Annotated in this window: 45 protein-coding genes, 13 tRNA genes, 1 rRNA gene, 1 pseudogene and 1 riboswitch; of the genes and pseudogenes, 19 read left to right on the top strand and 41 right to left on the bottom strand. The window is 37.4% G+C overall.

The genetic code is table 11. The features are described from left to right. Positions 1–251 precede the first annotated feature (251 nt). Both FPQ13_RS10070 and FPQ13_RS10065 read left to right on the top strand, forming a co-directional pair. A complete protein-coding gene (locus FPQ13_RS10070; RefSeq protein ID WP_144089199.1) occupies positions 252–1433 on the top strand; it encodes an NADH-dependent flavin oxidoreductase in 1182 nt (393 codons plus the stop codon). A 239-nt stretch (positions 1434–1672) separates the two neighbouring features. Beyond that, positions 1673–2320 carry a GntR family transcriptional regulator gene (locus FPQ13_RS10065; protein WP_144089198.1) on the top strand — a complete coding sequence of 216 codons (648 nt, stop codon included), beginning with the start codon at positions 1673–1675 and terminating at the stop codon, positions 2318–2320. Between the two features lie 49 nt (positions 2321–2369). Here FPQ13_RS10065 and brnQ (FPQ13_RS10060) read toward each other — a convergent pair whose 3' ends face one another. Beyond that, positions 2370–3728, bottom strand: a complete 1359-nt coding sequence (brnQ, locus tag FPQ13_RS10060) for a branched-chain amino acid transport system II carrier protein (protein ID WP_377862697.1) — start codon at positions 3726–3728, stop codon at positions 2370–2372. 358 nt (positions 3729–4086) lie between these two features. On the opposite strand from brnQ (FPQ13_RS10060), the gene pdxS reads away from it, so the two are divergent. After that, on the top strand, positions 4087–4941 hold the full coding sequence (gene pdxS / locus FPQ13_RS10055) for a pyridoxal 5'-phosphate synthase lyase subunit PdxS (RefSeq protein ID WP_144089196.1): 855 nt from the start codon (positions 4087–4089) through the stop codon (positions 4939–4941). A gap of 368 nt (positions 4942–5309) precedes the next feature. After that, positions 5310–5735, top strand: a complete 426-nt coding sequence (locus FPQ13_RS10050) for a hypothetical protein (protein WP_144089195.1) — start codon at positions 5310–5312, stop codon at positions 5733–5735. A 147-nt stretch (positions 5736–5882) separates the two neighbouring features. Here the strand turns inward: FPQ13_RS10050 and FPQ13_RS10045 are convergent, their stop codons facing one another. Next, complete coding sequence (locus tag FPQ13_RS10045; RefSeq protein ID WP_144089194.1) at positions 5883–6842, bottom strand: tRNA dihydrouridine synthase; 960 nt, start codon at positions 6840–6842, stop codon at positions 5883–5885. Between the two features lie 304 nt (positions 6843–7146). Between FPQ13_RS10045 and FPQ13_RS10040 the strand changes: the two genes are divergently transcribed. Beyond that, positions 7147–7956: a M28 family peptidase gene (locus tag FPQ13_RS10040; RefSeq protein WP_246065476.1), complete on the top strand. Its 810-nt coding sequence runs from the start codon at positions 7147–7149 to the stop codon at positions 7954–7956. 45 nt (positions 7957–8001) lie between these two features. Then, entirely contained in the window at positions 8002–8130 is a 129-nt protein-coding gene (locus tag FPQ13_RS13905; RefSeq protein WP_281281207.1) for a hypothetical protein, read from the top strand. Between the two features lie 526 nt (positions 8131–8656). Here FPQ13_RS13905 and FPQ13_RS10035 read toward each other — a convergent pair. The 5 genes from FPQ13_RS10035 to FPQ13_RS10015 form a co-directional block, all read right to left on the bottom strand. Then, complete coding sequence (locus tag FPQ13_RS10035) at positions 8657–9004, bottom strand: hypothetical protein (protein ID WP_144089193.1); 348 nt, start codon at positions 9002–9004, stop codon at positions 8657–8659. A gap of 182 nt (positions 9005–9186) precedes the next feature. Further along, positions 9187–10758 (bottom strand): alkyl hydroperoxide reductase subunit F, encoded by a 1572-nt coding sequence (ahpF, locus tag FPQ13_RS10030; protein ID WP_144089192.1) that lies wholly within the window; start codon positions 10756–10758, stop codon positions 9187–9189. A gap of 14 nt (positions 10759–10772) precedes the next feature. Then, positions 10773–11342, bottom strand: coding sequence for an alkyl hydroperoxide reductase subunit C (gene ahpC, locus FPQ13_RS10025; RefSeq protein ID WP_144089191.1), 570 nt, complete (start codon positions 11340–11342; stop codon positions 10773–10775). A 328-nt stretch (positions 11343–11670) separates the two neighbouring features. Beyond that, positions 11671–12318 carry a YczE/YyaS/YitT family protein gene (locus FPQ13_RS10020; protein WP_246065475.1) on the bottom strand — a complete coding sequence of 216 codons (648 nt, stop codon included), beginning with the start codon at positions 12316–12318 and terminating at the stop codon, positions 11671–11673. Positions 12319–12472: 154 nt separating this feature from the next. Continuing rightward, the gene (locus tag FPQ13_RS10015; RefSeq protein WP_222103151.1) at positions 12473–13972 is read right to left on the bottom strand and encodes a fatty acyl-CoA synthetase; all 1500 of its coding nucleotides are present in this window, start codon (positions 13970–13972) and stop codon (positions 12473–12475) included. Positions 13973–14131: 159 nt separating this feature from the next. Here FPQ13_RS10015 and FPQ13_RS10010 point away from each other — a divergent pair, with 159 nt between their 5' ends. Further along, positions 14132–14983 carry an MBL fold metallo-hydrolase gene (locus FPQ13_RS10010; RefSeq protein WP_144089189.1) on the top strand — a complete coding sequence of 284 codons (852 nt, stop codon included), beginning with the start codon at positions 14132–14134 and terminating at the stop codon, positions 14981–14983. Between the two features lie 247 nt (positions 14984–15230). Here the strand turns inward: FPQ13_RS10010 and brnQ (FPQ13_RS10005) are convergent, their stop codons facing one another. Continuing rightward, positions 15231–16601: a branched-chain amino acid transport system II carrier protein gene (gene brnQ, locus FPQ13_RS10005; RefSeq protein ID WP_144089188.1), complete on the bottom strand. Its 1371-nt coding sequence runs from the start codon at positions 16599–16601 to the stop codon at positions 15231–15233. 206 nt (positions 16602–16807) lie between these two features. Continuing rightward, a pseudogene (locus tag FPQ13_RS10000) lies at positions 16808–17585 on the bottom strand (3-hydroxybutyrate dehydrogenase). A 207-nt stretch (positions 17586–17792) separates the two neighbouring features. Between FPQ13_RS10000 and FPQ13_RS09995 the strand changes: the two are divergent. The 6 genes from FPQ13_RS09995 to FPQ13_RS09970 all read left to right on the top strand — a co-directional run bounded on the left by FPQ13_RS09995 (position 17793) and on the right by FPQ13_RS09970 (position 23252). Next, positions 17793–18827, top strand: coding sequence for an ABC transporter permease (locus FPQ13_RS09995; protein ID WP_144089187.1), 1035 nt, complete (start codon positions 17793–17795; stop codon positions 18825–18827). A gap of 1 nt (position 18828) precedes the next feature. Further along, entirely contained in the window at positions 18829–19512 is a 684-nt protein-coding gene (locus tag FPQ13_RS09990) for an ABC transporter ATP-binding protein (RefSeq protein WP_144089186.1), read from the top strand. Between the two features lie 109 nt (positions 19513–19621). Next, positions 19622–20305 carry a response regulator transcription factor gene (locus FPQ13_RS09985; RefSeq protein ID WP_144089185.1) on the top strand — a complete coding sequence of 228 codons (684 nt, stop codon included), beginning with the start codon at positions 19622–19624 and terminating at the stop codon, positions 20303–20305. Further along, entirely contained in the window at positions 20302–21684 is a 1383-nt protein-coding gene (locus FPQ13_RS09980; RefSeq protein ID WP_144089184.1) for a sensor histidine kinase, read from the top strand. Before FPQ13_RS09985 ends, FPQ13_RS09980 begins: the two co-directional genes overlap by 4 nt. Before the next feature lie 100 nt (positions 21685–21784). Then, positions 21785–22174: a hypothetical protein gene (locus FPQ13_RS09975; protein WP_144089183.1), complete on the top strand. Its 390-nt coding sequence runs from the start codon at positions 21785–21787 to the stop codon at positions 22172–22174. Between the two features lie 466 nt (positions 22175–22640). Beyond that, on the top strand, positions 22641–23252 hold the full coding sequence (locus FPQ13_RS09970; protein WP_144089182.1) for an alpha/beta hydrolase: 612 nt from the start codon (positions 22641–22643) through the stop codon (positions 23250–23252). Between the two features lie 145 nt (positions 23253–23397). Here FPQ13_RS09970 and thiE read toward each other — a convergent pair whose 3' ends face one another. The 5 genes from thiE to FPQ13_RS09945 form a co-directional block, all read right to left on the bottom strand. Then, positions 23398–24054: a thiamine phosphate synthase gene (gene thiE, locus FPQ13_RS09965; protein ID WP_144089181.1), complete on the bottom strand. Its 657-nt coding sequence runs from the start codon at positions 24052–24054 to the stop codon at positions 23398–23400. A 1-nt stretch (position 24055) separates the two neighbouring features. Then, positions 24056–24865, bottom strand: a complete 810-nt coding sequence (gene thiD, locus FPQ13_RS09960) for a bifunctional hydroxymethylpyrimidine kinase/phosphomethylpyrimidine kinase (protein ID WP_186279645.1) — start codon at positions 24863–24865, stop codon at positions 24056–24058. Between the two features lie 12 nt (positions 24866–24877). Continuing rightward, the gene (gene thiM / locus FPQ13_RS09955) at positions 24878–25672 is read right to left on the bottom strand and encodes a hydroxyethylthiazole kinase (protein WP_144089180.1); all 795 of its coding nucleotides are present in this window, start codon (positions 25670–25672) and stop codon (positions 24878–24880) included. 18 nt (positions 25673–25690) lie between these two features. Continuing rightward, positions 25691–26452 (bottom strand): 3-oxoacyl-ACP reductase, encoded by a 762-nt coding sequence (locus FPQ13_RS09950; RefSeq protein WP_144089179.1) that lies wholly within the window; start codon positions 26450–26452, stop codon positions 25691–25693. A 72-nt stretch (positions 26453–26524) separates the two neighbouring features. Next, a riboswitch (TPP riboswitch) is annotated at positions 26525–26633 on the bottom strand. 85 nt (positions 26634–26718) lie between these two features. Continuing rightward, positions 26719–26898 (bottom strand): hypothetical protein, encoded by a 180-nt coding sequence (locus tag FPQ13_RS09945; protein WP_144089200.1) that lies wholly within the window; start codon positions 26896–26898, stop codon positions 26719–26721. A gap of 328 nt (positions 26899–27226) precedes the next feature. Here FPQ13_RS09945 and FPQ13_RS14000 point away from each other — a divergent pair, with 328 nt between their 5' ends. The 3 genes from FPQ13_RS14000 to FPQ13_RS09930 all read left to right on the top strand — a co-directional run bounded on the left by FPQ13_RS14000 (position 27227) and on the right by FPQ13_RS09930 (position 28319). Next, positions 27227–27733, top strand: a complete 507-nt coding sequence (locus FPQ13_RS14000) for a cytochrome c oxidase assembly protein (RefSeq protein ID WP_377863235.1) — start codon at positions 27227–27229, stop codon at positions 27731–27733. A 17-nt stretch (positions 27734–27750) separates the two neighbouring features. Next, entirely contained in the window at positions 27751–28020 is a 270-nt protein-coding gene (locus FPQ13_RS09935) for a hypothetical protein (RefSeq protein WP_144089177.1), read from the top strand. A 68-nt stretch (positions 28021–28088) separates the two neighbouring features. Beyond that, positions 28089–28319: a heavy-metal-associated domain-containing protein gene (locus FPQ13_RS09930; protein ID WP_144089176.1), complete on the top strand. Its 231-nt coding sequence runs from the start codon at positions 28089–28091 to the stop codon at positions 28317–28319. A gap of 418 nt (positions 28320–28737) precedes the next feature. Here the strand turns inward: FPQ13_RS09930 and FPQ13_RS09925 are convergent, their stop codons facing one another. The 11 genes from FPQ13_RS09925 to FPQ13_RS09880 all read right to left on the bottom strand — a co-directional run bounded on the left by FPQ13_RS09925 (position 28738) and on the right by FPQ13_RS09880 (position 41723). Then, complete coding sequence (locus FPQ13_RS09925) at positions 28738–29595, bottom strand: lysozyme inhibitor LprI family protein (RefSeq protein ID WP_144089175.1); 858 nt, start codon at positions 29593–29595, stop codon at positions 28738–28740. 592 nt (positions 29596–30187) lie between these two features. Next, on the bottom strand, positions 30188–31507 hold the full coding sequence (locus FPQ13_RS09920; RefSeq protein WP_246065472.1) for an ISL3 family transposase: 1320 nt from the start codon (positions 31505–31507) through the stop codon (positions 30188–30190). Between the two features lie 210 nt (positions 31508–31717). Beyond that, positions 31718–32161 carry a hypothetical protein gene (locus FPQ13_RS09915; protein ID WP_144089174.1) on the bottom strand — a complete coding sequence of 148 codons (444 nt, stop codon included), beginning with the start codon at positions 32159–32161 and terminating at the stop codon, positions 31718–31720. Then, positions 32158–32463, bottom strand: coding sequence for a PadR family transcriptional regulator (locus FPQ13_RS09910; protein ID WP_144089173.1), 306 nt, complete (start codon positions 32461–32463; stop codon positions 32158–32160). The genes FPQ13_RS09915 and FPQ13_RS09910 overlap by 4 nt, the downstream gene beginning before the upstream one ends. A gap of 281 nt (positions 32464–32744) precedes the next feature. Then, a complete protein-coding gene (locus tag FPQ13_RS13655) occupies positions 32745–34160 on the bottom strand; it encodes a restriction endonuclease subunit S (protein WP_144089172.1) in 1416 nt (471 codons plus the stop codon). A 14-nt stretch (positions 34161–34174) separates the two neighbouring features. After that, entirely contained in the window at positions 34175–35614 is a 1440-nt protein-coding gene (locus FPQ13_RS09900) for a class I SAM-dependent DNA methyltransferase (protein ID WP_144089171.1), read from the bottom strand. Between the two features lie 149 nt (positions 35615–35763). Next, complete coding sequence (gene hsdR / locus FPQ13_RS09895; protein WP_144089170.1) at positions 35764–38118, bottom strand: EcoAI/FtnUII family type I restriction enzme subunit R; 2355 nt, start codon at positions 38116–38118, stop codon at positions 35764–35766. After that, entirely contained in the window at positions 38115–38330 is a 216-nt protein-coding gene (locus FPQ13_RS09890; protein ID WP_144089169.1) for a hypothetical protein, read from the bottom strand. The genes hsdR and FPQ13_RS09890 overlap by 4 nt, the downstream gene beginning before the upstream one ends. 668 nt (positions 38331–38998) lie before the next feature. Further along, entirely contained in the window at positions 38999–39802 is an 804-nt protein-coding gene (locus FPQ13_RS09885) for an abortive infection family protein (protein ID WP_144089168.1), read from the bottom strand. Positions 39803–41219: 1417 nt separating this feature from the next. Beyond that, positions 41220–41381: a hypothetical protein gene (locus tag FPQ13_RS13515; RefSeq protein WP_186279644.1), complete on the bottom strand. Its 162-nt coding sequence runs from the start codon at positions 41379–41381 to the stop codon at positions 41220–41222. A 126-nt stretch (positions 41382–41507) separates the two neighbouring features. Then, positions 41508–41723: a helix-turn-helix domain-containing protein gene (locus tag FPQ13_RS09880; protein WP_144089167.1), complete on the bottom strand. Its 216-nt coding sequence runs from the start codon at positions 41721–41723 to the stop codon at positions 41508–41510. A 537-nt stretch (positions 41724–42260) separates the two neighbouring features. Here FPQ13_RS09880 and FPQ13_RS09875 point away from each other — a divergent pair. Then, on the top strand, positions 42261–42755 hold the full coding sequence (locus FPQ13_RS09875) for a phage antirepressor KilAC domain-containing protein (protein WP_144089166.1): 495 nt from the start codon (positions 42261–42263) through the stop codon (positions 42753–42755). Positions 42756–42783: 28 nt separating this feature from the next. Here the strand turns inward: FPQ13_RS09875 and FPQ13_RS09870 are convergent, their stop codons facing one another. Both FPQ13_RS09870 and FPQ13_RS09865 read right to left on the bottom strand, forming a co-directional pair. After that, the gene (locus FPQ13_RS09870; protein ID WP_144089165.1) at positions 42784–43122 is read right to left on the bottom strand and encodes a hypothetical protein; all 339 of its coding nucleotides are present in this window, start codon (positions 43120–43122) and stop codon (positions 42784–42786) included. Positions 43123–43522: 400 nt separating this feature from the next. Then, positions 43523–44518: a phage/plasmid replication domain-containing protein gene (locus FPQ13_RS09865; RefSeq protein ID WP_144089164.1), complete on the bottom strand. Its 996-nt coding sequence runs from the start codon at positions 44516–44518 to the stop codon at positions 43523–43525. Between the two features lie 606 nt (positions 44519–45124). Here FPQ13_RS09865 and FPQ13_RS09860 point away from each other — a divergent pair. After that, positions 45125–45490, top strand: a complete 366-nt coding sequence (locus tag FPQ13_RS09860) for a DUF771 domain-containing protein (protein WP_144089163.1) — start codon at positions 45125–45127, stop codon at positions 45488–45490. Between the two features lie 93 nt (positions 45491–45583). After that, complete coding sequence (locus FPQ13_RS09855; protein ID WP_144089162.1) at positions 45584–46693, top strand: tyrosine-type recombinase/integrase; 1110 nt, start codon at positions 45584–45586, stop codon at positions 46691–46693. A 163-nt stretch (positions 46694–46856) separates the two neighbouring features. Here FPQ13_RS09855 and FPQ13_RS09850 read toward each other — a convergent pair. The 14 genes from FPQ13_RS09850 to rrf all read right to left on the bottom strand — a co-directional run bounded on the left by FPQ13_RS09850 (position 46857) and on the right by rrf (position 48377). Beyond that, a tRNA-Leu gene (locus tag FPQ13_RS09850) sits at positions 46857–46942 on the bottom strand. A gap of 47 nt (positions 46943–46989) precedes the next feature. After that, positions 46990–47060 (bottom strand) — tRNA-Cys (locus tag FPQ13_RS09845). Position 47061: 1 nt separating this feature from the next. Beyond that, positions 47062–47136, bottom strand: a tRNA-Gly gene (locus FPQ13_RS09840). A 4-nt stretch (positions 47137–47140) separates the two neighbouring features. Further along, positions 47141–47215: transfer RNA gene (locus tag FPQ13_RS09835), tRNA-Gln, on the bottom strand. A 9-nt stretch (positions 47216–47224) separates the two neighbouring features. Next, positions 47225–47297: transfer RNA gene (locus tag FPQ13_RS09830), tRNA-His, on the bottom strand. 10 nt (positions 47298–47307) lie between these two features. Next, positions 47308–47381, bottom strand: a tRNA-Trp gene (locus FPQ13_RS09825). A gap of 11 nt (positions 47382–47392) precedes the next feature. After that, positions 47393–47477: transfer RNA gene (locus FPQ13_RS09820), tRNA-Tyr, on the bottom strand. A gap of 8 nt (positions 47478–47485) precedes the next feature. After that, positions 47486–47561, bottom strand: a tRNA-Phe gene (locus tag FPQ13_RS09815). Positions 47562–47581: 20 nt separating this feature from the next. Further along, a tRNA-Asp gene (locus FPQ13_RS09810) sits at positions 47582–47658 on the bottom strand. Positions 47659–47839: 181 nt separating this feature from the next. Continuing rightward, positions 47840–47916, bottom strand: a tRNA-Met gene (locus FPQ13_RS09805). 20 nt (positions 47917–47936) lie between these two features. Then, positions 47937–48011: transfer RNA gene (locus tag FPQ13_RS09800), tRNA-Glu, on the bottom strand. Positions 48012–48023: 12 nt separating this feature from the next. After that, positions 48024–48116 (bottom strand) — tRNA-Ser (locus FPQ13_RS09795). 8 nt (positions 48117–48124) lie between these two features. Then, a tRNA-Asn gene (locus FPQ13_RS09790) sits at positions 48125–48199 on the bottom strand. A gap of 62 nt (positions 48200–48261) precedes the next feature. Next, a 5S ribosomal RNA gene (gene rrf / locus FPQ13_RS09785) occupies positions 48262–48377 on the bottom strand. Positions 48378–48542: the final 165 nt, after the last annotated feature.

Genomic DNA, 48542 nt, shown 5'->3' with positions numbered 1-48542 from the left:
CTTTGGGGAGGTACTTCCTTTTTTGTGTTTTGAAACCCTTGCCCTGTAAGGGCTAAGATTTATGAAATTGATTCATTACTTATTAAATGTAAAAAGCAATAAAAAATATAAATTTCACTTTCTACACTAATCGACAGATTTCGGTCAACTAAGGGCTCAAAATATGTTAATAATCTAACTCATTTAATTTTCATTAACAGATGGTATACTTAAATTACCAAAATCAACACGAAAGGTATGAGTCCATACATATGAAAACATCCGAACAATTCCAACGTTTATTCAAATCTATTACTCTACCGAATGGTGTTCCATTAGATAATCGCTTTGTTTTATCCCCAATGGTTACGAACTCTTCGACTAGTGAAGGCTATGTGACCGAAGAGGATTTAGCTTATGCAGAGCGTCGTGCAGGGTCTGCGCCACTGCAGATCACCGGTGCAGCCTATATTGAACCGTATGGTCAGTTATTCGAGTACGGATTTAGTATCGATGATGACCGTAGCATCGAAGGCTTGAAAAAACTTGCTCAAGCGATGAAAAAAGACGGTGCGAAAGCGATCATTCAGCTCACACACGCAGGGCGTTTCTCGAAAATTTCGTTAAAAGATTTCGGAGTTGTTTACGGACCAAGTCAAATGGAATTGAAAACCCCTGTCGAACATACGGTTTTACCGATGTCCAAGCGTAAAATCAAGCACGTAATCACACAATATGCTGACGCTACCCGGCGCGCGATTGCCGCAGGCTTTGATGGCGTGGAAATTTCCAGTGCCCAAAGACTATTAATCCAGACGTTCTTTTCTACGTTTTCGAATGAACGTGACGATGAATACGGACCTCAGAATCTTGAAAACCGTTCCCGTTTCGGGGTCGAAGTGATGGAAGCGGTCCAGAAAGTCATTGATGAAGAAGCGCCATCCGATTTTATCCTCGGCTTCAGAGGAACGCCCGAAGAAACGCGAGGCAATGACATCGGCTATAGTGCTGAAGAATTTATCGACTTTATGAACCGAATTATGGAAGTCTCCACAATTCATTATTTAGCGACTGCCAGCTGGGGCAAAAGCATTTATAAACAAACCCTCCGTCAAGGAAAATTCAAAGGTGAATACATGAATCGCGTCATCTATGACCATCTATCTGAGCGTGTTCCAGTTATGGCAACCGGTGGAATCAATTCACCTGAAAAAGCGATGGAAGCAATGCAATTTGCGGATATGGTCGGCATGTCCACTCCATTTGTGACGGAGCCTGAATTCGTGTCTAAACTCAAAGAAGGTCGCGAAGATGAAATTGACTTAGGGTTCACTGCTGAGGAAGTACCTGATTTAGCCATCCCCGAAAGAGCGTTTAAAGATATCGTGGAATTAATGGATATTGGTGGGTCGCTTTCTGAAGAGGCGAGAGAAGAACTAAGGAAATTATATTAATTGCTAGTTAAAGCTGGCTCACTTCCCTCGTAAAACGTATAAATTTTGACTAAAAAAAGTGATCAGTCACCGTCCGTCAAAATTGACTTTTAGAGACGAGCCGAGGAAATACATTTTAAGCTCGTCTCTATCATTTTATATCTCACTATAAAATCACTGATATATCGCATATTCCATTAGATAGATTTTTCCTGTATACTATAAATATACTAAAAAAGTATCTAGAGAGGAGAAGTAGGATGCCAGTACCTGCAAATCACTCCAAACCTGTTCGCCAATCCGCTAAAGAAAGCGCATTCAACCAAATTCAACAGTGGATTATCGATGGAACATTGCTCCCTGGCGAAAAACTAAATGATTCCGAACTAGCCAAATCGCTAGGTGTCAGCAGAACTCCGGTTCGTGAATCTTTGCAACTTTTGGAAGCACACGGTTTTGTCAAAATGTTTCCGGCTAAAGCAACACAAGTCACCAAAATTGAACGGGAAGCGATTAATGACCTTCTCCCCCCTTTGGCGGCATTACAGTCTTTATCCGCCGAATTGGCGACAGATCAATTGACGGAAGATCACATTTTTCAACTCGAACAAATCAACGATCGGTTCGCTCAAGCCATCCATTCGAATAATGACTATGCTGCACTGAAGGTCGATGAAGAATTTCACCAATTGATTGTTGACATAACGAATAACAATTATATCCAAACCGTATTAAAATCCTTACAAGCACATGTACGACGCCACTTTTTCTATAATTCGATTGAGTTAACAGAAAAGTCCATTGAAGAGCATCGTTTGATTATTGAGGCGATGAAAAACGGAAATAAAGACGAAGCTGCAACAGTTATGAAAGAGAATTGGCTACGAACATTAAAAGAATTTAAATAATATAGCATCAAAAAACCGGCTCCTAGAGGAACCGGTTTTTTTAAGTGTTTTATGAAGCTTGAGCCTCAACTGTCGTTTCTTTTCTGAAGCGAGTAATGACTCCGGTGACTACAATAGTAACAATTGCAGGCAACAGCCATCCAAGACCTTGACCGTATAGAGGAAGGGCTTGTTCATAAAAGTTTATAATTGGCTGCATCCAACTGAAATTTTCGATTCCTAATGATTTAGTTAGCGACTGAAGCCCATCAAAAATACTAATCAAAAACGTTACAGCAATCGTAGCTTGATAGACGATGCGATCATGATTGAACAAAGGAGACAAAAATGTCAAAATCATCAAGACAATCGCCAATGGGTACAAGAACATCAAGACCGGAATAGAATACGTAATGATATTCGTCAATCCGAAGTTGGCAATGACAAACGTAATCGTTGCAAAGAAAACAACCAATGTTTTATAACTGAATTTCGGAAATAGTGTATTGAAATACTGTGCGTTTGCTACGGTCAGGCCGATGGCTGTCGTTAAACAAGCCAAGGTAATCGCGACCGCTAACAGGACAGAGCCAAATGTACCAAAGTAATGAGAGGCTGCTCCGCTCAAGACAGGTCCACCATTATCAAAAAACGGCAGGACTTGGGTACTAGTAGCACCAAGGTAAGCAATTCCCACATAGATCGATCCTAATAGCAAGACCGCAATACTTCCCGCTTTAATCGTTGTTTTAAGAATGTCTGTTTTCGATGTGACACCCATGGAACGAATAGCATTGATGACGATAATCCCGAACACTAATGACGCCAAGGCATCCATCGTATTATAACCTTCGAGGAATCCCGTTACGAAGGCTCCGCTTGAATAAGAATCTTGCGGTGCTTGAATCTCACCCATCGGACTAACAAAAGCGGTGACCAATAGGATCGCGATTAATGCAACCAATCCAGGTGCCAGCATTTTACCAACTGTATCAACCAATTTCCCAGGTTTTAATGAAAAGAATAGAACAATTGCAAAGAATATTAACGTAAAAATAAATAACCATAATTGTTGAGACGATTCACTGACGAAAGATGAAAAACCAACTTCAAATGCGACAGTTCCTGTACGAGGAGATGCAAAGAACGGTCCAATCGTCAAATAAAGTAAAGATGTAAAGAACACGGCATAAACCGGGTGTACTCGTGTTGCAAGTTCCTGCAAGTTACGGCTCCCTGAAAAACTCATGGCGATGATTCCAAGAAGAGGTAAACCTACTCCGGTAATTAAGAACCCAATTGCTGCTGGCCAAAGATTCGTTCCTGCGTTTTGACCTAAACTTGCTGGAAAAATCAGATTTCCAGCACCAAAAAATAGTGCGAATAACATAACTCCAACTGCTGCGTAAGATGAAAAAGATAATTTCACGATAAGTTTCCTCCTAAGATGATTTGTTTTAGCAATATGCAATATATCGGTTAAAAACATAATACTACTTCTTCATGCGAAATGCAATATATTACTAGAATTTTTAGAGAATTTCATTTATTAAAAAATAATGAAGTAGGATTGGTCGTCGTCATTTGCTTTTATATCTGCTTTCTTTGATATGTGATACGCCGTTAATAACAGCCATTAAAGCTATAAATCCTTGCCCAACAATCATTGGACATAAATAGTGAGATACGATGGTAGCAACCAGTCCTGTTAAAAGCTAGTTTCAAGTGATATAATATCGTTTTGAGAGACAGTCTTAAATAGACGGATTACAGGGGGACTAGAACAAATGACGAAATTCGAAACAGAAATTCCTAAAGGCGGCGTTATCATGGACGTCGTGAATGCCGAACAAGCCAAAATTGCGGAAGCTTCAGGAGCAGTCGCGGTTATGGCACTAGAACGTGTACCTTCAGATATTAGAGCAGCAGGCGGTGTTGCCCGTATGGCTGACCCGACAATTACAGAAGAAGTGATGAATGCTGTATCCATCCCTGTCATGGCGAAAGGCAGAATCGGTCATATTGTAGAGGCACGTGTTCTTGAAGCAATCGGTGTCGATTATATTGATGAAAGTGAAGTCCTCACACCAGCCGATGATGTGTTTCATTTAAAAAAATCCGATTACACAGTACCGTTCGTATGTGGGTGTCGTAATCTCGGAGAAGCAGCACGCCGAATCGGAGAAGGTGCTTCCATGCTCCGAACAAAAGGAGAGCCTGGAACAGGAAACATCGTAGAAGCAGTCCGCCATCTCAGACAAGTCCAAGGAGAAATTAGACAGCTTGCCTCAATGTCCGAAGATGAAGTGATGACATTTGCGAGAAATATCCAAGCACCCTATGAGCTGCTTTTGACAATTCAAAAGGAAGGTCGCCTGCCTGTTAATAACTTCGCTGCTGGTGGTGTTGCAACACCTTCTGATGCGGCGTTAATGATGGAGCTTGGCGCTGACGGAGTATTTGTCGGCTCAGGTATTTTCAAATCCGATAATCCGCAAAAGTTTGCAGAAGCGATTGTACAAGCAACTGCAAATTATAGAGATTACAAGTTAATTGCTGAACTTTCAAAAGACCTAGGTACTGCGATGAAAGGCATCGGTACTTTGAGCGAAGATGAACGAATGCAAGACCGAAGTGAATAAACAATCTAGTATGTAAGAAGCCAGTTACCGATACTTCGGTAATTGGCTTTTTTCATATTTTGAATATGCATTTATAAAAGGCCAATCGTCTTAATATTGATCGATCAACTCACGGACCTCATCGATTGTTTCAGTCGTCATCAGTTATTTCCTTAGCTCGCTACCTCTTAAATACAATTAGTTAAGCAAGTTTACTTAATAATATTTTCCTATTATAATTACATTGAATATTCATAATAGTTTATATATAATATTTAAGTAGTAGGTAGGGTTTTTCTTAAAATAAGTTTAGTAGGGGACACTGGAGATTACAATGGAATTACGGCACACCATTTGATAAAATTCGTTATTATTAAGGAGCTATACAGATGAGTAATGACATTTTTGAGGTTTGGCAGCCCATATCGACATCATACGAACCACCCCTAAACCTTATACAGATTACACACTACCCGAATGTTGAAATGATTATAGATACAAATGACAACCAACAATTCAAGCTCTCCTATTCTTTCCATGAAGTGCTTGCAATTAGAGTGACACCTGAAGCAAGTCGCGTTGATCTCAGTATACCCACACAGAATGCGATACAAAAATATTTAGGTGGTTCAGAAAAAGGACCTTTGACCAATTTTCTTTTTTTCAAGTCCAACAAATCAAGTTTTATCGATTGGTATGATACGCTGCCGACACTTGGGAGTACCGATATACATTTAGAGCATCATATCTATTTAATGGATCAGATTATCGAAATAATAAGCGAAAATGAACCTACTGTAATTCAAATTAGGTAGATATAGCTTAAGGAAGCATTAACTATTGCTTCGGTAACTGGCCCCCTCTCCATTGTTAGACTTACCTAAAAAATATCTCGCGCCAAAACCGTATCTGAATAAAAAAACATCTCTTCTCTTGAAAACCAAAGAGAGGAGATGTTTTAGTTAATCCATATATTCGTTGATCAACTCACGAACCTCATCGGTCGTTTCGGTCATCATCAACCGATTTCGTAATTCACCCGCGCCGCGAAATCCTTTGACATAGATCTTAAAGAATCTCCGTAACGTCTTGAACGGACGTGTTTCCATCTGCTCGGCATATTGATCAAATAAATCGAGATGTAATCTCAATAAATCCAACGATTCCTTGTGTGTATGCTCTTTCTTCTCTTTCTCGAAAGCGAATGGATTTTTAAAAATCCCTCGCCCGATCATGACACCATCTACACCGTATTGTTCAACAAGCTCCAATCCTTTCTGACGATCTGGAATATCACCGTTAATCGTCAGCAATGTATCCGGTGCAATTTCATCTCGAAGCTTTTTAATTTCTGGAATTAATTCCCAGTGCGCATCGACATCGCTCATCTCTTTTTTTGTACGGAGATGAATAGATAGATTGACGATATCTTGCTTCAAAATGTGCGTTAGCCAGTCTCGCCATTCATCAACGCGCGTGTAACCGAGTCTTGTTTTCACACTGACCGGGAGTCCACCCGCTTTAGCCGCTTCAATAATCTCGGCCGCTACATCCGGACGACGAATCAGCCCACAACCTTTACCGTTTCCTGCGACATTTTGAACAGGGCATCCCATATTAATGTCGATTCCACGAAAGCCTTCCTTCGCCATACCAATACTCATTTCTCGGAAATACGCTGGCTTGTCACCCCAAATATGAGCGACGATCGGTTGCTCGTCCTCCGTATATGTCAGACGGCCACGCACACTTTGTCTTCCTTTTGGGTGGCAATAGCTCTCTGTATTCGTAAACTCTGTAAAAAACACATCCGGTCTTGCCGCTTCACTGACGACATGTCGAAAAACAACATCTGTTACATCTTCCATCGGTGCTAATATAAAAAATGGTCGTGGTAAATCACGCCAGAAATTTTCTTTCATATTGAATCTCCTCATTCTTTCGTTTTTCGCTAGTTCGCTATTTAAGATTCATTTATACCATGCTTCATTTTAATCATTAAATCCAAGAATATCAACAAAAATTGATGATGCATTTTATTATTTCTGTTTCTTTCATTTCATAAGCTAACCATTTACCTACGACTTTCATCTTCTTTTTCTTCCTACTTAAGTAGCAAATGCATTGAGGTCTTTATTACTTTCTTATCATTTTCTGATTGTTAACAGGATTCTTTTCTTTAAGACAGAATACATACAATCAACCACATGAAAGGAAGTGATTGGATTGAAACAATTTAGGCTTTTGAGTATGGTTCTTGTTTTACTCATGGTTTGGACAACACCTGGCCTAGCAGCTAATCATAATGGAAAAGGAGGTTCTGCCCACGCATTTGACAATAAAATCATCAAGAAGATTGATGAAGACCGAATCTATGAACACGTGTCACATCTTTCAGAAGAAATTGGTCCACGTGGTGCAGGTACAGAAGCTGAGCTTGAAACTGTTGATTACCTGGTAGAACAATTCGAAAGTTATGGTTACGAAGAAGTCAATGTACAAGAATTTACGTTCTCATCAGGAGGAAAAGAAGTCACTTCTTATAATGTTGAAGCGGTTAAAGAGCCGAAGAAAAACCACGACTCTGGCCAACAAATTATTATTGGTTCACACCACGATTCAGTTCCTTGGAGCCCAGGTGCAAATGATGATGCATCAGGTACTGGTGTCTTACTTGAATTAGCGCGTGTATTCTCAAAAGCTCCAACAGATACAACCGTTAAGTTCGTCGCTTTTGGAGCTGAAGAATATGGATTATGGGGTTCCAGAAGATATGCCGAAGCAATGTCTGAAGATGAAGCCGAACAAACAGTAGCGATGTTTCAGTTAGACATGGTTGGTAGCGCGGATGCAGGAGATTTAGTTATGTTTACAGCTGATGGCGAACAAAATACAGTAACAGATCTGGGAGCTGCAGCTGGATCTCGAGTTAGCGAACTCGTTCCATACAGTGAACTTGGACGAAGCGATCATGTTCCATTTCATAATTTAGGCATTCCTGCGGCACTATTTATTCATACACCACTTGAACCTTAGTATCATACAGAAGAGGATTTAATTGATTATATCAGCAAAGAAAAAATGTTCGATGTAGCAAAAATAGTCGGATCAGCCGTTTATCAAGTTGCAAGAAAAGATACACCTGCCCTTGAGCGTTCCGCAGTCGCACCTGTTCCTGTAGACTATTATTATGAAGAGCCAAATTTATAAAAAAATAAACAAGTTAAAACCCGAGCGATTTCAATAAAAAATCGTTCGGGTTTTCTGCTTAAATGGCTCTCGTTCTCGATGCTTCTCTGATTTCAGCGTGACCGATCTTCCGTAGCCGTAACTTCAGCAGTTAGCAGTCGCGGTTCAACAGTCAACGGCCTAACTTCAACAGTTAGGTGCAAACCTTCAATGTGCTTTGCTCCCCCCTAAGTAACAGATATACCATAAATTGTATTATTTCCTTATATGTATCATACAATTTATCTTGGTTGGATGAAAGGTATTTTTATTTGTTTTAAAATGCGCAACCTTAATGTGAAAGGCTCATATATTTTGAGATTGGTCCCATAAATTTCAATTTAAGGTACATAAATTTTTGTTTAGGTCGCATTTATTTTCTTTTTGGGTGTATATAATTAGGGAATAGGCTCATATTTTTTATGAACGGGCACATATGTTATCCACAGCTTTCAATGACCAACAAAAAAGGACCGGGTAATCCAGGTCATTATCACTTTGTATTCAATTATCCTCTGAACGTTGGTCCTGCTTCAGCGATATCTTTTGTTACATGATCGAACTGTTTGAAGTTCTCATGGAATTTCTTCGCTAGGTCTTGTGCTTGTTGGTCGTAACGATCTTTGTCCGTCCATGTTTTCTTCGGATGAAGAACTTCTGTTGGTACGCCAGGACACTCTGTCGGAATATGAAGACCGAAGAATTCGTCTTGTACCGTCTCAACAGTCAGCGGTCTAGCTTCAGCAGTTAGCTGCTCAACTTCAGCAGTTAGCGACATTACTTCAGCAGTTAGAAGCACTTCTTCAGCAGTTAGAGGCAATTCTTCAGCAGTCAGTGACATTACTTCAACAGTCATCGAAGCGCTTTTATTTTACTTAACTGAAAGCATTGATTTCGTATTGATTTCGTTTCATTTTTCTTTTGTCTAAACTTCTTTATGGCTTCGTGTCCTCTCATTCATTTATCAATAAAAAATCCCCATAAAAGTAGAGATCAAAACTCTACTCCTATGAGGATCTAATGTTCGTTCATTTCATATTATTTTGTGCTAACAGGTTCACCTTGTTCTTCTTTTGTTTCTACAGGGTTTCTAATGAGGTGATCAAAAGCGCCTAATGCTGCGGTCGCTCCTGTTCCCATTGAAACGATAATCTGATTGTAGAATACATCCGTACAATCACCTGCTGCAAAAAGACCTGGTACGTTTGTAGAACCTTGTTTGTCAACAATGATCTCACCGATACGGTTTTTCTCGACTTTATCGCCAAGCCAACCTGTATTTGGAACAAGACCGATTTGAACAAACACACCTGCTAAGTCAATTTGCTTTTCTTCCTTCGTCTCGAGATCGATATATTTCAATCCTTCGACTTGATCTGATCCTGTGATTTCAGTTGATTGAGCATTTTTAATCACAGTAACGTTCGGAAGTTTAGCTAGGTTGTTCTGAAGCACTTCGTCCGCTTTCAATTCTGAAGAATACTCTAGAACAGTTACGTGGTTGACAATGCCTGCAAGGTCAATTGCTGCTTCAACACCAGAGTTACCTCCGCCGACAACAGCAACATCTTTCCCTTCAAACAATGGACCATCACAGTGCGCACAGTATGCGACACCTTTGTTCGAGAATTCTGCTTCGCCTGGAATACCAAGCTTACGCCAGCTCGCTCCTGTTGAAGCGATCACTGTACGGCTTTTTAGAACCGCACCGTTTTCAAGCTCGATTTCAAACATGTCTTTTTTCTCGATACCACTCACACGTTGTAAGTTAATGATATCAATAGGATAATCCTTCATATGTTCTTCAAGGCTTGCAACTAGCTTTGGTCCTTCCGTCTTTGTGACACTGATGAAGTTTTCAATACTCATCGTGTCTAACACTTGGCCACCTAGACGCTCCGTAACAATACCTGTACGGATTCCTTTACGTGCTGCATAAATAGCGGCACTTGCACCAGCTGGTCCACCGCCGACAACAAGGACGTCGAATGGATCTTTGGCAGATAGCTCAGATGCATCTGGTCCACTACCAAGCTTAGCTAAGATTTCTTCAGCAGACATACGGCCGCTGCCGAATTCTTCACCATTTAACATAACTGTCGGTACAGCCATGATGTTTTTCGCTTCAACTTCTTCTTTGTTTGTCGCTCCGTCAATCATCGTATGGGAAATGTTTGGATTGAGAACGCTCATCATGTTTAATGCTTGTACGACATCTGGGCAGTTATGACAGCTAAGGCTTACGTACGTTTCGAAGTGGTATTCGCCTTCAACTTCTTTTACTTGGTCAATAACACTTTGATCGACCTTAGGCGCTCTTCCACTGACTTGCAGTAAAGCCAATACAAGTGATGTAAACTCTTCACCGAGTGGAATGCCAGCAAATGCAATCCCAGTGTCTTCACCAACACGATTTACACTAAAACTTGGTGTTCTTTCTAAGCTTGTCTTTTCAACCGTTATTTTGGATGACATGGAAGCTATTTCATTCACAAACTCTTCCATTTTTTTCGACACTTCATCTGTGTCCACACTGAGTTTTAAAACAATATCATTTTCGAGCAGCTGAAGGTATTGTTCTAATTGTGCTTTAATATTTGCTTCAAGCATGCTTATCGCACTCCTTAAATTTTACCAACTAGGTCTAGACTTGGTGTTAATGTTTCAGATCCTTCTTCCCATTTAGCTGGGCAAACTTCGCCTGGATTCTTACGCACGTACTGTGCTGCTTTCACTTTATCTACGATAACGCTTGCGTCACGGCCAATTCCATCTGCGTTAATTTCAACAGTCTGAATGACACCGTCTGGGTCAATGACGAAAGTACCGCGATCTGCAAGACCGGACTCTTCGTTTAATACGTCAAAATTACGAGAAACAATACCTGATGGATCACCAATCATTGGATATTTGATTTTACCGATTTTTTCAGAGTTATCGTGCCAGCCTTTGTGTACGAAGTGTGTATCTGTTGATACGGAATAAACTTCTACACCTAGCTCCTTCAATGTGTCATACTGTTCTTGAAGATCTTCAAGCTCTGTAGGACATACGAAAGAAAAGTCTGCAGGGTAGAAAACAACTACGCTCCACTGACCTTTTAGGCTCTCTTCTGTAACGTCGATAAATTCATCTTTTACAGGATGATAAGCTTTCGCCTGAAATGGTTGTACTTCTTTTCCGATTAATGACATAGTAATTATTCCTCCTAATAGATATTTATTAATAATAATTACAATCAGATATATATTATAATAAACCACTTGAACTGTCAACAAGTACGGTCGTTCTGCAGAAATGTTTAAAGTTTGGACACATTTAACGATGATTTTCATTATTAATTCGTATGTGTAATTGAGAATGAACCGATAAAATGACCTTAAAACGATATAATATCAGCCATATACTTTAACATTCCACAATAAAGGATTCATAAACACCAAAAGTGAACCTGTAATTGAATCGTAAGGTGCTTCACAAGTTATTTCTCGATTATTGTCATATAACTAGGCGATTTTATACTCATACAGCTTCAGTTTTATTTTTCATTGTATTGTGGCGTCGTTCGATAAAAGATAAAATCGCTTTAAACCTTATGAATGAATAAGCGAATACTGGACTTTGAACGAATGTGAAAATAAGTGTAAACCAAAAGACAGGACCACCAAGGATAAATCCTATAACGAGTATGAAACTTTCAACGATAATCCGCACTCTTCCAATCGGTGCATTCATTTTGTCTGCAATGGATAACATAAAACCATCTCTCGGCCCTGATCCGACTTGCGCTGAATTATATAATCCACCACCTATTCCCATAACGACCATTCCGTCAATCATGACGAGTGAATCTGTCCATGTGAAGCTTGCATTTGGCAAAAAATCAATCCATAAAAATAAGTCGACAAAAGCACCGACGAGCACACCGTTTAAAAATGTACCTAATTTAATATAACTTTTATCCAAAAACCAAGAGACAATGATTAAAATTAATGAGATTATAATTGCCCACGACCCAATGGATAAACCTAATTTTTCAAATAACGCAACCGCAAGGACGTCCCATGGATGGATGCCTAGGTGTTGCATGCTAAGCGCAATCGTAATTCCGTAGCTAAATGTCAGTAATCCGATAAAATAAAAAAGCCATCGTGTGATGAACATAAACATCTTGCTTCTTCCTTTCTTTCTCTCCTATATCTATCTTAATACGAAACAAACAGATAAGAAAGTTTACGGATTATGGATGAAAAACTTGAACTGGCGAATGACATTATTCATGGAAAAACCCCTCGAAATAATTTATTCGAGAGGTTAGTGTTTGTTATTTTGTTATGGCGTCCCGGAGTTGTCTTTTTAAAATTTTTCCACTGGCATTGCGTGGTAATTCATCGACGAGCTCAACTTGTTTCGGTACTTTGAAACTTGCGAGGTTCTCCTTCACATGTTGAATGATTTCGTCTTCAGTGATTTCATCTTTTTTGACGACAAATGCGGTTATCGCTTCAATCCATCTTTCATCAGGAACACCGACGACAGCGACTTCAGCAACTTGAGGCAATTGGTAAATACAATCCTCAATCTCTCTTGAAGCGACGACGACACCACCCGTATTAATGACGTCTTTCACGCGGTCAATCACTTCGATATAACCTTCTTCATCCATCTTCACGAGGTCCCCTGAGTGGAACCACCCGTTCCTAAACGCTTCACTCGTTGCTTCTGGCTTGTTCCAGTAGCCTAGACATAAATGCGGCGATCGGTAAACGATTTCGCCAAGCTCCCCAACAGCAACATCGTTCCCTTCCGAATCAACGACTCGTGTTTCAACGAACAGAAGCGGTCGTCCTGCTGAACTCGGACGATCATTGTGCTCTTCTGGAAGCAAGACTGTACAGGCTGGACCCATCTCGGACTGACCGAACACGTTATAAAACCCTAATTCAGGAAGATGGTTTTGCAGTCGTTCTAAAATCGGACCTGGCATAATCGAAGCACCGTAATAGGCTTTTTTCAGTGTACTTAAATCATGATTTGTGAACTCAGGATGATTCGCTAAAGAAACCCATGCCGTTGGTGCCGCGAAAAATGAAGTAATGTCATCCTCTTCTATCGATTGCAAAACTTGATCAGGTACAGGAGCTTTCAACACTTTGTTCCAGCCCCCAACCATTAAGGCAGGAAGCATGAAAACATGCATTTGTGCAGAATGATACAATGGCATACTATGGAGCGCTCGGTCCGATTCTTTAATATTCAACCCTTGAATACAACTGACATAATGATGGACTAACGCCCGATGTGTCATGATGGCACCTTTTGGCTTGGAAGTTGTTCCTGAAGTGTAAAGTAACTGAGCAACATCTGTGTCTTCCACTCCAAAGTCCACCTCTAAAGGTTCATCTTCTTTTGCCGTCCAATCTAATACGTGATCTTCAAAATAAATTATTTTGTGATGGTTATTATTCTCGGTCTTTTCGATCTCTGTTGAAAGATCACGATCGGCTACAACTAAGGTAGGATCTGAATCACTCAAAATATAGTCCAACTCCGCCCCTTTTAGTTGGAAATTTACCGGAACATGAATCGCTCCTAAACGAACTGCCGCAAGATACAGCACTACATATAAATCGGAATTTTTGCCATACGCAGCAACACGGTCACCTTTTTCCACTCCTTCGGCTTGCAATTCAAGAGCTACATGGGTGACTGCTTGATTTAATTGTCGATACGTCCACTCTCGATTCTCATAAATAATAGCCGTGTTATTCGGCGTTCTTCTCGCTGTCCGCCTGACTGTGTCAGCAATAGTATTGGATCTCATGTTCATCTCCCCCACTTCGTCATATTAGAATTCAAAAATTTTAATATTATCAGAATTATTTGATTTCATTTTAGCTCATAAATGTGTAAACTGCAATGGTTGGTCAATCACATCTTCATTCCTTTATAATAGAAGAAATATTTTAAAGGAGATTATGTTATGCAGACCATCCAACAGCTTTCTGATCGACTTTATTATCTTCCACCGTATCCCAAAACAGACCGACCAATTTTGGCGGCGGTTGTTGGCGATACACATACACTAATCATCGATGCCGGAAATTCTGCGGAGCATGCAAAGTTGTTCAAACAGCAACTCAGCGCCCATGAGATCTATGGTGATTTATTAGCACTTACCCATTGGCATTGGGATCACGTATTTGGTTTGCAAGAAATGAATCTGCCCTCCGTTGCAAACAACCTGACTTTTCAAGGCATACAAAACCTTCAAAGATATTCATGGGATGACCAAGCGTTGGATCGTCGTGTGGAACAGGGAATTGAAATTCCTTTTTGTGCAGATGCAATCAAGCTTGAATTTGGCGATGAACGAAACATTTTTATTCCAGATCCAACACTTACATTTGATCAACAAATCAAACTAAATCTCGGTGGGGTTTCCTGTATGATTGAACATGTTGGAGGTGACCACTCACCTGACTCAACTTTGATTTATATACCTGAAGAGAAAATGTTATTTCTCGGAGATTGTCTCTATGCAAATATGTATGCTGAAAAGTGGCATTATACGACTGAAAACATAACGATACTGCTGGAAAAGATTGATGAATTCGATGCAGAAACATTCTTCCTTTCTCATCACCCTGCACCCCTCAACAAAAACGAATTCTCTTCCTTTCAATCGTTAATGCGAATGTGTGCACGGTTAGCAGAAAAACATCAAGGAGAACCAGATTCGATGATCCGGGAAATGGTTTCGCTTTTGCAGCGTGATTTAAATGAAGAAGAACAAGAAATCTTGGGGTACTTCGTAAACGGTATTCGGATTTAAGTAAGTTTCTTCTTTTGAGCACGTCTATTCGACGATAGAGAGAAATTTTTGTGCGCTACCTTCGATTAGAGAGCCTCTATTCAACGGTAGAGAGCTATTTTTATTCGCTATCCTCGATTAGAGCACTCCTATTCGACGATAGGTAGCAATTTTTACGCTCTACCTTCGATTAGAACGCTATTTCAAACAAAAACGGCACCTAGCCAATCGAGGCAGGTGCCGTTTTTTCTTATCTAAATTTTTATTTTCAACTATTAAAGGTCGTTTGACGTGAAGTAGATACTTTGCTCATTTGAACACGACTGATCACACCAGTAATAACGATGAAAATAACAGCGGGCACTAGCCATCCTAGTCCTTGTTCATATAAAGGTAACCAAGTTTCAAAGAAATTCAAAATCGGTTGCATCCAATTGAAATAGTCAATTCCTAACGAGTTGCAAAGAGATCTTAGCCCATCAAAGAAACTGATGATAAAAGTAACAGCAATCGTCGTCATGTAAACAAGCTGTGCATGCTTAAATAGTGGCGATAAAAATGTCAATAGAATTAAAACAATTGCTAAAGGATATAAAAACATTAAAATCGGTACGGAATAAGTAATGATATTTGTCAGTCCAAAGTTTGCAATCGCAAAAGTAATTGTTGCAAAGAATACAACATATGTTTCATAGCGAATCTTCGGAAATAGTGAATGAAAATATTGGGCATTTGCTACAGTCAGTCCAATCGCTGTCGTTAAACAAGCGAGGATAATCGCAACCGCTAGCAACACAGAACCAAATGTTCCATAGTAATGTGATGCTGCACCACTTAAAACGGGCCCACCATTATCAAAAATAGGAAGTACCTCTGTACTTGTTGCGCCTAGATAAGCAATACCCACATACATCGTACCAAGTAATAATACTGCTATGCATCCGGCCTTAATTGTCGTCCGAAGAATATCTTTTTTCGACGTAACACCCATTGCATAAATGGCATTAATCACGATAATTCCGAAAACCAATGATGAAAGAGCATCCATTGTATTGTAGCCTTCGAGGAATCCTGTAAGAAATGCTCCTTCTGAATAAGATGCTTGTGGTGATTGGAATTCACCCATTGGATTGACGAAAGCAGTTATTAATAAGATTGCAATTAACGCAACCAACCCAGGTGCCAACAACTTTCCGATCGTATCCACTAACTTTCCTGGTTTTAATGAAAGAAATAAAACGATCAAAAAGAATAACAAAGTAAAAATAAATAATACTAGTTGCTGAGACGACTCGCTCACAAATGACGAAATGCCAATTTCATATGCCACCGTTCCTGTACGAGGCGAGGCAAAGAATGGTCCAATTGTTAAGTATAGTAACGATGTAAAAAACACTCCATATAACGGATGCACCCGTGTTGCTAGCTCTTGTAAATTTCGGCTACCTGAAAAGCTCATCGCGATAATTCCAAGAAGTGGTAAACCAACACCCGTAATCAAAAAGCCAATTGCTGCTGGCCAAAGGTTTTCCCCAGCATTCTGTCCTAAACTTGCCGGAAAAATCAGATTTCCGGCACCAAAGAATAACGCAAATAACATAACTCCTACTGCTGCGTAGGAAGAAAATGATAATTTCACAATCGAGTTCCCCCATAGATGATTGATTTCTGTGAATTTTCTGAAATATTTAATATATCAAGCGAAACTTATAATACTACGATTGTGTATATAATTCAATGCTTTTTAAATGAATTTATCGACATTTTGTGACAAAATTTCTTCCTTCTTACCGAATTATTTCCCAAACCAATTGAAATTGAAATTATAATCTAAGTTTACGATGTTTACTGAGCCGTATACCCTCCATCGATGACGATTGCTTGGCCTGTTACTCCTTTTGCCTGATCACTCGCCAAAAACAATGTATAATCTGCAACTTCTTTCACGGATAGCAATCTTTTTTGTGGAACTAATGGATAAATGACTTCTTCTAACACTTCATCAAATGAGACATTCCGATTTTTGGCTAAATCTTCTAATTGATTTCGAACAAGCGGCGTATCGACATATCCAGGGCAAATCGCATTTACCGTAATTCCATCCTCCGCTCCTTCTAAAGCGGTAACTTTCGTGAGACCAATCACCCCGTGTTTCGCACTATTGTAAGCAGACTTTCCTGCAAATCCGATAAGACCATTAATTGAAGCCATATTAATGATGCGTCCTCCTCCCTGCTTTTTCATCAACGGAAAGACATGTTTAATGGCCATGAACGGAGCGACAAGCATTACTTTTGTAATCAATTCGAATTTTTCTGTGGGGGAACTCTTCAATTGAAGCTACATATTGTAACCCTGCATTATTAATTAAAATATCGAGGCGTCCGAATTTTGTCACTGTCTGATCAGTCGCTTGTTGCAATTCACCTTCATCAGTAACGTCACATTTGATCCCAAAAGTATCATACCCATTTTTGTTCAGTTCATCGGTAACTTCCTTTACTTTGCTTTCATTTATGTCACTAAAAGCGACTTTCGCTCCGTTTTTAGCAAATTCTAAACCAATTTCATAACCAATCCCGCTTGCTGCACCGGTGATGAAGACAATTTTGCTTTCAATCATCCCTTATACCTCCACAACTTTAGTAGCTTACTTAACTCATGAATCTTTTAGATTTCATATTAATTAGTTTCACGTTCGTGGATCGAATCTCCTTCTTAACGGCTTTGCTTTATTTATCTGTTTTTATCCAAAGAATTTCTCTGTTCATCTGTCGTTCATATTCAACGAGTAAACTTAAGTTATCAAAGTAGTTGGAGGAATGGAAAGATGAACATTGGCTGGAAAGAAATCAAGAAGAATAAAAGTAGATTTTTGATTTTAGGCTCAATCGTTTTCCTTGTTAGTTTATTGACAATGATTATATCCGGTTTAGCGAACGGGTTGTCACAGGATAATGCTGCTTTAATAAAAGATTTACCTGAAGGTCACTTTTACATGAGTGAAGATGCTGAAGAAACTTATAATTTATCAAGAATAGATACAGATGTTCAAAATGAAATCATGAATAAGCATCCGGATGCAGTAGCATTATCTATTCAAATGGGCTTTCTGAATGATCAAGATGATAAGCAGCAAAGTGTTGCATTCGTCACATCTACGAATTCTGACCTATTTGAACAGGTGAATAAAGGTGAAGTCATCGTAGACCGCTCGTTGAAAGAGAAAGGTATTAAAACGGGGGATCGATTAACAAACAACCAACTCCGTGATGAATTAGTCATCAAAGGATTCGTCGAACAAAAGAAATTCAGTCACGCGCCAGTCGCGTATATCAATAGAGAAGACTATAAAAAGATGTACAACGTCGAACAAATGCAATTAGTTTTCATCCCAGGAGAAGATTCAGCACAAAGTTTCACTGGATTACAATCCTACTCGAACAAAGACTTTTTAAGTACGATTCCAAGTTATAACGCAGAGCAGATGTCCTTAACAATGATCGTTTCGTTTTTAATCGTCATCAGTGGCATGTTGTTTGCCATCTTTTTCTACATGATGAACATTCAAAAGATTGGTTTATACGGGATTTTAAAAGCAATTGGCATTAAAACAAGCAGACTATTCAAGATGATCTGGACACAAATGTTTTTCATAACCATCATTGCACTGACGCTATCCATTTCGCTAAGCCATGTGTTCAATCTCATTGCACCAGAAGGAATGCCTTTTCACTTAACCATTGAAACGACAACACAGTTATCGATTATTTTCTTAGTCGTCGGTTTTATCGGAGCAACACTATCAGGGTTACAAATTAGAAAAATTGAGCCGCTTCGGGCGATCCAACAAGGAGAGGATTAATTTGACGATATTCACATTAGACGAAGTTGAGAAAACATTTACGAATGGTGAAATAGAAGAAAATATATTGAAAGGCATTAGTCTATCTTTAAAAGAAGGAGAAATTACTGCACTCGTTGGTACATCCGGTTCCGGGAAGAGTACACTGTTGACGATTGCTGCAGGATTACAACCCGCTTCAAATGGCGAAGTTCTGTTTGATGGAAATAACCTGACAACAATGAGTGATGAACAAGTTCGTAAAGTACGTGCAAAAGAATTTGGATTCGTCTTTCAATTTGCTCACCTCGTTCCTTTTCTTACAGTGGAAGAACAACTGATGCTCATGCTCGAAGTTTCAGGTTCGACATTATCAAAAAAAGAACAAAAGAATGAAGTTGATCAAGTCTTAGATGTTATTGGAATGGAACATCGGAAAAACGCCTACCCTTCTTCCTTATCGGGTGGTGAAAAACAGCGAGTTGCCGTTGCTCGTGCGATTATTCATAAACCGAAAGTTCTTTTTGCTGATGAGCCAACAGCGAGCCTGGATTCAAAAAGGTCCAAAGATATGATGGAGCTAATACGTTATTTAACGAAGAAGATGAATATTACAACGTTAATGGTTACTCACGATGAAGAGATGCTGTCTTATGTAGACCGGATTCTACAGATGAGTGATGGCATGGTCCTAGAAAATGAATGACATTAGTAGAAAACGATTAAAGATAATGAGAATATAAAGTAAACAGCCTTTTAGATAAATGGCTGTTTACTGTTCTTTGATTTTAAGCTGTTAAGTAGGAGGATTATCCATGAAAACGATTCTTGTAGTCGATGACGATATTAACATTTTGCAATTGGTATCCATCCATTTAACCGAAGCTGGGTATCACGTCGTTCAAGCAAAAGATGGAACGGATGCATTAAGAATTCTTCATAAAGAACAATGCGATTTAGCAGTCGTCGATGTCATGATGCCTTTTATGGATGGCTTTGCTTTAACGAGAGAAATACGAAGAGAATTCGATATTCCCGTCATCCTCTTAACAGCCAAAGATCAAATCAGTGACAAAGAGGAAGGGTTTAAATCGGGTACGGATGATTATCTCGTTAAACCATTTGAGCCGAAAGAGTTAATTTTTCGAATCGAAGCCTTGTTTCGTCGGTACGACAGTCATGCAGATGACGATACGAAGATTAGATTCGGGAATACAGTAATCAATAAACAAACGTATGAAGTTCAAGTCGAAGATCGAACGATTCTTTTACCTTTAAAGGAATTCGAACTTCTCTATTTCCTTGCCGCCAATCCAATGCAAGTCTTTTCACGGGAACATTTAATTGAACATATTTGGGGTTGGGATTATGAAGGTGATGAACGAACAGTCGACGTTCATATCAAACGATTAAGGCAACGCTTTTCGAATTTGACGGATGAATTTCACATTAAAACCGTGCGTGGCGTTGGTTATTCATTGGAGGAAAAACGCAAATGAGATCCCTTTATGTAAAATTTGCTTTGATTACAATTGGCATCATGATTTTCAGCGGAATTTTTGCCTTCTTCATCTCCAATACGTATTATCAACAAAAATTAAAGCCTGAAAACGACGAAAAGAACACTGAAATTGCATTGGATATCGCTGAATATACCGACAAACATCCTGAGATCAACCTACATGATTACTTGGAAAACATCTCTTCTATTGGATATCAGCTTTTTTTGGTCGGTGAATCAGGCGAAGAAACGTTATTCGGTGCCCCTTTTCGAGAAAATAACCTATCGGATTCCGCAATTGAACAAGTATTAAGCGGTGATGTTTTTCATGGGATTTTAAATTTTCCACAAGAAACATTCGTGACAGGCTTCTTTGCGAATGAGTTAAAAAATACAATCGGTGTTCCATTAACACATAACAATGAAAACTATGCACTCTTTCTTCGACCAGACATCAAACTGCTTTTCAACGAGATGCATATCTTATTTGCGTGGCTGCTAGCACTAACCATTCTTCTCAGTATTATCATGGTTCTTTTCAGTACAAAATACTTAGTTCAACCAATTTCAAAACTGACGTCAGCTACAAAAACGTTATCTGAAGGTAATTTTAATGTGGATGAGCTCGATACAGAGCGAAATGATGAACTAGGAGAACTGTCTTCTCATTTTTTACGAATGGCGAACAGGCTAGAACAGACAAACGAAATGAGAAAAGAATTTATTTCCAACATCTCGCATGACATACAGTCACCTTTATCCAATATAAAAGGTTATACAAATCTTTTGGAAAGTGATTCACTTTCACTGGAAGAGAAAAATAATTACATTTCTATCATTAACGGTGAAATTAGTCGACTTTCTAGATTAACGAAGCAACTATTATTGCTCGCATCATTGGATCGTGATGAAGATCTAATGAAAAAAGATACCGTGAATATAGGTGAGCAACTGAAAGAACTAATTAGAAACCATCAATGGCAAATGGACGAAAAAAATCTTTCAATTGGCTTTAAACTACCGGACGTAACGATTGCTGCTGATCCTGCTTTACTCTATACAGTTTGGGAAAATTTATTAACGAATGCTATAAAGTACAACAAACCAGATGGCAGCATTGAATTGTTAGTTGACGAAAGATCTGAATCAATACGTGTCTCCTTCATCGACTCAGGAATCGGGATCAATGCAGAAGAACAAGCGAAAATCTTTGACCGTTTTTATCGAGTCGATTCCGCGAGAACACGTCTTATCGAAGGGACAGGATTAGGGTTATCGATTGTCCAAGCCATTGTCCAATTACATGGCGGAACAATTCATGTGAACAGCAATGAAAATGAAGGTACAACAATTGATGTAGAATTACCAAAAAATTAAGTCAATATTTGCGATTGTAATTAGTAGTTGTTCATACCCCGTTCATATTCAAGAGATATACTTTTTATAATGAAACCTTGAATAATTGGAGGGGTATTGAATGAATAAAAACAGTAAAATTTTATTACAGTTTGCAGGTATTTTCGGGTTGATTGGTGCTATTTTAGGTGCACATATGGCCGGCTCTGGTTCTTATGCATTTCGTGCCGTACATGCTCACATTCTCGTTGTCGGTTGGCTGACTCTTTTCGGATGGGCCGTTTATTACAAGATTTTTCAACAAAAGGAATCACTTTTAACGAAGCTTCATGTTTGGACAGCCATTATCGGTTCTGTAGGATTAACGATCGGAATGTGGTTATATATGGTGAAGCCCTTTGACCTCCCTAATGGAGTCACGCTATCGGTCTATATCGGTGGTGGCGTTGCATTACTCTCCAGTTTCTTCTTCTTTTTCTTGCTCACTTTGTTTGTGAAAGAAGAAAAATAATTAAGATACAGGATTATGGATTCAAGCCTTATAAGTTACTAAGCTATACGGTTTAACCCTGAAGGTTTGCGGAATGACCCTGAAGCTGCATGAATTAACGCTGAAGTTACGGGGAATAACCCTGAAGCTACATGAATTAACGCTGAAGTTATGCTGAATAACCCTGAAGCTGGGCTGATAAACACTGAAGACGAACGAATTAACACTGAAGACGACCTTTGATCATCCATAATCCTTTACTTTTTAAATAACTTCATGTACAATGCGATTAATAACTCATTGAAGTTGCTCTGTAACAAAAATTTTATAGCAATACTTGGATTTATATTTTTTTCACTAATATCTCTAATTCATAATATATAAATTCGAGTTAAATGAGTTAGCTGTTGCTTCCTAGGAGTAACAAATTGCACTTTTCACCAGAAAAATGAACAGCAAATGAAAAAAGTAATTGGAGGTTAACTATATGAAACACATTTACAATGAAAAGAAAAAAGGCGCACCTGTTTTTGTTCTTCTTCACGGAACAGGCGGCACAGAAAATGACCTAGTCGGTCTTGGAGAGTTGCTTAATCCTGAATTTAACATCTTAAGTGTTCGAGGTAATGTACAAGAGAATGGGATGAACAGATTCTTTAAACGTCATGGCGAAGGTAAGTATGATTGGGAAGATCTGAAATTTCGTGGAACTGAGCTGTATGAGTTTATCGTAGAAAAATCCAAAGAGCATGACTTCAAATTAGAAGATGTCATTTTTGTTGGATTCTCAAACGGTTCCAACATCGCCATTCAATTAATGTTAGAGTATCCAGAATCGTTCAAGAGAGCTGCTTTATTTGCCCCATTGTATCCAGCAGATATTGAAAAGACACAAGACTTCAGTCATATGGACGTCTTCTTATCACTTGGAAAAGGTGATCCGATTGTACCGGAATCCGAAAGCGAACGAGTCATTAATCTCTTTAGAGATCGAGGTGCTGACGTAACGACAGCTTGGGTGAACGGACATAACTTGACACAGGATGTTGCTTTGGAGGCAAGAAATTGGTTAAATGAAACAATTAACAATGATGCTTAAGTATGTAGAATAATGAACGTAAATCTTCTATTGCATTTTAATCAATAGACTATACCAAACGTGAAATAAAAAGGATTGCTCCGTCAATTAATAGACCAGCAATCCCTTTCTTATTAACTGTTTAGTATGAAAAGCTTCCACCCCGTTACTTACTAGTAGCACGTAGAAAGCTTTTGGCTGTCTCCTCCACATCAGATGAAGAAGCAATTGAAGAGATAACAGCCACCCCATCTGCACCTGCTTGAATGACTTGCTCAGCACTCTCAGGTGAAATGCCCCCAATTCCTACAATCGGTAAAGTAATCCCATGATCTCTAAAGCGCTTAATGATTTCTGTCCCTGCGACTTCTTCAGCATCGTCTTTAGAACGCGTCGGATAAATTGGACCTAGGCCTAAATAGTCCGCCCCATCTTTGATTGCTTGCTCTGCTTCTTCAATCGTGTGCGCGGAAACGCCTAAAATCTTATTGCTAAACTTTTCTCTTATTATAACCGCTGCCAAATCGTCCTGACCAACGTGAATGCCATCAGCATCTAACTCGATTGCTAATTCGAAATCATCATTTACGATGAAGGGAATATGGTTTTCCTGACATACTTTTTGCAGGCGTTCTGCCAATCTCACTTTCTCTTTTCCTGTAAGAGCACTCTCCCCTTTTTCTCTAAATTGAAATAGCGTAATCCCCCCTGCAATTGCTTCTTCAAGCACGTCAACCGGGTTCCTGCCATTACAGTTAGAACTCCCCATAATAAAATAAACGGGAAGTAACTCTTTGATTTGTTCTGTTCTTTTGTCTACCATATCAGAAACTCTTTACACCCCTTTTTTTATACGCCCAATGATTAGTAGGTCCATGTCCTTCGCCTATCCCTAATTCTGTTTCGATTGCTGCACGGATAAAATCTTTAGCTGTTAGTACCGCTTGCTTTATTTCAATTCCTTTTGCTAGTTCAGCTGTAATCGCAGCAGAAAACGTACAGCCTGTTCCATGTGTATGACGGGTGTCTATTCTTGGAGAAGTCATTTCAACGAATGTTTCACCATCAAAAAATAAGTCAACAACGTCATCTGCGCTTCCATGACCACCTTTCATCACAACCGACTTAGCGCCCATTTGAACGATGTCTTTAGCAGCTTTCTTCCGGTCTTCTACTGTATTTATTTTTCGATTCGTAATCATCTCTGCTTCAGGAATATTAGGTGTTACGACCGTCGATAGTGGAATTAGTGTATCGATCAATGCGTTAACAGCTTCATCTTGCAGTAGCTTTGCCCCACCTTTAGCAATCATAACTGGATCAATGACAACATTGTCCCATTGGTAATAATGAATTCGCTCACTAACAGCCTCTATGATCTCACTCGAAAATAACATTCCAGTTTTCAATGCGTTCGTTCCCATGTCATTTCCGATCGCATCAATTTGCTCAACAATGCCTTCTATTGGCACGGGATAGACTCCGTGAACTCCTAACGTATTCTGGGCTGTTACTGCAGTAATGATCGACATCCCATAAGCATCTAACTCCTGAAATGTTTTAAGGTCTGCCTGAATCCCTGCTCCGCCTCCACTATCTGAACCAGCGATCGTTAATGCTTTTGCGATAATCATAATCAAGCTCCTTTATTTTGTAATTCTCTCGATCTTACAAAGAACTTCATCATCTTCAGTAATTTTCGAAAGTTGATTTAAAAATTCAATTTGAAAACTTCCAGGTCCTCTATCTCCGACTAACTTTGCCGCTTTCTCTGCAGCAATTCCATAAAAGGAAATAGCCGAAGTTGCCGTTTCAAGAACATCGTTATTTACAGCAGCAAATGCACCGATCACTGAAGATAATAAACAACCACTTCCTGTCACTTTAGTTAGTAATGGAACGCCATTCATGACGCGATTTGTACCTTGATTATTTGAAATGACATCTACTTCACCAGTAATCACTACTGTACAGCCAAACAGTTCTGAAGCCTTCTTAGCTAATTGCGTGACGTCTCCCTCTCCTGAACGAGTATCGACACCTTTGATTTCCCATTGCTCACCGGTTAAATGAGCAATTTCAGCTGCGTTTCCTCTTAAAACAGTAACGTTTACTTCATCTAAAATCTGCTTTGCTTTTGCAGTGCGAAAACTCGTTGCACCTGCACCTACAGGGTCTAAAATGACAGGATGATCTTTTTCGTTTGCCGCTTTGCCAGCTTCGATCATGGCATCAACTGTTTCTGTCGTTAAAGTTCCTATATTCAAGATGACTGCCCCTGCAATCGAAGCCATTTCTGCTACCTCTTCAATCGCATTCGCCATCACTGGTGACGCGCCAACAGCTAACAATCCATTCGCCGTAAAATTCGTCACCACTTGATTCGTTATATTGTGAACTAACGGGTTCTGTTCTTGTACGACCTTTAAATTCGTATACATGCTCGATTCCCTCCAGTTTTAATCCATCACTAATCCGCCATCTACGACAAGGTTTTGTCCAGAGACTGCTCGTGCCCAAGGTGATGCGAAAAACAAAGCTGCATCCGCTAATTCCGCTGGTGTAGTTGCTTTTTGTAAAGGTGTGGTTGACTCAATAATTCCAAACACTTCCTCTGTGGTTACACTACTTGCATCCGTTTCTTTTAATAACCCACCAGAGACCATATTGACAGTAATACCATATTGACCTAATTCCTTCGCCATATTACGCGTAAATCCAATTAATGCCGCTTTACCCGTTGTATATTCGTGGTACGCAACGACTGGGTTTTGGACGAGATTCGTTCCAATGTTAATCACCCGACCAAACTGTTGGTCTTTCATGTCATTTAAGCATGCTTGTACCGTGTTTAAAGATGCTTTAATGCTTCCTTCAAACTGTGTATTGAAACCATCCCAGTCGAGTTCAAATGCATTCTTTTGAGCGACTGGATCGAAACGAAAATCTACCAATGCATTGTTGATAATGGTTGTAATCGGTGTATCAAAATGTTCTACAGCTTTATGAACCATTTGATTCACTTGCTCAGTATCACGAACATCCGCTTGTAGCGCAATAGCTTTTTCACCTAACGACGTTGATAGCCCCTCCGCTTTTTCTTTACTCTTAAAATAATTCACAACAACATTTGCACCTTGCTCAGCAAAAGCAATCGCTAGTTTAGCCCCCACCCCTCTACTTGCTCCAGTAATTAATACCGTTTGTTTGTTTAGCTCCATAATATTTACCTCCATATTTATGTATTAATAGGGAAAATAAAAAAACCAGATCACAAGGACCTGGTTTGGTAGTTAACATTTAAACTACTTCCCTACGCTGGCATGATCCAGATCAGGTCCTGAGGGTCAAAAAGTGTACCTTTTTTCTCAGCTTGAAACACAAGCTCCCCTAGTAGAAACAATTAAATTACTATTCTATTAATTTTATTCTATACTTAACCTTTAATAAACTCAACTATTTGAATAGCATGATAAAATCTCTCCAGTCACTCTTTCTCTTCTTTCATCGCTTTCACTACGCGGTCTTTTGGATCCCAGCAATTAAATTGGTATGTTGGTTTCGTATCAAAGCCTAGTCTTTTACAATAAACTCGTCTACTACCGTCCTCAAATCGATCAATCCGAAAATGTTTACATGTAGCACAGCAATGATATCGATTATTCATCCGGACACCTCCATGTTTACTGATTGTCATTGGTGTCAATGATTTATGGAGAACCCATTTAATAACGAGATTAAGTCGCTGTCCATTATTTTTTAATAAATCATCAACAAAATCAATAAACAACATTTGATTAAATCGTGAACATTCTATGACTCTATTATTTTATTTATAAATTTACTTTAATAGTTTTAAACTAAAAATTCACTATAAATGAATTTGTTATATTTCACAAATTAAAACATATTATTAACAGGACCTTAACACCTTTAGAAATCAGGATAAGGAGCGTGTTTTATTGTCACTTGAAGTCTTGTTTGCTGGAGAAAAGATGTGGAACGTACCTTTGTTAATAAGCTTACTAATTGTATCTATAGTATATGTATATACTTTAAAACAATTTGTAAAAACGTTTAATAAACAGCCAATTCTGTTTTTCGTTGGATTAATTGTATTATATTTTACGCTCGGTACTCCCTTAGCCGCCTTTAGCCATCTTTCATTTAGTTCGCATATGTTGCAAATGAGTGTTCTATACTTCATCATTCCGCCGCTCATATTATTTGGAATTCCAAACATTCTGTATCACCGAATGTTAGATATTTCTGTATTCAAGTTGATTAGAAGATTATTTTTACCACCTATCGTTTCTTTAATTATTTTTGCAGGTTTATTGTTTTTATACCATTTACCGACCACTCTACATATATTTTCTCTAAATCCAAGATTTCACGAGATATATCTCGTGTTACTATTTTTCCTATCATTGAGAATGTGGTGGCCATTTGTACTATCAGATCAGTCAAAAGAAGAAAAAAAAAAAAACGATATGCATTAATAAGCGGAATTCTAATAATGCCAGCTTGCATTATGTTTGTTATCAATGCAATGTTAGATAGTGTGCAAAATCCGTTTTTAAATCAGCTGATTGCAGATTTTTGTATCTCGCCTCAATTCAAAACAAGTTTACTCCCATCCATATTCAACACAAAATACGACCAAATTATTGCTGGAATCTTCATGTTAGGCGTTCATAAGTTAGGTATACTCATTTCCATTCGATTGGGAGTTAATGATAAAGATATAACAACAAGTGGTCATTTCTTTCACGAGCGTAAAAACTAATCATAAATTTCATTTGTACAAAGTAAGATTAAATTGAAATGGAAAATTAAAATAGGTGGTGTTTAGTTATGAAAAAGGTTATTTGTTTAGAAGTAACAGGAATGCACTGTCCTGATTGCCCGTCAAAAGTAGAAAGATCACTTTCCAAAATGGAAGGAATTGAGGAAGTAAAAATTGATTATGATACCGAAAGAGGTTCTGTAACTTTCGATAACAACTTAATTGGGGTGCCACAAATTATCAAAAGAATTAGCAAGATGGGGTTTCATGCAGAAGAAGTTCAAGTAAATATTCATTAAATAAAAACTCTTTTAATACTTATCTCTTTTGTTTTCTTATCTTTTACTATCTCACATAGAATCGCCTTGAAAACTCGTTCCTTTAGTGTGTGTAACCCCATATAAACATTTATATTTCCATTCTTTCTTATCGCCCAAAACATTAACTATTAATAGTATAGCTCGTGTGGAATTTAACATTAGATACCAATTACTATTTCATTAGGTTTAACTGCCTTTCCAGAGAAAGATAATCATCTTAAAATAACCATCGAAAGAGAAAATCAAGCTTTATATCAATCAAAAAGAAATAGCAGAATTTAACCGGCGATTTTTAAAGATGAATAAAATAAAGCTAACAGAGATAATCTGTTAGCTTTATTTATTGCTGTTAAATTAGATTTAACCTAGATTGGACTTTCTTGCGTTCACTATAGTATTAATTCATATAAACGGATACTAACTCAAAGCATCTATCTTTTGTAAGTGTTGCTTGTGTAGCTACATAATGCAAAGACTCCATAGAGCCACCGTCGTATGTTTGTGATTCTTCTTTCGCGGTTTCATCTCTGTATTTTATCCAGTTACGTTGTTCATCCCTTAATTGATCCGCCTGCTCTTTACTAAGTTCACCCATCAATACAGCGTAAATTTCGTTTAGCTGTTTATCCCAAACTTCATATCTATATGCTTCTTCCTTCTCCATGTCCAATGTTGTTATAGCTTCTGAATTCTCTCGCAATGTTTCCATCTCTTTTTCAATCTCATTAAGCTTACTAAGATATCTTTCTTTATCATCCGAAGATTTATCACTTACATTATTACTAGCGCTTAACTGATAGAGCTCATATGTACCGTCTTGGTATACTTTATAATAGCCTAAGTTTCCAGTCTTACCAGATGCACGCAACGATACGTCGACCAATTGAACCGTATAGTATGTACCATTATGATCACTTTCACTATCTTCGTTTGCGCCAAACGAAATATTATCATCTTTACCTTCTTTTAATTGTTGCTTTAAAAATTCAACAGCTTCTTCCCCACTACTAATTCGAATAGGTTTCTTGGTCTCCGTTGAATCTTCTTCTTTTATAGTAGGATCTTCATCTATTTCATTAGATTTATTGGATTCAACATTCATTGAGCTATTGGATTCATTTGCTATCTTAGTTTCGTCATTCACTTCTTTTTCACCATCAACCGAAGTACTTTCTTCATCAGCTGGTGTACATGCAGCCAATATAATAAACATTGAACTGAATACCATCAGTAAAAACTTTCTTTGATTATTCATAAAAGAACCCCTTCCATTATTATTAAATTAGTATCACATTTAGTAATAAGCATAGTTGTTATAAATCATGGGCACACTTTTCTACCTATTCATTATATCATCCACTCACTAGTACTTATATCTTTCTAGTTCGCTTTAAAATGAATGTATAAATCTTAACAACCACTAGAATATCTAAAAGCACCCATTTTACTTATTAATTGTTTAGCCATTTTATAAACTCACTTTTATAGTCATCTAATCTCATCTTCGTTTCTATGATAATAGTGCAAAATTCATTTCACTAATTAGACATACAAAAAAGCTCAAGAACATTAATTGTTCTTGAGCTTTTTTGTAAAAGTAAAAGATGTTTACTTTTTTCAAGTACCAGTGGTCGGGGTCGATAATGGTGTCAAAGTATTGATTTCTATAGGGTTTTAGAGATTACTGCGTAAATTATGCGTAAACTTACATTATAAGTACAGTAACTTTCTCATAAGAGCTTAATAAGGTGGTTCCTTTCATGAATCAGTTAGGAACTACCTTTTTATGGGTAATCGGAAAATAGTGTGGAAAGAGGGTTAAAAAGTACCCTCTTCCATAGCTTTAATCAGTGTGGAAAAATCAGCACCATAAATTTCTTCATACACCCATTCATAACCAGTTTGTGACCAATTTGGGAATTGATCTGGTAACATTTTTCCGAAAGTAACTTCAACTTCTTTGAATTTCTTTTTCTTTTTAACTTTACGATAGCCTTGAGTAAACAAAATCTTTGCTCTAAGGGCTTCAAAAGAGTAACCACGACCAACAGACCAACATGGTTCATTGTCTTAATTAAACGATTCAGGGACTCCGTATAAGCGTTTGTAATAGGAGAATCGAAGTAATTGAATATTTCTTCTTCCCAATTATTCATAGCCTTAATCAGATCTTCAAAATAAGTCATTAATTCTTTAGGTACATTTGAAAGCCAATTTTGATAGAGTTTATAAGCATTGTTGATTGATTCGGCTTCATAGATGTCAAAGAATTTCTCTTTAAGTTCATAAGTCTGCCCAAGCAGTGGAAAGTTTTGAGTCCATATTTGTAGCTTTATCTGGTCATCAAAGTCTATTAAGTCTTTACTCCTTGTAAGAAGCACATAACGATCTCTCATAAGTTGTCTGCGTTCTTTTGCTGACACATTTTGACGGTTAGCTTTTCGGATTTTCTCTAAGGCTTCATTGGCTAATTTAACGACATGGAATTTATCAATAACAATTTTGGCATGTGGTATCACTGTGTTAACAGCACTATTATATGGATTCCACATATCCATTGCTACAAGTTCAATTTTATCAATGTCTTGGAGCTTTGAAAGGTAACTGATAACAGTATCCTTATTACGTTTCCGTAAGATGTCAATTACTGACTTGTTTTCAACATCAGTGATGACACAACGATAGTTTTTAAGCAAATGGACTTCATCAATACCAAGCCATTTAGGAGTTCTAAAATCAGTTTGAGCTTCAAGCTCATCAACGTAGTCATTAAAAATGTTTCGTACAGTTTTCTCATCAACGCCAATCTCTTCTGCAACACTGGTAAACGTCTTTTCAAGGCTTGCTTCTTTAATCCAATTAATTAGCCTATTAGTAACAGAACGATTGACATCCATATCTGGCAAATTTTCAAAAAATGTTTCATTACATTCCCTACATTTATATCGTTGGCGATTGACATAAATACCAACACGTTTTGCATGCATTGACAGGTCGAAAAATAACTGTTGTTTCTTACCATGTTTATATAGGTTTGCAACGGTACCACACTTTGAACAATGCGAAGGAGATAGAGCAGTAGTCTCAACTAAGAATCTATAATCATATTCACTTTCTTTCATATCCAGAATATTAAAGTTTGGTAGATTAATCATATTGGTTAACATTAATACTATCCTTTACTAAATTATCGTTTCTAAATTGAAAAAAAAGGTATGTCAAATTTCTATTTGAATTTCAAAATTAATAAAACAAAAAAAGAATCCACTTTGAGAAAGGCTTGGTTCAAAAATGGATTCTTCCTAAAAATCATTTATACTTGTCTGTGAGGGAAAGAACCGTACAACTCTTTAGTAACACAATGTTTGATTACTTAATTAATTTGCTAAGACTAAAAATGTTACAAAAAAGATTGCATAAGATCCCATTAAACCAACTGATATTTTAGCTAACCTTGTTTTAATTGAAAAGGCTGGTATAATTCCAACTTTAAACATATTCACTATTAAAACAACAATCGCTAAGAAAAATGATAACATAGCGACTATCAACGCAATTTGTTCCAACAAAATAACCTCCCTTAACGATATCAATTTTGAAATAATAAGGACATTAATTAAGCTAATTAAAGCTAATACTTGACTCATACGAAATCCATAAATCTCCCTTTCTCTTAGTTCTATGTGCCAAGCATCAATTACGCCTAAAAGCAAGTCAAATATTGTTTTAAATGACATGTCTGTTTGTTTTATTACCTCAATTAACTCAGTGCCATACCGTCTTCTCCAGCTTTTAGGATACAGATAAATAAACCACTTCATGCTAAACCAAGCCTTTTCATACCAAGTGAGGTAACTTTTTGAATTTCTTTAATTTGCTCAGTTAAATATATTTGTCCTTCCTCTGTCAGCTTGTAAGGCTTTTTACGGTCTTGTGATTCAAGGACACTTATATACCCTGCTTTCTCTAAACGTGAAATTGCTCCGTATAATGTACCTGGGCCTAACTTGATGTCATAATTTTTTTCAATGTCGTCCATAATTGCATAGCCGTGACGTTTTTTTTCAGCAAGACTTATTAATATCAATAATGAAGGTTCCGAAAATCTGTTTTTCTTAACCACGTTCCCACTCCCTTCCAATAATTATTACGTTCAGTGTTATATCGTATAACGTAATAGTAAACTATATTTGAGATAATGTCAATAAAATAAATTAATTCGTGTTAAGTTATATCGTTAAAAGTATTTCCACACGATTATCCGATTTAGTATTATGTAAAAATTAAACTTTAATATGGGTTTTCCACACGATAATCCGAATACCCCTTTTTATTAAACCTTACTTTTAAAACTAGTATTACAATCCTACTATTAATAATACAATTTTTATCTAACAGCGTGATTTATTTCGGAAGAACCATATGTTTTTCTAACTGATCGATATATTCATATATGTTCTCAATCTTTTCGACAATTCTCTTTTGTTCATTTAGTGGGGGAAGAGCAATTAAGATTTTGTTTAAACTTGATTGATTCAATTTTGGTTGTGCGGTACCAGTAACATAAGGCTTCAAATCAATGCTATTGATATAAAACTCAAGGAATTTTAACATAGTAAATTCCATTGCATCTATAACATGAGCATGGTTGTTAACCCAATACTCTCCTTCTGCAATAAAAGCAATAGGAGTTTTCCTTCTTATTAAATTAGCCCCATCTTCTCCAATAAGCAATAATGATTCATTGAAAATATAATCATCTATTTTATCTATCACACCAGAAGCCCCGTAGTAATCATATTTACCGCTCCTACTTTCTCTTTCACTTTTGGAAAGCGGGACTCTCTCTCCGTCACGATTAAAGCTAACATCCCCAAACCTCACCCAACTCCAATTCTCTGGAATGTCATACGGGATTTCATCTTCCTCAATCCGCGGCAAGGCTTTCTGTTTCTTTATTTTCTTCTCTTTAATTAATTGTTCCCTTTCTTCCCCAATCTTCTCAAGCAATTTCTCAGCAGGTTCGTCACTCTCATCTTGTTCGACAAGCAACCCTCTCATCGCATCATCTAATACCTTGTTGCGCAAGACGGATAGATGGTTCTGTTGTTTTGTTACTTCTTCTTCCCATTTGTCACATAGGCTAAATAGGGATTTTATCTTTTCAGCGATACGGAACTGTTCTTGGATAGGCGGGAGTGGAAAGAGCCTTTTTTCCATATTCGCTTTAGTTACATGAATCATAGTACTTCCAGTTGTAACATCTTTTATATCTATAACATCTTTTAAAAGTAAAAAGTATAAAAATTGTTTACTTACACCGCCAAAGATATTCACTTTCCAAATATGGTAATGATAGATCACTTTCCCTCCATTCCATATTTTTGGACCAAAAGATGCCGACCATGCGTATAGCAAGTCCCCATTATCACAATACTTATCATCACTGAGTTCTAAATCAGAATAGTACCAGCTATTATTCGTAAAGAAGTTCCCCACTCTTAAAACTGGTGTTCTACCTTCTCCTTCATCAAGTAGTTCATGCTTTTTATACGCCCTACCATTTAAAAGTTCCGCCACTTCTCCCAACCTCACCCACTGCCAACCTTTAGGCAATTCATATGGGATTTCATCTTCCTCTATCGGCTGCATTGGTTTTTGTTTCTTTATCTTCTTCTCTTTTATAAGTTTTTCCTTCTCTTCTTTTATCTGCTCAAGCAATATCTCCACAGGCTCATCATTTGGATCTTGTTCGACTAATTCGCCACGCATTGCTTGTTCCAGTATCTTTTGCTTAATGGTTTCAATCGTTACAGACATTCATGCACCTCCTCTTACTTCAACTCATCTTCCAAGGCTTCCATAATCCCAAACACTTCTTCTTGTGATGTCTGTAATTCCTTAATAATTTCCAAAGCTGATTTTTGATTCACTTCTCCATCTTCGGCATTCGGATTCTTAATGTTTAAGTTGTAATTACGCTTTTTGATTTCTTCGATGGATACTTTCCACGCATGTTCATTTTCTTCACGGTCATGCCACCACTGTTTCGCTATGTCAAACTCCTGTTTCTTCAACGGTCTTGTCTTTGAATAACGTGCATAACCTTCGGGAAGTGGATGTTCAAAGTACCACACTTCTTTTGTTGGACCCGTTTTGTCAAAGAACAACAAATTCGTCTCAATCGAAGTGTAAGGTGAGAATACGCCTTCAGGCATACGGACAATGGTATGTAGATTAAACTCTTCTAGGAGCTTTTCCTTAATCGCCAACTTCGCTCGGTCATCACCAAAGAGAAAACTGTTCGGAAGTACGATTCCCACTCTTCCATCTTTTTTGAGTCGATATAAGATCATGGCCATGAATAGATCCGCTGTTTCGGATGACTGCAATGCTGTTGGGAAGTTAATCTGAATGGATTTTTCCTCAGTTCCCCCGTATGGTGGATTCATGATGATGACATCTGCTTTTTCATCATCGTTAAAATCACGCACATTTTTCGTCAAGGAGTTATCATGGAGAATGTTCGGCTCATCAATGTCATGTAAAATCATATTCGTTATGGCCAATAGATAAGGCAATGGCTTCTTCTCCACACCAATTAAGTTTCGTTGTACAGTATCCTGGTCTTCTGGTGTTTTGATTTGATCTTCCATATGCTCCAGAGCTGAAGTTAAAAACCCTCCTGTACCACTAGCGTAATCGGCAATCGTCTCCCCGACTTGTGGGTCAACCATCTCTACGATGAATTCTGTTAATGGTCTTGGTGTATAGAATTCACCTGCTGAACCTGCACTTTGTAAGTCTTTTAGGATTTTCTCATAAATGTCATTAAACGCATGACGTTCATCATTCTCCGTGAAATCCACTTCATTCAGTACGTTAATGACTTGTCGCAATAATGTTCCGCTTTTCATATAGTTGTTCGCATCTTCAAAGACATACTTCACTATTGCTTTTCGTTTCTCTGTCAGCTCGTCAATTTCTAATTCCTTTAACGTTGGGAACAACACCGTATCGACAAAATCAGATAAATCATCACCTGTAAGAGCTTCACCGTCTTTGTGATCAATCGCCCAATTCCTCCAGCGGCACTCTTCAGGGATAATTGATTCATAATCATCTTCTGCAAATTCCCAGAATTCTTCTTTTGAATCATACACTTTCAAAAACAACATCCAAACGAGCTGGGCAATCCGCTGAGCATCGCCATCCACCCCAGCATCTTGACGCATAATGTTCTGGATACGTTTAATCATATTTTGAATGGTCATATGTAGCCTCCTCTATACCAATTAATTTAAGTATTTACTATTCCTCTTTCCTATGAAGTCAACAACTAAATCATATCATTATTGCGGCTTTAATAGCAGGTTAAAAAAAGAGAGAAGAGGAAATGATCTCTCTCCTCTCTTCGCGTGTATTATGCATATAAATGTTCCTCAACTTCCTCTACGGCTTTTAGGTATCCTTCTTTACCACCGAACTCTTTTGCAATTTTCATTGGATTACCAAACTCATCGAAAGGTTCCAACTTCAACACACGAATATCTCTGAAATCAAATCGTCCTTCGTCTTTATATTTGTCCAGCAGGGTTTCTAACACTTGCTTAGCAGTATCCGAATACTTGGATAGATAATCTTCTTGTTTCGCTTGTCTCGCTCTTTCTGAACGAGTCAGTGGTTTTTGGTCGAAGGCAATGTGAAGAATCAAATCAAATTCATCCAAATCCTTGCCGACTTCTTCTCTTAAAGCATCCAGTAGCACGCCTTGTTCTTTCAATGCCTCAATAATAGCTTCTTTTCTCGCCTCATTCTGCCAATGGTTAATGAACTCGTCCAAAGTGGCATATTCTTTGAGAATCCCTCTTTTGGAATAGTCTCTTAGGCTTTCTGTAATGAGCTTTCCGCCTTCGTCATAATATTGAACCCGTTGATTAACGACTTTCACGCCAACATCATCAAGGTAATATTTTGGTTTTCGGTTGTCTCCATGACCGTCATCCCACCCATCATCTGGTGGTTCATTTCCTCCAGGTCCACCCCAACCTTCTGGATCTTCACCAGTTAGATCATCTTCGTCATCTGGAGGAACAATATCATCACCTTCACCTGGCTCATAAATCTGTACAGGGTCCCCATCAAAGTTTGGATCTGCGAACAAACGAGATACATTTCTAAAGTCCATGATGGTGAAGTATTCTTTTCCATAATCAGGTTTCAGGCGAGTTCCCCGACCAATAATCTGTTTGAATTCAGTCATACTATTGATATGACTATCCAACACGATTAACTTGCACGTTTTAATATTTACACCTGTTGTAAGCAACTTTGAGGTAGTCACAATTGTTGGATAGTTACTGTCTTCATCAGCAAAGTTATCTAGTTGGTCTTTTCCCTCTTGGTTGTCACCTGTAATTCTCAAAACATACCGAGGGTTTTCAGCAATCATATCACTATTCTCTTTTGCTAGAGCATGTCTCATTCGTTCTGCATGGTCAATATCCACACAAAACACAATGGTTTTAGCAAAACGGTCTGTTTTTTTCAAAAACTCTGTTACTTTTTTAGCCACCAATTCAGTTCGTTTTTCTAGAACTAAATTTTTATCAAAGTCTGTAAGGTAGAATTCTCTGTCTTCCACTAATTCTCCATACTTATCCAGCTTACCTTGCTCTGGACGATAACCCTCTAAGTCACGATCTAATCCAACACGAATCACTTTATAAGGAGCCAAGAAGCCATCATCGATTCCCTGTCTTAGAGAATATGTATAAATCGGTTTTCCAAAGTAGTGAATGTTGCTTACTTCATCTGTCTCGGCTGGTGTTGCTGTAAGTCCGATTTGTATAGATGAAGAAAAATACTCAAGTATTCTCCGCCATCTTGATTCTTCTCTGGCAGAACCTCTATGACACTCATCAACGACAATTAAATCAAAGAAATCTGGAGAAAACTCTTTAAAATTCTCCATTTCATCACCATTGCCAGATAGCTGATGATACAGGGATAAATAAATTTGATAGGAACTATCCATGTGCCTATTTTCAATCTTCGTCATGACATCTCCAAACGGTTTGAAATCATCTTGTTTCGTCTGATCGACCAAGATATTTCGGTCTGCTAAGAATAATACCTTTTTCGCAGTTTTCGATTTCCATAGACGGTGAATAATTTGAAACGCCGTGTATGTCTTCCCCGTACCTGTTGCCATAACCAAAAGAAGTCTGTTCTGACCTTTAGCGATTGCTTCGATTGTTCGGTTAATGGCGACCCGTTGATAATAACGAGGTGTTTTGTCACCTTCTGCAAAGTAATACGGTTCACTAATCAACTCTTCTTGCTTGTCTGTAATTCCTTTTTCTTGCTTATATCGCTGCCATAACACCTCAGGAGTTGGGAACTCATCAAGTCTTAACTCCCGTTCTTTTCCCGTAATCATGTCTCTTTCAATAAACCCATCTCCATTTGATGAGTAAACGAATGGAATATCAAGTATATCTCCATACTCAATGGCTTGTTGCAACCCACCGCCAATGGGTTTCTTGTTATCTTTTGCCTCGATAATCGCAAGTGGGTGTTGTGGTTTGTATGAAAGTATGTAGTCTGCCCGTTTCTTTTTACCTCTGGCGGTGAGGTTACCTCGAACAATCACTCGTCCATCCGTAAATGTATGTTCTTCACGAATCTGTCTGTTGATGTCCCAACCCGATTTTTCTAAAGCGGGAGTAATGAATTTAGTGCAAATATCCCTTTCTGTCATATCTTTTTTATTCACTCAGAATCACTCCTTGGAATAATTAGAATCTGTAACCCCAATTCAGGACCGTAATCCCACATTTTTAGGTATGCATATGTATTTTCAGGCAAAATAAATGTTCGTTCTTCCAAAGGTTTAATAGGAAGATCACTTCCTTCACACCCTCGTATAAATGTACCTGGATGGATTGTTACCTTTCTCTCCGTATCGTTAAAATATGTAAATTTCATAACTCATCCTCCAATAACAGAAGAGTTTTTATTAGAATAAAAAAATAAATTATGTACAACTCCATTATATCAGCAAATTACAGCATTTGCCATTAGTCAAAACAGGTTTGGTCTGTCTCTTCGGAGTACCTAAAATGGAGTTTATCCTTAATAAGGCTTGCTTTTTTGTCTACAAATAAACCCATTTACATAAGTTCCATCAAGATAGTTTTCGTTAAGGATGGTTTCTGTTATTTTTATACTGATATCATTTTTTAACGAGGATTTATATGGGTTATGTTTATCCAAGTTTTAAGCAAAAAACTGATATAACTATTGAGTGACAGGATTTTATCTGGAGGTACAAGACTATAAAGTAACACCTGAATTTTCGATATATCAAATGGAAATTTATATACTATTAGCTATTTGAAGAAATTGATTAAATAATAATTAAGGGTTAGACCCTCTAAGTCTATTGAATTGTTGTTAAACATAAACTTCAAAAATTAAGGCTATGTTAATGTTTATTGGCAATATAAGATAAAAAAAATAGAGCTTCCACTTTCGGAAGTTCTATTTAATAATATTGTCTTCTTCAACCAATGCACACTGTTGGAACTATTCTATATTTTATATAAGAATTAGATAGACAAAAGTTTTCTATTAAGCAAAACCCTCCCGTTAGCTTAATTATTTGTTCTATATTCGTTTGTCTTACTGTCTATGTAATACAATAAGGCTCTTGATAGATTGATTATAAAATTTGCCTCATACTCCTCTATGATGTCATCATTCGGATGAGAAAAAACATGTTTATTTCTAATGTCACTCATGTTCTCAAGAAACTTGCCTATAGCGTTGACAGTTTTATTGATAGGTCGTTGATGTTTTTTAATATCAATGTTGAAACTTGGGTGTTCCATCTTGAATTTTCCCCACATATCCTGAATCTTAACATACTGGTCTTCAAAAGTAATATTTTGTTCATCACATAATTCTTTCATGTAGCCGTGTAGTGCTGTATGAACTCGATCAACGGCACTACTATAGGAATGATTTGCAATCAAGATATCAGCTTGGAGCAATACCTCATTTACAAATTCGATGTCATGTTTTAGGTTGCCTTGGTCAATTATTTCTCCCTTTAGCTGTGTAATCCACTGGGTTATTTCCCCATGCAATCTTTCTTTACTCTTATAATCTATAGGTGTAATGAATCCTTCTTGAAGTTTATCTTCAAATTTATTCAATGGATACTTTTGAAGGACTCCTGAAAGTATCTTTGACTGATTTCTTGAATCAGATTCTGACAATATTTTAATAAAGCGTTCTCTTGTAGTTCCGTTATATTCATTTGGGTTTATGTCCAACCCACAGTATGCAGGATAGAACTCAGCGTGAGTTGAATATGAAAAATCTCCTAAATATCCCCCTCTCACACCAATATAAGAAACGACGCTATTTACTTCTACTCTCCCTAATTTCCACATATCGGTACTCCTATCAACTTTTTATTTTAAATAGCCAAATTCTTATTACAAAAAAATAAACACCCCTGAGTTTTCACGGCTCGGGTGTCTACTTCTTGTAAACCCTTGTGCTAATCCCTTTTGAGAAATCCAAATTTATTGATTGAAAGCAGAATCGTCACCACCCGACCTGTCTTTCCTGGACCTCTTGATTTTATTATATCCTAATTAAGTTTGGAATACTAACCCCATAAAGATATTCGTAATGTTAATGGCTTAATTCATTGTTGTTGGAAAAACAACCACTTTACTTAAGTCATTTGCTCTACCCTACCTCACCAAGTCCATTAATGAATTTTTTCTTGATTACGAAATAAATTAACGTCTTAACTGACTCCGCAGGTATTTCCACTTATTAATACCTGTCATTAACCAGAATCCTCGGTACATGGTTAAAGACAAACTCCTTAGTCTATAATCCACAATTTAAATAAATTAATTCTAAAGATAACTTTTGTGGGACTAAACATAACAAATGTAGGACGAAAGATAACTTTTGTAGGACTGACAGAGCTAAAAACACTGTAATAGATGGCATTTTATTGACTATTAGCATGAAATTTGAGCTGAACAAAAGATAATTCTAAAAAAGTTCCTAATTATGTGGTTTTTTTAAAAATCCATCCCATAAATGTTATAGTACATACTATAAATGTTATGCTTCATTCCTATCTATAACTAACATCATCCTACAAACGTTATGTGTCAGTCTATCGATAACACCATCCTTTAAACGTTATGTTTCGATCAAGCCATAAATAATAGTTAATATGAGCATAAAAAAACTGTACTCGATATGAGAACAAGTGTTTAAGTTTATCCAACATCATATTGCTTAAGTTGTTATACACTGATTCCACAACTTAATTCAAGCAGTGGTAATCAATGAAGTTGTTTAAACAACTTTATCAATTGTTATTATTAGTTCATTTTCTTATCTGATAATAACCATAAAAAATAATCCCCCATGCACAGTAGCAGCGTGGTGAGGGATTACTTTCCTAAAAGCCACCGACCCCTCTTGATGGGATTCAGTAGTCTTCCAAGACTGCCCATGTCAAAACATAGACAATCTATGTATACTATCGTACCAAGTAATGGATATAAATCAATTGAAAAGGTAAAATAAAGCAAAATAGACACCCCTGAGTTTGACGGCTCGGGTGTCTACTTTTGTAACCCTTGTGCTAATCCCTTTTGAGGGAAGCCAAGTCTATAGCTTGAAAGGCAGATCCGTCACCACACGGTTCTGTCTTCTTTATACTTTATGGTTTTATTATATGTTATTCTCCATTGAAATACCAAATGATATCCAAATGAAGATTTTGCTCATTGGGTTTCATGACTAATTTGCTGTCTAAATACTCGCTTCTAATTCTTAAACTGACTGAATCGTATCTAGAAGTTCTATTAATTCTGCTGCTGCCATTTCTTTTGTATACATTTCATCTTCGACGAGCTGCAGGGCAATATTTAATATTCCTGCTTTAACAACAAGTTTGTCATATTCTTGCCTCATTATGTCGATCTTAAAATCCAAATACTCCACTTCCTTCCGACTTTTATGTCAATAACTAAAGTAATGTTGTTGGTTTCCCAACAACTTTACTTTAGTTTTAACATCTCTATCCAGTTGCATTTCCTATCCAGTTTTCAGCTTAAACTCCTAGCCTTTTCTTCGGTACTTCTCTAAGTCATCCTCACTTAATCCGAACATTTCTATCATTCTTTTCACGACAGTGTAAGAAGGTTCCTTTCGTAACCCTTTCTCTAATCTGAATACATAGGAAGAGCTACATCCAACTTCAGTTGCAATTTTTTCATAAGTGAATCCGTTTTTTGATTTCTCTACCTTTATTAACTTTGCAATATCTAAATCCATTACTACTATCCCCTTTTCAATACTGATACCAGATCAGTTCCTATTTTTTTGTTCTATCTATTCTAGTATGAAATCAGAGGTTTCATAACTTAATAAAATTGCAAGTTAAAGTATCTGATATCTATAGATTGATGAATGTGCTAAAACGCTATTTTTTATATTTCGATATTCTTTTCCTAAACTCGCCTAGAATTTCGTTTGATCTATACCCGTCAAGAATAATATGTTCTAAAACTTTTTCTGATAAAATGTATGGGCTTTCAAGACCTTGCTGTACTAAATGATGGTGCATCGCTTCATTTCTTTCCACTAACCTTCTTTGTTTGTTTGATAAAGATACTCTAGCTAATTTTAGGTCAGCCCGTCTTTTTCGGTGGTTCCTTGTCTATGATTCTCACCTCCTTATAAGACACGTCAGTCATTATTAGATATTAAGTAAATTACATAAACAAAACTCTTATATCCTCCTCACTCAGTTATAGTTATTCAAGTAATTAACTAGTATAAAAATATGAAAAAATTAAAGGGGGAATCAATATGGGTCAACAACGACTTATGAAAATGGAACCAATGGAACGAGTTGTTTATGTGAACACATTGTTACAAAAAGAAACAAGTAATCATTTGAAAAATGTAGCCAAAAATCTAGGAATGTCACCATCTACTTTTAGCAAAATTATGCGAGAGGGAAATTTCCAGTATCATCAAGTAGACAAGATGTATTATAAACTAGTTCCTCTTCAAGAATACAAAAAAATGAAACCAAACTCCTCATCTCACACAGATGACCTGATGGATTTTTTGACTGAGAACATTGATGAACTCAAAAGAATTATAGAATTTTCAAGTAAACAGCCTATAATCGAACCTGAGGTTTATGATCCTAAAGCAAAATCGGTGATTAAGAGTGTTCAAGTTAATTCTGATATTTATTCTCGCTTTCAGAATTTAGCTACAAGATTTCCACATCTTCGTCTTAACACACTAATCAGTCAGTGTTTTCTTGACTTTATTCGAAAATATGAAGAGTAAACCCTCCAGACAAGGAGGGTTTTTTCCATTAGCATAGTTGCTTCAAGCCATCATAATCAACTCCTATCTCCAAATAATTTTCATCTAGAATAACTGAATTAAAAGGCACATACCAAGCAAGTGAATCACCTTCCAGAGATGGTTTTATTACCTTTCCTGAAAAATCATCCAAGAAATTATTTAATTCATTAGGAGAAATAAAATTGTCAATATCATCTCGTTTTATCACTAATATTTGGTTTTGATTCTCTTCAGTTAAGTTTCTATAAGAGAAGAACTTTGAAATAAACTGCTTTTCTTTAGTGTCGAAATTACCTCTATTCACCATCATTTTAATCATATTTTCAAATGATTCTCTGTTAACCATATTCTCACCCCCTTCTAATCTAAACCATTGATTATAGTCAATGGGAACAAAAAAAGACCTGTCCCTCAAATTAGAGGAAGGTCTTTTTCTTGAATACAATTTATTAATAATAATAACATCTAATACTATCATTGCTCTCAACCTTTATAAGAAAGTGTATAATTTTAGAGAGAATAAATTTAATCTTTACCAATAATTATACATAATAGATTAATAATTTCAACATGACACAAGCGTTATTCGGCATCTCGTTTTATACAGTTAAGTAAACAACATTGTTGATATTGGCACATTTATAATCGAGGCATTTTAAACAAAAAGACGCCTTCACAAATATGAACTGCGTCTTTTTTTTACCCATTTAATGGTTTGTATTGTTGATTTCACGAAGCTGGTCTCATCAAAAACTAAAGGGATTTTTGAAAAACGAAGGAAAGTCTTTTCGATTCTTTGGAATTAAAATTGGGTTGATCCCGAGAGAGGATAATTCTTTCAGATAGTTTCGGTATGTGGCTGGAGAAAGATGGTTTTTAGGAGTGTCCAAAGAACCTCGAGATATTGATATCATGAAATCTTCCAACCTCTCTTTCTTAACTTTTGAAAAATTACTTAATTTTAATTTTTGTCTGACTAAATTAATTTTACAATAATCTCCCGAATGCATAATAGGTACTACATGAGATTGGAAGTACTCACGACGTAAAGCATCTGAGAAATAATTTGATAGTTTCTTGCCAAATAGTATTTCGTCTTGTCTTTTTTTAGAATTTAAGTGGCCATTTCTAAGTCTTAATTCCACTCTAACCATGTTCTGATAGTTAGAAATAGGTTCGTTTTTTGCTTTTCTCTCCAACTCCTTGTTATATACAAAAAGCTCACTGCTTGCGTTTTTATGATATTGACTTGAAGTAAAGCGATAAGGTATTCCGTTTTCATCTTTCATCCAACGGATTTTTGTTTTTTGACGGTATTTGTTTGTTTGCTTTTCAATTAAATGGAACAACAATTCGCTTTCAGCTTCATTATTCAAATACACATCATGTTTATAATCAATTCGAGTCAATACATGTGATTCAAATGAAACGTGCATGCCAAATGAATGATTTATCATATCTTGTATTCTTTCATGGATCAATTGATAATCTTTTTCTTCAATATTGTTTCTGGTTAAGAGTTTAACTAAGTCTACCTTGAGCGATAAGTAATAACTTCTTTTATGTTTCTCTCTTAACGTTGTAAACTTGATTCCATCGAACAAATGAATTATTTTTTGATTAATCGATTTAACTACCGATTTTACGTTACTCATTGAATTACCCGATAATCCGTAAGTGGTAAGCAATTGATTAATAGCACAATCATCAACTTCAAGATAAAACTCAAACGAGTGAATCATATTTAGCATCTCCCTTTTCTTGGCTACGGGAAGCTACAAACACTGTAATACCAAGGGTTTATAGTGTTAATGTTATTCCCAAACCAACTTATTTATTATGTGGTCGTTCACACATTTTTGTGTGATAGGGGATACTATTACTATAATAATTTGTTTATAACTGCTTAGTGGTTCTACCATAATCAGATAACATTTATCTATTAATGGTTTAGTGAAAAGACTTGATAATAGCTTTATAATCAAAAGCGTTATTCTACATTCAGTACCTTGACAGTTTTTTACTATGAATATTAATCCTCTTTATATTAAAAAACATTTTTTAGAGCTCGAACCAAATAACTTTGATTAATTTAAAAATCGATTATATGATAGATACATAACACTTCAGTTCTAAAAATTGGCCATATCTACTTCTAATGTGAGATGGTCAATCCCTCATTTTATTCCTTCTAAATCCACGCAGGAGGTTTCAACTATGATTATATTAAACCCCTACATGTTTCATTCCATCACAAACTCCCTAAATCCCCAATTCAACTTCATTAATCAACCAGTAAGCAATCAAACCTATTCCTCATACGCTACTGAAAAGGTGGTGAATCCATAATGAGTACTGATTACCCTCAGTATTATCCACCACAACAACTCTGCGTAAATATTCAGATTCCTATTCCTGATGACTCCGTAATGATTTCAAAAGTTGAACTACAAGAATTAAAACAAGCACAGTTAAAAGGTGTTTATTGGACAATGAAAGATCTTGAATCTCGAATAAATAGAAAAAATGAATGGATTAAAGAAAATATACTTTATCCTTCGAAATTCAGAAAATTACTTGACGTCAATAATGGCGGGTTTGTCTACTATCCAAAGACAAAAGGACAGTCCTGGTCTTTTCATGCTGGAAAAATGGCAGATTTTCTTGATAGTAATTTTCAGAACATATTTGCAGAAGTAAATAATGTAGCATGATCCCAAGACTCAAAATAAAAACAATTCATGTATAATTAAAGGTGACATCATTAAAGACCCATAAGATCACCTTTATAAGAGAGGTGGTTATTTATGGCATACATTCGGAAAAGAGGAAAAAAATACGAGGCTTCAGTAAGCAATTTTGTTGGCGGTAAATCCAAACCTATAAGGAGGTCTTTTAATTCTAAAACTGAAGCAAAAGTATGGGCTGCTGAAATTGAGGTTCAAAAAGCAAAAGGAACTTATCAACTTTTTGAGAAGAAGTCTTTTGACGATTATTTTGAAAACTGGATTGAATTATACAAAGAACCAATTGTTAGTCCAACAACACTGAAACATTATGACTACACCTTAAACGCAATTAAAACTCATTTCTCGAATATCCCTATTCAAGATATTAGAAGGCAACAATATCAAAAATTCTTAAATGAATTCGGACAAGGGAAGGCAAAGGAAACAGTAGCAAAAGTCCATGGTCATATTAGATCTTGCGTTAGAGATGCAATAGAAGATCGATTAATTCAAATCGATTTCACTCGAAAAACAACACCAATTTGGACTATTGAAGCCAAAAAGTCAAACGAGAAACATTTAAGTTATAAAGAGAGTGAAAAACTATTGAAATCCATTTGGAATAACATTAATGCTGGATTAGGATATTCACTATTGCTCTTAATTCTTACATCAGGAATGAGATTTGGAGAAGTCGTTGGTTTAACTCGAAAGGACTTTGACTTCCAAAATAACACGATTAACATTAACAAGTCTTGGGGATATAAAAAAGATTCACCTTCAGGATTTGGACCAACAAAAAATGAACAATCTAATCGAACTATCAAGGTTGACAAACTAACAATGGAACATTTTAAAAATCTATTTCAAAAAACTGAATCAAATATACATGATTTAGTTTTTTTCAGTCCAGAGTCAAAGTACAAGGTTATTAGTAACACCAATGCTAATAAACTACTAAAAAAATTGTTATTAGAATTAGATATAAAGCCAATAACAATTCATGGTCTAAGACACACTCACGCAAGCGTCCTACTTTTCAAAAAAGCATCCATTCATTATGTTTCTGAAAGACTTGGACATAGTGATATTGAGACTACTCTAAAAGAATACACACATGTTCTAAAAGAATTACGATTACAAGACGAGAGACTAACAGTACAAACTTTTGAAAATATGGCTGTATAAAAAAAGTGCGTAAAGTAATGCGTAAAGTAATGCGTAAAGTGCTAACGGAACATATCTTGTCTTATCGTATTCTCAAGAACAAAAAAAGAGCCCCTAAACCCTATTATATAAGGCTTAGGAGCTCGACCCCTTACTTCTATCTTATTGAAACTTAATATTGGTATACCAGTGGTCGGGATCGAACCGACACTCCCGATGAAGGGAACGGGATTTTGAGTCCCGCGCGTCTGCCAATTCCGCCACACTGGCATGTAATAAAACGGCAGCGTTCTATAATTAAAACGGTTGTAACTGAGAGGCGGCAACCGGATTTGAACCGGTGATAAAGGTTTTGCAGACCTCTGCCTTACCACTTGGCTATGCCGCCATGGAGCGGAAGACGGGATTCGAACCCGCGACCCCCACCTTGGCAAGGTGGTGTTCTACCACTGAACTACTTCCGCAAAATGGCTGGGCTACCAGGATTCGAACCTGGGAGTGACGGGACCAAAACCCGTTGCCTTACCGCTTGGCTATAGCCCAAAGATTGAGGGCGACCGGTGGGAATCGAACCCACGAATGCCGGAGCCACAATCCGGTGCGTTAACCACTTCGCCACGACCGCCATATTAAAATGGCAGGGGTAGTAGGAATCGAACCCACATCAAAGGTTTTGGAGACCTTCGTTTTACCATTAAACTATACCCCTATTTATAAAAATGGTGGAGGGGGAGAGATTCGAACTCCCGAACCCTGAGGGAGCGGATTTACAGTCCGCCGCGTTTAGCCACTTCGCTACCCCTCCAAATAAAATGGTGGCTTGGGACGGAATCGAACCGCCGACACAAGGATTTTCAGTCCTTTGCTCTACCGACTGAGCTACCAAGCCATAAAGATATTTTATTTAAATGGCGGTCCGGACGGGACTCGAACCCGCGACCTCCTGCGTGACAGGCAGGCATTCTAACCAACTGAACTACCGGACCATTTAAGATTATGTAACTAGCTGTTGTAAATAATTTGGTTGCACCCTACGGGTACTCCCTATTTCATTTTGCTTCGAGGTCAATTCGACGTAGAAGCGATGATTAAATTGGTTGCACTCTTCGAGTACTCCATATTTCATCTTGCTTTGAGGTCAATTCGACGTAGAAGCGATGATTAAATTGGTTGCGGGGACAGGATTTGAACCTGCGACCTCCGGGTTATGAGCCCGACGAGCTGCCTGACTGCTCCACCCCGCGATATGATTGAAATTTAATAATGGTGACCCGTACGGGATTCGAACCCGTGTTACCGCCGTGAAAGGGCGGTGTCTTAACCACTTGACCAACGGGCCATATAAGTAATATGGCGGAGAGCGAGGGATTCGAACCCTCGAGACCGTGGTAACGGTCTACACGATTTCCAATCGTGCTCCTTCGGCCAACTCGGACAGCTCTCCATATAATATGGCTCCAGCGGCAGGATTCGAACCTGCGACCAATTGGTTAACAGCCAACTGCTCTACCACTGAGCTACGCTGGAATGTTGTTAAAAAGCTTGATATTAATTATGCTTCCCGAGTTGCTAGGAGTATTGATCAACATGCCCGGCAGCGTCCTACTCTTGCAGGGGAAAAACCCCAACTACCATCGGCGCTAGAGAGCTTAACTTCTGTGTTCGGAATGGGAACAGGTGTGACCTCTCTGCTATCGCCACCGGATATGTGATTGATTAACTAGCGACAAACTATATTATATTAACCTTCAGCCAAAAAAGCAAGTAGAAAATCAATACAATTTGAAATTATGTACCTTCAAAACTAGATAAGAAGCAATACATCATCAAGTAAGTTAAGTCCTCGACCGATTAGTATCCGTCAGCTTCA

Source organism: Allobacillus salarius (assembly GCF_007559425.1).
GTDB classification, from domain to species: domain Bacteria; phylum Bacillota; class Bacilli; order Bacillales; family Alkalibacillaceae; genus Allobacillus; species Allobacillus salarius.
This window is presented reverse-complemented; position numbering and strand designations above follow the sequence as displayed.

Coding starts and splice junctions, on each gene's coding strand:
- thiE (WP_144089181.1), bottom strand. CDS start 24,054: ATGGTAGACAAAAGAACAGAACAAATCAAAGAGTTACTTCCCGTTTAT.
- FPQ13_RS09920 (WP_246065472.1), bottom strand. CDS start 31,507: ATGTTAACCAATATGATTAATCTACCAAACTTTAATATTCTGGATATG.
- thiD (WP_186279645.1), bottom strand. CDS start 24,865: ATGATTATCGCAAAAGCATTAACGATCGCTGGTTCAGATAGTGGAGGC.
- pdxS (WP_144089196.1), top strand. CDS start 4,087: ATGACGAAATTCGAAACAGAAATTCCTAAAGGCGGCGTTATCATGGAC.
- ahpC (WP_144089191.1), bottom strand. CDS start 11,342: ATGTCATTAATCGGAAAAGAAGTACAACCATTTCAGGCGAAAGCTTAT.
- FPQ13_RS10015 (WP_222103151.1), bottom strand. CDS start 13,972: ATGAGATCCAATACTATTGCTGACACAGTCAGGCGGACAGCGAGAAGA.
- FPQ13_RS09935 (WP_144089177.1), top strand. CDS start 27,751: ATGCCAGCTTGCATTATGTTTGTTATCAATGCAATGTTAGATAGTGTG.
- FPQ13_RS09945 (WP_144089200.1), bottom strand. CDS start 26,898: ATGAATAATCGATATCATTGCTGTGCTACATGTAAACATTTTCGGATT.
- FPQ13_RS10050 (WP_144089195.1), top strand. CDS start 5,310: ATGAGTAATGACATTTTTGAGGTTTGGCAGCCCATATCGACATCATAC.
- FPQ13_RS09855 (WP_144089162.1), top strand. CDS start 45,584: ATGGCATACATTCGGAAAAGAGGAAAAAAATACGAGGCTTCAGTAAGC.
- FPQ13_RS09975 (WP_144089183.1), top strand. CDS start 21,785: ATGAATAAAAACAGTAAAATTTTATTACAGTTTGCAGGTATTTTCGGG.
- ahpF (WP_144089192.1), bottom strand. CDS start 10,758: ATGCTTGAAGCAAATATTAAAGCACAATTAGAACAATACCTTCAGCTG.
- FPQ13_RS09930 (WP_144089176.1), top strand. CDS start 28,089: ATGAAAAAGGTTATTTGTTTAGAAGTAACAGGAATGCACTGTCCTGAT.
- FPQ13_RS09985 (WP_144089185.1), top strand. CDS start 19,622: ATGAAAACGATTCTTGTAGTCGATGACGATATTAACATTTTGCAATTG.
- FPQ13_RS09870 (WP_144089165.1), bottom strand. CDS start 43,122: ATGGTTAACAGAGAATCATTTGAAAATATGATTAAAATGATGGTGAAT.
- FPQ13_RS09970 (WP_144089182.1), top strand. CDS start 22,641: ATGAAACACATTTACAATGAAAAGAAAAAAGGCGCACCTGTTTTTGTT.
- FPQ13_RS14000 (WP_377863235.1), top strand. CDS start 27,227: ATGTGGAACGTACCTTTGTTAATAAGCTTACTAATTGTATCTATAGTA.
- FPQ13_RS09925 (WP_144089175.1), bottom strand. CDS start 29,595: ATGAATAATCAAAGAAAGTTTTTACTGATGGTATTCAGTTCAATGTTT.
- FPQ13_RS09900 (WP_144089171.1), bottom strand. CDS start 35,614: ATGACCATTCAAAATATGATTAAACGTATCCAGAACATTATGCGTCAA.
- FPQ13_RS09890 (WP_144089169.1), bottom strand. CDS start 38,330: ATGAAATTTACATATTTTAACGATACGGAGAGAAAGGTAACAATCCAT.
- FPQ13_RS10020 (WP_246065475.1), bottom strand. CDS start 12,318: ATGTTTATGTTCATCACACGATGGCTTTTTTATTTTATCGGATTACTG.
- FPQ13_RS10010 (WP_144089189.1), top strand. CDS start 14,132: ATGCAGACCATCCAACAGCTTTCTGATCGACTTTATTATCTTCCACCG.
- FPQ13_RS09950 (WP_144089179.1), bottom strand. CDS start 26,452: ATGGAGCTAAACAAACAAACGGTATTAATTACTGGAGCAAGTAGAGGG.
- FPQ13_RS10045 (WP_144089194.1), bottom strand. CDS start 6,842: ATGAAAGAAAATTTCTGGCGTGATTTACCACGACCATTTTTTATATTA.
- FPQ13_RS09875 (WP_144089166.1), top strand. CDS start 42,261: ATGGGTCAACAACGACTTATGAAAATGGAACCAATGGAACGAGTTGTT.
- FPQ13_RS09865 (WP_144089164.1), bottom strand. CDS start 44,518: ATGATTCACTCGTTTGAGTTTTATCTTGAAGTTGATGATTGTGCTATT.
- FPQ13_RS09885 (WP_144089168.1), bottom strand. CDS start 39,802: ATGTGGAAATTAGGGAGAGTAGAAGTAAATAGCGTCGTTTCTTATATT.
- FPQ13_RS09880 (WP_144089167.1), bottom strand. CDS start 41,723: ATGGATTTAGATATTGCAAAGTTAATAAAGGTAGAGAAATCAAAAAAC.
- FPQ13_RS10035 (WP_144089193.1), bottom strand. CDS start 9,004: ATGACTGTTGAAGTAATGTCACTGACTGCTGAAGAATTGCCTCTAACT.
- FPQ13_RS10065 (WP_144089198.1), top strand. CDS start 1,673: ATGCCAGTACCTGCAAATCACTCCAAACCTGTTCGCCAATCCGCTAAA.
- FPQ13_RS13905 (WP_281281207.1), top strand. CDS start 8,002: ATGTTCGATGTAGCAAAAATAGTCGGATCAGCCGTTTATCAAGTTGCA.
- FPQ13_RS09995 (WP_144089187.1), top strand. CDS start 17,793: ATGAACATTGGCTGGAAAGAAATCAAGAAGAATAAAAGTAGATTTTTG.
- thiM (WP_144089180.1), bottom strand. CDS start 25,672: ATGTATACGAATTTAAAGGTCGTACAAGAACAGAACCCGTTAGTTCAC.
- FPQ13_RS09980 (WP_144089184.1), top strand. CDS start 20,302: ATGAGATCCCTTTATGTAAAATTTGCTTTGATTACAATTGGCATCATG.
- FPQ13_RS13655 (WP_144089172.1), bottom strand. CDS start 34,160: ATGTCTGTAACGATTGAAACCATTAAGCAAAAGATACTGGAACAAGCA.
- FPQ13_RS10070 (WP_144089199.1), top strand. CDS start 252: ATGAAAACATCCGAACAATTCCAACGTTTATTCAAATCTATTACTCTA.
- FPQ13_RS09860 (WP_144089163.1), top strand. CDS start 45,125: ATGAGTACTGATTACCCTCAGTATTATCCACCACAACAACTCTGCGTA.
- FPQ13_RS09915 (WP_144089174.1), bottom strand. CDS start 32,161: ATGAAGTGGTTTATTTATCTGTATCCTAAAAGCTGGAGAAGACGGTAT.